The 57,671-nt window shown below is 74.4% G+C and carries 50 protein-coding genes (2 of these 50 running past the window's edge); 15 read left to right on the plus strand and 35 right to left on the minus strand.

Annotated elements, in window-relative coordinates; translation table 11 throughout:
• The 4 genes from ACN9MS_RS12910 to ACN9MS_RS12925 form a co-directional block, all read right to left on the minus strand.
• On the minus strand, window positions 1-430 hold the 5' end (the start) of the coding sequence (locus tag ACN9MS_RS12910; RefSeq protein ID WP_426308950.1) for a glycoside hydrolase family 13 protein. Its footprint begins 1,412 nt before the window's first position; 430 of the gene's 1,842 nt are visible here — the first part of the coding sequence; the start codon lies at window positions 428-430; its stop codon lies off the left edge, out of view.
• Between the two features lie 4 nt (window positions 431-434).
• Window positions 435-1,352, minus strand: a complete 918-nt coding sequence (locus ACN9MS_RS12915; RefSeq protein ID WP_426308951.1) for a sugar ABC transporter permease — start codon at window positions 1,350-1,352, stop codon at window positions 435-437.
• 1 nt (window position 1,353) lies between these two features.
• A complete protein-coding gene (locus ACN9MS_RS12920; protein WP_426308952.1) occupies window positions 1,354-2,997 on the minus strand; it encodes an ABC transporter permease subunit in 1,644 nt (547 codons plus the stop codon).
• Window positions 2,998-3,146: 149 nt separating this feature from the next.
• Window positions 3,147-4,379, minus strand: a complete 1,233-nt coding sequence (locus ACN9MS_RS12925; protein ID WP_426308953.1) for a sugar ABC transporter substrate-binding protein — start codon at window positions 4,377-4,379, stop codon at window positions 3,147-3,149.
• Between the two features lie 265 nt (window positions 4,380-4,644).
• Here ACN9MS_RS12925 and ACN9MS_RS12930 point away from each other — a divergent pair, with 265 nt between their 5' ends.
• The gene (locus ACN9MS_RS12930) at window positions 4,645-5,682 is read left to right on the plus strand and encodes a LacI family DNA-binding transcriptional regulator (protein ID WP_231581808.1); all 1,038 of its coding nucleotides are present in this window, start codon (window positions 4,645-4,647) and stop codon (window positions 5,680-5,682) included.
• 202 nt (window positions 5,683-5,884) lie between these two features.
• Window positions 5,885-7,732 (plus strand): glycoside hydrolase family 13 protein, encoded by a 1,848-nt coding sequence (locus ACN9MS_RS12935; RefSeq protein ID WP_426308954.1) that lies wholly within the window; start codon window positions 5,885-5,887, stop codon window positions 7,730-7,732.
• An 80-nt stretch (window positions 7,733-7,812) separates the two neighbouring features.
• On the opposite strand, the gene ACN9MS_RS12940 is transcribed toward ACN9MS_RS12935, so the two are convergent.
• Together ACN9MS_RS12940 and dusB are read right to left on the minus strand one after the other, a co-directional pair.
• Window positions 7,813-8,319 (minus strand): hypothetical protein, encoded by a 507-nt coding sequence (locus ACN9MS_RS12940; RefSeq protein ID WP_426308955.1) that lies wholly within the window; start codon window positions 8,317-8,319, stop codon window positions 7,813-7,815.
• 206 nt (window positions 8,320-8,525) lie between these two features.
• Window positions 8,526-9,770: a tRNA dihydrouridine synthase DusB gene (gene dusB, locus ACN9MS_RS12945; protein WP_426308956.1), complete on the minus strand. Its 1,245-nt coding sequence runs from the start codon at window positions 9,768-9,770 to the stop codon at window positions 8,526-8,528.
• Window positions 9,771-9,886: 116 nt separating this feature from the next.
• Between dusB and ACN9MS_RS12950 the strand changes: the two genes are divergently transcribed.
• Complete coding sequence (locus ACN9MS_RS12950) at window positions 9,887-10,045, plus strand: hypothetical protein (RefSeq protein ID WP_144425673.1); 159 nt, start codon at window positions 9,887-9,889, stop codon at window positions 10,043-10,045.
• Between the two features lie 119 nt (window positions 10,046-10,164).
• Here ACN9MS_RS12950 and ACN9MS_RS12955 read toward each other — a convergent pair whose 3' ends face one another.
• Window positions 10,165-11,562, minus strand: coding sequence for a glycine--tRNA ligase (locus ACN9MS_RS12955; protein ID WP_264030566.1), 1,398 nt, complete (start codon window positions 11,560-11,562; stop codon window positions 10,165-10,167).
• Window positions 11,563-11,722: 160 nt separating this feature from the next.
• Here ACN9MS_RS12955 and ACN9MS_RS12960 point away from each other — a divergent pair, with 160 nt between their 5' ends.
• The 6 genes from ACN9MS_RS12960 to ACN9MS_RS12985 are packed head-to-tail and all read left to right on the plus strand — an operon-like array spanning window position 11,723 to window position 16,213.
• The gene (locus ACN9MS_RS12960; RefSeq protein WP_426308957.1) at window positions 11,723-12,712 is read left to right on the plus strand and encodes a metal ABC transporter substrate-binding protein; all 990 of its coding nucleotides are present in this window, start codon (window positions 11,723-11,725) and stop codon (window positions 12,710-12,712) included.
• Window positions 12,709-13,539, plus strand: a complete 831-nt coding sequence (locus ACN9MS_RS12965) for a metal ABC transporter ATP-binding protein (RefSeq protein WP_426308958.1) — start codon at window positions 12,709-12,711, stop codon at window positions 13,537-13,539. Before ACN9MS_RS12960 ends, ACN9MS_RS12965 begins: the two co-directional genes overlap by 4 nt.
• Complete coding sequence (locus ACN9MS_RS12970) at window positions 13,536-14,504, plus strand: metal ABC transporter permease (protein WP_426308959.1); 969 nt, start codon at window positions 13,536-13,538, stop codon at window positions 14,502-14,504. Before ACN9MS_RS12965 ends, ACN9MS_RS12970 begins: the two co-directional genes overlap by 4 nt.
• Entirely contained in the window at window positions 14,501-14,890 is a 390-nt protein-coding gene (locus ACN9MS_RS12975) for a Fur family transcriptional regulator (RefSeq protein WP_426311895.1), read from the plus strand. The genes ACN9MS_RS12970 and ACN9MS_RS12975 overlap by 4 nt, the downstream gene beginning before the upstream one ends.
• Before the next feature lie 3 nt (window positions 14,891-14,893).
• Complete coding sequence (locus ACN9MS_RS12980; RefSeq protein WP_426308960.1) at window positions 14,894-15,493, plus strand: DedA family protein; 600 nt, start codon at window positions 14,894-14,896, stop codon at window positions 15,491-15,493.
• A gap of 30 nt (window positions 15,494-15,523) precedes the next feature.
• Window positions 15,524-16,213, plus strand: a complete 690-nt coding sequence (locus tag ACN9MS_RS12985; RefSeq protein ID WP_426308961.1) for an alpha/beta fold hydrolase — start codon at window positions 15,524-15,526, stop codon at window positions 16,211-16,213.
• A gap of 51 nt (window positions 16,214-16,264) precedes the next feature.
• Here ACN9MS_RS12985 and ACN9MS_RS12990 read toward each other — a convergent pair whose 3' ends face one another.
• From ACN9MS_RS12990 to ACN9MS_RS13080, 19 genes are all read right to left on the minus strand, one after another.
• A complete protein-coding gene (locus tag ACN9MS_RS12990; RefSeq protein ID WP_426308962.1) occupies window positions 16,265-16,642 on the minus strand; it encodes a VOC family protein in 378 nt (125 codons plus the stop codon).
• A 57-nt stretch (window positions 16,643-16,699) separates the two neighbouring features.
• The gene (locus ACN9MS_RS12995; protein WP_426308963.1) at window positions 16,700-17,491 is read right to left on the minus strand and encodes an isoprenyl transferase; all 792 of its coding nucleotides are present in this window, start codon (window positions 17,489-17,491) and stop codon (window positions 16,700-16,702) included.
• Window positions 17,491-18,303, minus strand: coding sequence for a DNA repair protein RecO (gene recO / locus ACN9MS_RS13000; RefSeq protein ID WP_426308964.1), 813 nt, complete (start codon window positions 18,301-18,303; stop codon window positions 17,491-17,493). The genes ACN9MS_RS12995 and recO overlap by 1 nt, the downstream gene beginning before the upstream one ends.
• A gap of 54 nt (window positions 18,304-18,357) precedes the next feature.
• Window positions 18,358-18,930 carry a TetR/AcrR family transcriptional regulator gene (locus tag ACN9MS_RS13005; RefSeq protein WP_426308965.1) on the minus strand — a complete coding sequence of 191 codons (573 nt, stop codon included), beginning with the start codon at window positions 18,928-18,930 and terminating at the stop codon, window positions 18,358-18,360.
• A 112-nt stretch (window positions 18,931-19,042) separates the two neighbouring features.
• A complete protein-coding gene (locus ACN9MS_RS13010) occupies window positions 19,043-19,753 on the minus strand; it encodes an ABC transporter ATP-binding protein (RefSeq protein WP_426308966.1) in 711 nt (236 codons plus the stop codon).
• On the minus strand, window positions 19,750-20,871 hold the full coding sequence (locus ACN9MS_RS13015; RefSeq protein ID WP_426308967.1) for an ABC transporter permease: 1,122 nt from the start codon (window positions 20,869-20,871) through the stop codon (window positions 19,750-19,752). The genes ACN9MS_RS13010 and ACN9MS_RS13015 overlap by 4 nt, the downstream gene beginning before the upstream one ends.
• Window positions 20,872-20,990: 119 nt before the next feature.
• A complete protein-coding gene (gene leuA, locus ACN9MS_RS13020) occupies window positions 20,991-22,772 on the minus strand; it encodes a 2-isopropylmalate synthase (RefSeq protein ID WP_426308968.1) in 1,782 nt (593 codons plus the stop codon).
• A gap of 275 nt (window positions 22,773-23,047) precedes the next feature.
• Window positions 23,048-25,192 (minus strand): hypothetical protein, encoded by a 2,145-nt coding sequence (locus ACN9MS_RS13025; protein WP_426308969.1) that lies wholly within the window; start codon window positions 25,190-25,192, stop codon window positions 23,048-23,050.
• Window positions 25,193-25,325: 133 nt separating this feature from the next.
• Window positions 25,326-26,918, minus strand: coding sequence for a PQQ-binding-like beta-propeller repeat protein (locus tag ACN9MS_RS13030; protein WP_426308970.1), 1,593 nt, complete (start codon window positions 26,916-26,918; stop codon window positions 25,326-25,328).
• A 45-nt stretch (window positions 26,919-26,963) separates the two neighbouring features.
• A complete protein-coding gene (locus ACN9MS_RS13035) occupies window positions 26,964-28,562 on the minus strand; it encodes an alpha/beta hydrolase family protein (protein ID WP_426308971.1) in 1,599 nt (532 codons plus the stop codon).
• Between the two features lie 91 nt (window positions 28,563-28,653).
• The gene (gene era, locus ACN9MS_RS13040; RefSeq protein WP_426308972.1) at window positions 28,654-29,604 is read right to left on the minus strand and encodes a GTPase Era; all 951 of its coding nucleotides are present in this window, start codon (window positions 29,602-29,604) and stop codon (window positions 28,654-28,656) included.
• Entirely contained in the window at window positions 29,601-30,938 is a 1,338-nt protein-coding gene (locus tag ACN9MS_RS13045) for a hemolysin family protein (RefSeq protein ID WP_426308973.1), read from the minus strand. The genes era and ACN9MS_RS13045 overlap by 4 nt, the downstream gene beginning before the upstream one ends.
• Window positions 30,935-31,387 carry an rRNA maturation RNase YbeY gene (gene ybeY / locus ACN9MS_RS13050; protein WP_426308974.1) on the minus strand — a complete coding sequence of 151 codons (453 nt, stop codon included), beginning with the start codon at window positions 31,385-31,387 and terminating at the stop codon, window positions 30,935-30,937. The genes ACN9MS_RS13045 and ybeY overlap by 4 nt, the downstream gene beginning before the upstream one ends.
• Window positions 31,384-32,487, minus strand: a complete 1,104-nt coding sequence (locus tag ACN9MS_RS13055) for a PhoH family protein (RefSeq protein WP_426308975.1) — start codon at window positions 32,485-32,487, stop codon at window positions 31,384-31,386. Before ACN9MS_RS13055 ends, ybeY begins: the two co-directional genes overlap by 4 nt.
• 121 nt (window positions 32,488-32,608) lie before the next feature.
• On the minus strand, window positions 32,609-32,971 hold the full coding sequence (locus ACN9MS_RS13060) for a histidine triad nucleotide-binding protein (protein WP_426308976.1): 363 nt from the start codon (window positions 32,969-32,971) through the stop codon (window positions 32,609-32,611).
• Window positions 32,968-33,780 (minus strand): 16S rRNA (uracil(1498)-N(3))-methyltransferase, encoded by an 813-nt coding sequence (locus tag ACN9MS_RS13065; RefSeq protein ID WP_426308977.1) that lies wholly within the window; start codon window positions 33,778-33,780, stop codon window positions 32,968-32,970. Before ACN9MS_RS13065 ends, ACN9MS_RS13060 begins: the two co-directional genes overlap by 4 nt.
• A gap of 13 nt (window positions 33,781-33,793) precedes the next feature.
• Window positions 33,794-34,915, minus strand: coding sequence for a molecular chaperone DnaJ (dnaJ, locus tag ACN9MS_RS13070; RefSeq protein WP_426308978.1), 1,122 nt, complete (start codon window positions 34,913-34,915; stop codon window positions 33,794-33,796).
• Between the two features lie 130 nt (window positions 34,916-35,045).
• Entirely contained in the window at window positions 35,046-36,062 is a 1,017-nt protein-coding gene (gene hrcA / locus ACN9MS_RS13075) for a heat-inducible transcriptional repressor HrcA (protein WP_426308979.1), read from the minus strand.
• Between the two features lie 79 nt (window positions 36,063-36,141).
• Window positions 36,142-37,605 carry an MFS transporter gene (locus tag ACN9MS_RS13080; RefSeq protein WP_426308980.1) on the minus strand — a complete coding sequence of 488 codons (1,464 nt, stop codon included), beginning with the start codon at window positions 37,603-37,605 and terminating at the stop codon, window positions 36,142-36,144.
• Between the two features lie 166 nt (window positions 37,606-37,771).
• Between ACN9MS_RS13080 and ACN9MS_RS13085 the strand changes: the two genes are divergently transcribed.
• Window positions 37,772-38,635, plus strand: a complete 864-nt coding sequence (locus ACN9MS_RS13085) for a DUF3097 domain-containing protein (RefSeq protein ID WP_426308981.1) — start codon at window positions 37,772-37,774, stop codon at window positions 38,633-38,635.
• A gap of 86 nt (window positions 38,636-38,721) precedes the next feature.
• On the opposite strand, the gene ACN9MS_RS13090 is transcribed toward ACN9MS_RS13085, so the two are convergent.
• The 5 genes from ACN9MS_RS13090 to lepA form a co-directional block, all read right to left on the minus strand.
• Window positions 38,722-39,846 carry a hypothetical protein gene (locus ACN9MS_RS13090; RefSeq protein WP_426308982.1) on the minus strand — a complete coding sequence of 375 codons (1,125 nt, stop codon included), beginning with the start codon at window positions 39,844-39,846 and terminating at the stop codon, window positions 38,722-38,724.
• A gap of 119 nt (window positions 39,847-39,965) precedes the next feature.
• On the minus strand, window positions 39,966-41,075 hold the full coding sequence (locus tag ACN9MS_RS13095) for a hypothetical protein (protein ID WP_426308983.1): 1,110 nt from the start codon (window positions 41,073-41,075) through the stop codon (window positions 39,966-39,968).
• 206 nt (window positions 41,076-41,281) lie between these two features.
• On the minus strand, window positions 41,282-43,363 hold the full coding sequence (locus ACN9MS_RS13100) for an acyltransferase family protein (RefSeq protein ID WP_426308984.1): 2,082 nt from the start codon (window positions 43,361-43,363) through the stop codon (window positions 41,282-41,284).
• A gap of 41 nt (window positions 43,364-43,404) precedes the next feature.
• Window positions 43,405-44,769 carry a radical SAM family heme chaperone HemW gene (hemW, locus tag ACN9MS_RS13105; RefSeq protein ID WP_426308985.1) on the minus strand — a complete coding sequence of 455 codons (1,365 nt, stop codon included), beginning with the start codon at window positions 44,767-44,769 and terminating at the stop codon, window positions 43,405-43,407.
• Window positions 44,766-46,658: a translation elongation factor 4 gene (lepA, locus tag ACN9MS_RS13110; protein ID WP_426308986.1), complete on the minus strand. Its 1,893-nt coding sequence runs from the start codon at window positions 46,656-46,658 to the stop codon at window positions 44,766-44,768. Before lepA ends, hemW begins: the two co-directional genes overlap by 4 nt.
• Before the next feature lie 200 nt (window positions 46,659-46,858).
• Between lepA and ACN9MS_RS13115 the strand changes: the two genes are divergently transcribed.
• From ACN9MS_RS13115 to rpsT, 4 genes are all read left to right on the plus strand, one after another.
• The gene (locus tag ACN9MS_RS13115; protein ID WP_426308987.1) at window positions 46,859-47,437 is read left to right on the plus strand and encodes a type 1 glutamine amidotransferase domain-containing protein; all 579 of its coding nucleotides are present in this window, start codon (window positions 46,859-46,861) and stop codon (window positions 47,435-47,437) included.
• Window positions 47,438-47,516: 79 nt separating this feature from the next.
• Entirely contained in the window at window positions 47,517-48,221 is a 705-nt protein-coding gene (locus ACN9MS_RS13120) for a maleylpyruvate isomerase family mycothiol-dependent enzyme (protein ID WP_426308988.1), read from the plus strand.
• Between the two features lie 77 nt (window positions 48,222-48,298).
• On the plus strand, window positions 48,299-48,937 hold the full coding sequence (locus ACN9MS_RS13125) for a type II toxin-antitoxin system PemK/MazF family toxin (RefSeq protein ID WP_426308989.1): 639 nt from the start codon (window positions 48,299-48,301) through the stop codon (window positions 48,935-48,937).
• A 244-nt stretch (window positions 48,938-49,181) separates the two neighbouring features.
• A complete protein-coding gene (rpsT, locus tag ACN9MS_RS13130) occupies window positions 49,182-49,442 on the plus strand; it encodes a 30S ribosomal protein S20 (RefSeq protein WP_047232984.1) in 261 nt (86 codons plus the stop codon).
• 231 nt (window positions 49,443-49,673) lie between these two features.
• On the opposite strand, the gene holA is transcribed toward rpsT, so the two are convergent.
• The 4 genes from holA to ACN9MS_RS13150 form a co-directional block, all read right to left on the minus strand.
• Window positions 49,674-50,684, minus strand: a complete 1,011-nt coding sequence (gene holA / locus ACN9MS_RS13135; RefSeq protein WP_426308990.1) for a DNA polymerase III subunit delta — start codon at window positions 50,682-50,684, stop codon at window positions 49,674-49,676.
• Window positions 50,685-50,846: 162 nt separating this feature from the next.
• Entirely contained in the window at window positions 50,847-53,546 is a 2,700-nt protein-coding gene (locus ACN9MS_RS13140) for a ComEC/Rec2 family competence protein (protein ID WP_426308991.1), read from the minus strand.
• Window positions 53,543-54,445 (minus strand): ComEA family DNA-binding protein, encoded by a 903-nt coding sequence (locus ACN9MS_RS13145; protein ID WP_426308992.1) that lies wholly within the window; start codon window positions 54,443-54,445, stop codon window positions 53,543-53,545. The genes ACN9MS_RS13140 and ACN9MS_RS13145 overlap by 4 nt, the downstream gene beginning before the upstream one ends.
• A 522-nt stretch (window positions 54,446-54,967) precedes the next feature.
• Window positions 54,968-55,849, minus strand: a complete 882-nt coding sequence (locus ACN9MS_RS13150; RefSeq protein ID WP_426308993.1) for a DegV family protein — start codon at window positions 55,847-55,849, stop codon at window positions 54,968-54,970.
• An 84-nt stretch (window positions 55,850-55,933) separates the two neighbouring features.
• Between ACN9MS_RS13150 and ACN9MS_RS13155 the strand changes: the two genes are divergently transcribed.
• Window positions 55,934-57,671, plus strand: partial view of a helicase HerA-like domain-containing protein gene (locus tag ACN9MS_RS13155; protein WP_426308994.1) — the 5' portion only. It continues 194 nt past the right edge of the window; only the first 1,738 of its 1,932 coding nucleotides appear in the window; its start codon is at window positions 55,934-55,936; the stop codon falls past the right edge of the window.

The following is a 57,671-nucleotide window of genomic DNA, read 5'->3' on the forward strand; positions in this document are numbered from 1 at the left end:
CAGCGGAGCGCGCGAACCGGTCGGGAAAGACCTGGTAGACGACGCCGTCGCGCATCCACGCCGGCGCGCCGTCGTGGACCGTGAGGCGGAAGTCCGCGGCGTCGGGCACGTCGCGGTCCCACGTCCCGCGGCCGTTGAGCCAGCGGTACCCGGAGGCGCCCTCGTCGAGGAAGAACCGGTACCCCGTCTCGGGGTTGTGCACGAGCACCTCGGCGACGTACCAGTCCTCGTGCTCGTCCGAGCGGTCGAGCCGCGCGGGCGCGAGCCGCGGCTCGCCGTCGCGCACGGTGCGCAGCCAGACGTCGCGTACCCCCGCCGACCGGGGGACGCGCACGCGGACGGGGACCGTGTCCCCGAGGGCGGGGACGCCCTCGGGGACGTACAGCGCCGAGCCGTCGTGGTGCGGGACGGGCGTCACGACGTCGCGCACGCGGTCAGCCCTTCACGGACCCGGCGGTGAGCCCGCCGACGATGTACTTCTGGAGGTAGAGGAACAGCGCGAGCACGGGCAGCGCGGAGATCACGGCGCCGGCCGTGAACAGCCCCCAGTTCGCCTCCTTGAGCGACGACACCCAGCCGTAGAGGCCGACGGCGAGCGTCCAGTTGCGCTCCGACGTGAGGACGATGCGCGCGATGATGAACTCGCCGAACGTGCTGATGAACGACAGCAGCGCGACGACCGCGAGGATCGGCGCCACCAGGCGCAGGATGATCGTCCAGTAGATCTGCGAGTGCGTGGCCCCGTCGATCTTGGCGGCCTCGTCGAGCTCGCGCGGGACCGTGTTGAAGAACCCGTACATGAGGAACGTGTTCACGCCGAGCGCGCCGCCCAGGTACACGGCGATGAGGGCGATCTTGCTGTTCAGGCCGAGGATCGGGACGACGTTCCCGAGCCCGATGAGCAGCAGGAAGATCGCCACGAACGCGAGCATCTGCGGGAACATCTGGACGATGAGCAGCGACGTGAGGCCCATGCGGCGCCCGGCGAACCGGAAGCGCGAGAACGCGTACGCGGCGGCCGCGCCCATGAGGACCGTGCCGACGGACGTTGCGACCGCGATGACGAGCGTGTTGCCCATCCACGTCCAGAACATCGTCGTGCCGAGCTCGGCGTAGTTCGCCCCGCTCACGTCGGAGAACAACGTGTTGGAGCCGGTGAGCGTCCCGTTCTCCGACAGCGAGGCCGAGAGGACGTAGACGAGCGGGAAGGCCGCGTAGACGACGGCGATCACGCCGACGACGTGCCGCCAGCCGAGCTCGGAGAACCAGCGCCCCGGCTTCATCCGGTTCCGCGAGGTCACGGACGGGGCGGGACGACCGCCGACGACGGGGGGTGCCTGGGTGGTCGCCATGTCAGCTGATCTCCTCGAACTTGCGCGTGCTGCGGAAGGCGATGGCCGAGATCGTCCCCACGATGACGAAGATGACGATCGACAGGGCGCTCGCCAGACCGAAGTCCTTCTGCGCGGACCCGTCGACACCCGAGATCGAGTAGACCATCGAGATGAGGATGTCGGTGTGACCGAGCGGGACGGACGCGTCGGCGAACCGTGGACCGCCGCCGGTCAGCATGTAGATGAGCGTGAAGTTGTTGAAGTTGAAGGCGAACGACGAGATGAGCAGCGGCGCGGTCGCGATGAGCAGGAGCGGCAGCGTGATCGCCCGCCACGTCCGCCAGCGCCCGGCGCCGTCGATCTTGGCCGCCTCCATGACGTCCCCGGGCAGCGACTGCAGCGCGCCCGTGCAGATGAGGAACATGTAGGGGAAGCCGAGCCACAGGTTCACGCCGAGGACCGAGAGCTTCGCGAGCCACGGGTCGGTGAGCCACGGGATGTGCGCGCCCCCGAGGATCACCTCGTTGACGAACCCGAACCGCGTGTTGAGCAGGCCGGACCACAGCAGCGCGGCGAGGAACCCCGGGATCGCGTACGGCAGGATCATGAGCGTGCGGTACACCTTGCGCCCGCGCATCCGCGTGTCGTTGAAGACGATCGCGAGGAAGAGGCCGAGCAGGAACGTCGTGACGACCGAGCCGATCGCGAAGACGAACGTCCACACGAGGATCTTGACGAACGGCTCCGCGTAGCGGGCGTCGGAGAACGCGGTGACGAAGTTGTCGAAGCCGACGGGCACGCGCCACCCGACCGCGAGGGTCGATCCGTCGGGGGCCTCGAACTGGCCCTCGTCGTTCGGCGTGTACACGGTGCCGGTCGTGGTGTCGGTCATGGTGTCCGCCGCGGCGTCCCACTCGAGCGCCGAGGTGTAGACGTAGCCGGTCCGCGCGTCCGTGGTGCGGATCGACCCGTCCTCGGGGTCGTCCGAGACCGGCACGCGGAGCTCGGTCACCTCGGCCTGGCGCTGGAGCACCTGGTCGCGGGGCAGCACGGTGAAGCCGGGGACGTCGGTCGCGCGCCCGTCCTCGACCGTCGCGCCGTCCACGACGGCGAGCGGTCGGTCGACCGTGCCGGCCTCGACGTCGCCGTCCTCGGTGACGACCGCGAAGCCGAGCGCGTCGCCGTCCTCGACCACGGTCAGGGCCGACGAGGGGGAGCCCTCGACGCGGCGCTCGTTCTGGATCAGCAGCGCGGAGACCGCCTGCTCCTTGGTCGCGTTGTGCCCGGTGCCGTAGTTGGTGAAGGCGACGTACCCGGTGTAGCCGACCACGAAGATCTGGTAGACGAGGAGGAAGAGCAGCCCGGGAAGGATGTACTTGAGCGGCAGCGCGCGCTTCGAGAAGTACACCCAGTTCGCGACGACGAGCATCGCCAGGGACGCCGCGAGGATCCCGTACGAGCCCGCGGTCCAGGCGGACCAGACCACGTACACGCCGAGCGCGTCGACGACGGCCATGAGCGCGAGCTTGACGAAGAACCCGGGGCTGTAGTCGCGCGCGTGCGAGGCGTCCGCCGCGCGCAGCCCACGGGTGCGCCGCGGCGGCGGCCCGTCGGTTCCGAGAGGGCCGACTTCCGCGTCGGTCGTGGTCTGTGGGGCGGACATCCTGGTGCCTCCGAGGTCGTGACGCGGTTCGTCCCGCGTCGTCCCGAGTGTCGTCGTGCCGCGTCGCGGCCGGTGCCGGACCCGCGGTGACGCCGTCGCGGCGCGCAGGTGACCCTGCGCACCGCGACGGCGGCCCGGTCCGAGCCGGGTCAGGAGTCCATCGCGCCCTGGATGTCGGCGATCATCTTGTCCCAGGTCGGGACGGGGTCGGCACCGCTGACGATCGCGGCCTCCGTGACGCCCCAGAAGCTCCAGACGGACGCCATCTCGGGGATCGAGGGCATCGGCACGGCCTCGGCACCGACGGCCCGGAAGCCCGCGACGATCGGGTCGCCCGCCGAGGCGGAGTCGGCCGCGACCGTCAGCGCCGGCGGGCGGTTGCCGGCCTGGTAGAGGGCGAGCTGCGCCTCCTCCGTGGACAGGAAGTTCACGAGGAAGTCGTTCGCGACGATCGCGTTCTTGCTCTCGGCGCTGAGGTAGAAGCCCTGGACGCCGACGAACGGCTGGGCGGGCTGGTCGCCGGCGGTCGGGATCGGGTCGATCGACAGGTCCATGCCCTCGAACGAGTCGATCATCCACGGGCCGCCGACGATGAACGGCGACTGGCCGTTCTTGAACGCCTCGACGGCGATGTCGTACGTGGTGTCCTGGCTGAGCACACCGGCCGCGCCCTGCGCGCCGAGCCACTGCGCGAACGCCTGGCCCTCGGGGCCGCCCATCGCGAGCTCGGACGAGTAGCTGCCGTCCTCGTTCTGCGTGAACACCGGGGCGCCGAACGACGTCTGGAACGGGTAGTGGGTGTACGGGTCACCCTTGTCACCGTCCGACTGGACCAGGATCGGGAACTGCGTCCCCGCGGCCTGGCCGGCGGCGACGGCCTCGTCCCACGTGGCGGGCGCCTCCGGCGCGAGAGCGGTGTTGCGGATCAGGGCGATGTTCTCGATCGCGTAGGGCAGGCCGTAGACCTGGCCGTCCTGCGTGAACGCCTCGATGGAGACGTCCTCGAACTCGGCCGCCTTGTCGCCGAGCTCGAGCGGGGCCACGACGCCGTTCGTCGTGAGCTCGCCCAGCCAGTCGTGCGCGCCGACCGTGATGTCGGGGCCCTCGCCCGTCGGGACCTGCGCGAGGAAGTCCGCGCGGATGTCCTCGAAGTTCTTGAGGACGACCTCGACGGTCGTGCCCGTCTCGGTCTCGAAGGACTGCGCTGCCGCGGTCACGGCGTCCTGGCGGGTCTCGTCGACCCAGACGGTGAGCGAGCCGCCGGCGGAGGTGTCCTCGGCGCTCGGCTCGTCGGTGCTCTCGTCTCCCGAGCCGCCGGACGAGCAGGCGGCCAGCGCCAACGTCGTGGTCAGCGCGGCGGCAAGAAGGATGCTCCGTCGCATCAGTGGTCACTCCCAGCATGTTGCAGTGCGGTGGCGGCCGACGTCGGTTCGCACCGACCGTGGGCCCTGATGCGACGACGGTAGAGCGCGAGGTGGCACGGATGCAAGTCGTTGCGGTAACTTTCATGCAACGCTTTGCAGGGCGCCGTCCGGCGCCCGCCCGCCTCCCCCGGCCGACGGGTCCGCGCGCCTCCGTACGGAGATTCGCGGCTCGCCGGTCGGACGACCAGGACGAGGAGGTCCGGTGTCCCCTACGCTTCCCCATGTGCGCACCCGTCTCAGCGATCTCGCCGCCCAGGCCGGCGTCTCCACCGCGACGGTCTCGCGCGTCCTCAACGGGAAGCCCGGCGTCGCGAGCGAGACCCGCCAGGCGGTCCTCGCCGCGCTCGACGTGCTGGGCTACGAACGCCCCTCGACGCTGCGCACCCGATCGGCCGGCCTCGTCGGCCTCGTCGTCCCCGAGCTGACGAACCCCGTCTTCCCCGCGTTCGCCCAGACGATCGAGTCGCTCCTGTCGGAGCACGGGTACACACCGCTGCTGTGCACGCAGTCGCCCGGCGGCACGACCGAGGACGACTACGTCGACATGCTCATGGACCACGCGGTCGACGGCATCGTCTTCGTCTCCGGACTGCACGCCGACACCCAGGCGAGCCACGAGCGCTACGAACGACTGCGCAGCCGCGGCATCCCGATCGTGCTGGTGAACGGCTTCGCCGAGGGCATCGACGCGCCGTTCGTCTCGCCCGACGACGTCGCGAGCGTCGAGCTGTCGGTGCGCCACCTCGTCTCGCTCGGCCACCGCAGCATCGGGCTCGCGATCGGGCCCGACCGGTTCGTCCCCGCCCAGCGCAAGCTCGCGAGCTTCGCCGAGTCGCTCGTGCGGCACGGGCTCGTGGCCGACGAGTCCGAGGCGGCGCAGCACGTCGTCGTCACCCTGTACACCGTCGAGGGCGGCCAGGCGGCGGGCGGCGAGCTCATCGACGCAGGCCACACCGCGATCGTCTGCGGCTCCGACCTCATGGCGCTCGGCGCGATCCGCGCCGCGCGCTCGCGAGGGCTGCGCGTGCCGCAAGACGTGTCGGTGCTCGGCTACGACGACTCACCTCTCATCGCGTTCACCGACCCGCCCCTGACCACGGTGCGCCAGCCCGTGAACGCGATGGCCCACGCCGCGGTGAGCGCGCTGCTCACCGAGATCGCGGGCGAGCGCGCTCCGCGCTCCGAGCTGCTGTTCCAGCCGGAGCTCATCGTCCGCGACTCCACGGGCGCCGCCCCGGCGACGGGCGCGCCCACCGCCTGACGGCAGCACGCCGCGGCTGCACGAACGCAGCACGACGCACGCCGCGACATCGGCGACCACCCTCCGGACCCCGGAACGGGACCCGTCGCCCCGCCACCGCAAGCGCTTACACTCGACGGAGGGTCGGCGTCACCCCCGCTCCGCCTGCCGAGTGATCCCCCCGAAGAACCCCGACACCACGCACGTGAGGACCGACAGCTCGATGACTCGTATCGATTCGACGCCGACCACCAGCAGCACCGCGACGGCCACCGCGCCCGCGCCCTTCAGCACCGGGGCGCTCGTGCACACCGGCCCGGGCGAGGCGCCCGAGTGGTGGCGCGACGCCGTGATCTACCAGGTCTACCCGCGCTCGTTCGCGGACGGCGACGGCGACGGCGTCGGCGACCTGCCCGGCATCACGTCCAAGCTCGACCACCTGGCCGAGCTCGGGGTCGACGCCGTGTGGCTGAGCCCGTTCTACCGCTCGCCCCAGAAGGACGCCGGCTACGACGTCGCCGACTACCGCGACGTCGACCCGCTGTTCGGCACGCTCGCCGACTTCGACGAGCTGCTCGCCCAGGCGCACGCGCGCGGCATCCGCATCGTCGTGGACCTCGTACCGAACCACACCTCGGACCAGCACGCGTGGTTCCAGGCGGCGCTGGCCGCCCCCGAGGGCTCGGTCGAGCGCGCCCGCTACGTCTTCCGCGAGGGCGAGGGCGAGCACGGCGAGCTGCCCCCGAACAACTGGCAGTCGATCTTCGGTGGCCCCGCGTGGACCCGCGTGACGGCCGGCGCGGACGCCCGCCCCGTCACCGGGGCCGAGGGCGAGACGCCCGGCCAGTGGTACCTGCACCTGTTCGACTCCACGCAGCCCGACCTCGCGTGGGAGAACCCCGAGGTCCGCGAGGAGTTCGAGCAGGTCCTGCGCTTCTGGCTCGACAAGGGCGTGGACGGGTTCCGCGTCGACGTGGCGCACGGCATGATCAAGGCCGACGGCCTGCCCGACTGGGACGGCACGGTGTCCATGGTGGAGGGCACCGAGGCCGCCGACGGCGACGAGGAGACCGACCCGGGCGCGCCCGAGGACGGCTCGACGGGCGCCGGCAACTCGGGCCCGATGTTCGACCAGGACGGCGTGCACGAGATCTACCGCGCGTGGCACCGCGTCCTCGCCGAGTACGACGGCGACCGCGCGCTCGTCGCCGAGGCCTGGGTCGAGCCGCTCTCGCGGCTCGCACGCTACGTGCGCCCGGACGAGATGCACCAGGCGTTCAACTTCTCCTTCCTCACGACCGCGTGGTCCGCGGCGCCGCTGCGTACCGTGATCGCGGCGTCGCTGCGCGCGAACGACGAGGTCGGCGCGCCCACGACGTGGGTCCTGTCGAACCACGACGTCGTGCGCCACGCCTCGCGCCTCGGCCTCGCCGACCCCGGTCTGCGCCCCAACGGGATCTTCGCGCACGACCCGCAGCCCGACGAGGAGCTCGGCCTGCGCCGCGCACGCGCCGCGTCGCTGCTCATGCTCGGACTGCCCGGGTCGTCGTACCTCTACCAGGGCGAGGAGCTGGGCCTGCCCGAGCACACCGCTCTGCCCGACGACGTGCGCGAGGACCCCGCGTTCTTCCGCACCCAGGGCGCCGAGGCCGGCCGCGACGGGTGCCGCATCCCGCTCCCGTGGCACGCGGACGCCGACGGCTTCGGCTTCGGACCGTCCGGGAAGACGTGGCTCCCCCAGCCCGCGTCCTACGCGCGGTACGCCGCCGACGTGCAGCGCGGCGTCGAGGGCTCGACGTACGAGACCTACCGCACCGCGCTCGCGACGCGCCGCGCGGAGCGCCTCGGGTCGGGCACGCTCGCGTGGGTCGAGGACTACGCCGGCTCGGAGGACGTCGTCGCGCTGCGCAACCGCGACGTCGTGGTGCTGGCCAACCTCGGCACGGAGCCCGTCGTGCTGCCGCGCGGCACCGAGGTCCTCGTGGCGTCGGGGCCCGTGCTCACGGACCGGTCGGCCGACCCGCAGGTCCGCGTCCCCTCCGACACGACGGTCTGGCTGCGCGCGCGCTGACCTGCGCGTTCGGCGGAAGCGACACAGGGCGGCGACTCCCGCGCGGGCACGGCCGGGGTCCGCCGGGGCCCCGGCCGTCCTCATGCCCGCAGCGCGGACTCGAACGCGGCCCTCACGACCTCCCCTGTGAACGCCGCGTCGTCGCCGTAGGCGGACGAGGAGCACACCACGACGCCCGGGCCCACGAGCCGCCACCAGGGTCCCTCTACGGCGACGACGAGCACGGCGCCCCGCACCGCCCCGATCCCGACGTCGTGCGCGCGGGCCACGTCCTCCGCGAGCGCGGCCAGCCCGCGGTGGCCCTCAGCCGTCGCACGTCGGGGCAGCGCCCCCGCGCACGCCGCCTCGCGCCCCGAGAGGTCGCGGCGCGCGTCAGCGAAGAGGCGCACGACGGCGTCGCGCAGGGAGGGCACGTCGCCCAGCGCGGCGAAGCCGGGTGGCACCCCGATCGCCTCGTGCACGACGGCGCGCTCGCGCACCCACGCGAGGAGCTGGCCCTCTCCCGCGGGCGCCTCCTCCCGCTGGCTCTCGCCCGCGAACGCAAGGGCGGCACGCCACCACGCCGCCCACCGGCCGGCGGCCGCCACGCGCTCGTCGTCCGCCAGCAGACCCGACCGGTCCGGCGACCGCGGGACCGCGCGGGGAGGCACGTCGTCGCCGGGACGACGAGCCCGAGAGCGTCGCGGAACCAGAGCAGGAGGTCGAGGTCGTGACCGTCCGACACGGACAGACGCCACGACCTCTCGCCCGCCCGCCGCATCGCGGCGTCACCCGCTCGCCCGCCGGACCGCCGTCAGCCGCCGGAGACGCTCAGCTCGGCCTCGCGCAGGCGCTCCTCGTGCTCGGCGTCGAGCTCGCGCGAGTCGAGCCACCCGTACGGCAGGTGCGGCGTCTTGGGCGACCCGGCACGACCGCGCTGCCCCTCGGCGGCCTCGCCGGGGTACGGGGCGTCCTGGTCGAGCGCGTCGAGGTGCCCGCGCAGCTCGTCGAGCGTCGAGACCATCGCGAGCGCGCGGCGCGCGTCGCCGCCCACCGCGAAGCCCTTGAGGTACCAGGCCATGTGCTTGCGCAGGTCGCGCATGCCCTTGCCCTCGTCGCCGTCGAAGTACTCGATCATGAGCTCGCCGTGGCGGTAGATCGTGTCGGCCACCTCGCGCAGCCCGGGGCGCACGCGCTCGGACCGGCCCGCGAACGCGGCGGCGAGGTCGGCGAACAGCCACGGCCGCCCCTGGCAGCCCCGGCCGACGACGACGCCGTCGCAGCCCGTCTCCTGCACCATGCGGACGGCGTCCTCGGCGGACCAGATGTCGCCGTTGCCGAGCACCGGGACGCTCGTCACGGCCTCCTTGAGGCGGGCGATCGCGGTCCAGTCCGCGGTGCCGGAGTAGTGCTCGGCGGCCGTGCGCGCGTGCAGCGCGACCGCGGCGACGCCCAGGCCCTCGGCGATCCGGCCCGCCTCGAGGTAGGTGAGGTGGTCGTCGTCGATGCCCTTGCGCATCTTCACGGTGACCGGCACCCCGTACGGGCGCGCCGCCTCGACGGCGCCGCGCACGATCGCGGTGAAGAGGTCCCGCTTCCAGGGCAGCGCCGCTCCCCCGCCCTTGCGCGTCACCTTGGGCACGGGGCAGCCGAAGTTGAGGTCGACGTGGTCGGCGCGGTCCTCGGCCACGATGATCCGCACGGCCTCGCGGACGGTGGCCGGGTCGACGCCGTACACCTGCGCGGACCGCGGCGTCTCCTCCGCGCCGAACGTCACGATGCGCAACGCCTCGGTGTTGCGCTCGACGAGAGCGCGGCTCGTCACCATCTCGGCCACGTAGAGCCCGGGGTCGTCGCCGCCGCTCGCGCCGGCCTCTCGGCACAGCGTGCGGAAGGCACGGTTCGTGACGCCTGCCATCGGGGCGAGGACGACCGGTGTCTCGACGACGATCGGGCCGATCCGCAACGGCGCGAGCAGCGGACCCGTGCCGGCGGAGGCCGTGCCGGGGCCGGCGGTCGTCGTGCTGAGGAGGGAGGCTGGAGCAGTCACGCGCTCCATTGTCCCATCCGGCGCAGGATCACCCGCGAGCGGCGTTCGACGAGCGAGCGGCGGCCGGTCGTGGCAGTGTTGAGGAGGTCCGGCAATACAGGCCGGACATGGACGAAAGGGACGACATGCCTCTCTGGCTCATCCTGGTCATCGTCGGCGCCGTGCTGCTCATCCTCGGCGTCGCCATCGAGGCCGCGAAGGTCCTCATCTGGATCGGCATCATCGTGCTGGTCGTGAGCCTCGTGATCGGCCTGCTCAACCGGGCGAAGGGGGCGGCCCGCTAGCGCGAGGCCGCAGGGGGCGACGCGTCCCGAACGACGCGACGGAGGGGCGGGACCGCAACGGTCCCGCCCCTCCTGCGTGCCCGGTGCGCAGACCCTCGGGCGCGCGCTCGGGCGGACGGTCAGGCGCCCAGCAGGTGCCCGGCGAGGTACTCGGTGACCTTGTCGAGCGCGACGCGCTCCTGAGCCATCGAGTCGCGGTGCCGGATCGTCACGGCCTGGTCGTCGAGCGTGTCGAAGTCGACCGTGATGCAGAACGGCGTGCCGATCTCGTCCTGGCGGCGGTACCGGCGACCGATGGCCCCGGCGTCGTCGAAGTCGACGTTCCAGTACTTGCGCAGCTCCGTCGCGAGGTCCTTCGCCTTGGGCGAGAGCTGCTCGTTGCGGCTCAGCGGCAGCACGGCGGCCTTGACGGGCGCGAGGCGGTGGTCGAGGCGCAGGACCGTGCGCGTGTCCACGCCGCCCTTCGCGTTGGGGGCCTCGTCCTCGGTGTACGCCTCGACGAGGAACGCCATGAGCGAGCGGGTGAGGCCCGCGGCCGGCTCGATGACGTACGGCACCCAGCGCTCGTTCTTGGTCTGGTCGAAGTACGACAGGTCCTTGCCCGAGTGCTCGGCGTGCGTCTTGAGGTCGAAGTCGGTGCGGTTCGCGATGCCCTCGAGCTCGCCCCACTCCGAGCCGGAGAAGCCGAAGCGGTACTCGATGTCGACCGTGCGGGTCGAGTAGTGCGACAGCTTCTCCTGCGGGTGCTCGTACAGGCGCAGGTTGTCGCGCGCGATGCCCAGGTCGACGTACCAGTCGGTGCGCGTGTCGATCCAGTACTGGTGCCACTCGGCGTCCGTGCCCGGCTCGACGAAGAACTCCATCTCCATCTGCTCGAACTCGCGCGTGCGGAAGATGAAGTTGCCGGGCGTGATCTCGTTGCGGAACGACTTGCCGATCTGGCCGATGCCGAACGGGGGCTTCTTGCGGCTCGCGCCCATGACGTTGGCGAAGTTCACGAAGATGCCCTGCGCGGTCTCGGGCCGGAGGTAGTGCAGACCGGACTCGTCCTCGACGGGGCCGAGGTGCGTCTTGAGCATCATGTTGAAGTCGCGCGGCTCGGTCCACTGCCCGCGCGTGCCGCAGTTGGGGCACACGATCTCGGCGAGGCCGCCCTCGGGCGCGCGGCCCTTCTTCTCCTCGAACTCCTCGATCATCTGGTCCTCGCGGAACCGCTTGTGGCAGTGCAGGCACTCCGTGAGCGGGTCGGTGAAGACGCCGACGTGGCCCGAGGCGACCCAGACCTGGCGCGGGAGGATGACGGAGGAGTCGAGGCCCACGACGTCGTCGCGGCTGGTGACCATCGCGCGCCACCACTGCTTCTTGATGTTCTCCTTGAGCTCGGTGCCGAGCGGCCCGTAGTCCCAGGCGGAGCGGGTACCGCCGTAGATCTCGCCCGAGGGGAAGACGAACCCGCGCCGCTTGGCGAGGGAGACGACGGCGTCGAGACGGGCGGTGGGTGAGGGCGCTGCGGCCACGGACATCACTCCTGGTGCTCACGGCCCCGCACGTGGCTCGTGGGGGCTGGACGGGTGGGCGACGCCCGCACGGGCGCCGACCGACCAGCGTACCCGGCCGTGACCCGCCTCACCGGGAACGGTTTTGACATTCATTCTCAAGAAGGCGGAGACTGGAGCCATGCACCGCTCCCCCGTCCGGCGCCGTCGCGCACTCATCACCACCGCCGCCCTCGCCACGGCCGCGCTCGTCGCGGCGTGCTCCCCCGGGGACGGCGGCTCCGGAGGCAGCAGCGACGACGGGCGGCTCCAGGTGCTCGCGTCGTTCTACCCGCTCCAGTACGTCGTCGAGCAGGTCGGCGGCGAGCACGTCGACGTCTCGAACCTCACCCCGCCGGCGGCCGAGCCGCACGACCTCGAGCTCGCGCCCGCCCAGGTGCGCGCGATCGGCGACGCCGACCTCGTCGTCTACCTCTCGGGCTTCCAGCCCGCGGTCGACGAGGGCATCGAGCAGCGGGCCCCGGAGCACGTCGTCGACGCCGCCGAGTCCGCCGGCCTCGAGGAGCACCCCGGCGGCGAGGGCGAGCACGCGGACGAGAGCGCGGAGGAGCACGCCGAGCACGCGGACGAGTCCGGGGACGGCCACGACCACGGCGCGACCGACCCGCACTTCTGGCTCGACCCGACACGCCTCGCCGCCGTCGGCGACGCCGTCGCGGACGAGCTCTCCGCGATCGACCCCGACCACGCGGACGACTACGCCGCCGGAGCCGCCGCCCTCACCGCGGACCTCGACGACCTCGACACCGAGTTCGCCGAGGCGCTCGCGCCCTGCGCGGGCGCGACGCTGGTCACGTCGCACGAGGCGTTCGGGTACCTGGCGGAGCGCTACGACCTCCACCAGGTGGGCATCTCGGGCATCGACCCCGAGGCCGAGCCGTCACCCGCGCGCCTGCGCGAGGTGGGCGAGGTCGTCCGCAAGAACGGCGTGACCACGCTCTTCTTCGAGACGCTCGTCAGCCCCAAGGTGACCCAGACGCTCGCCGACGACCTCGGCGTGCAGACCGCGCTCCTCGACCCGATCGAGAGCCTCGCGGAGGGTGCGACGGACTACCGTGAGGTCATGGAGTCCAACCTCGAGGCGCTCACCTCCGGTCTCGCCTGCTCATGACGGACGCAGCGGAGCTCGTCGCCGCCCGCGACGTCCACGTGACCCTCGGCGGGAGCGAGATCCTGCGCGGGATCGACCTGACCGTCGGCACCGGTGAGGTCGTCGCGGTCCTCGGCGCCAACGGGTCGGGCAAGTCGACGCTCGTGCGGGCTCTCGTCGGGATCGTCCCGCTGTCCCGCGGCTCCGTCGACCTGTTCGGCGCACCGCTCGGTCCCCGCCTGCCCTGGCAGCGGCTCGGGTACGTGCCGCAGCGCGTCGCCGCGCCGTCGGGCATGCCCTCCACGGCGTCCGAGGTCGTCGCCTCCGGCCTCCTCGGTGGCGGCCGCCTCCGGCTCCCCCGCGGCTGGCGGGCGCGCACGGTCGAGGCGCTCGACCTCGTAGGGCTCGCCGACCGCGCGGACGACTCCACCGCCGAGCTGTCGGGCGGCCAGCAGCAGCGCGTGCTCATCGCACGCGCCCTGGTCCGCCGGCCCGACCTCCTCGTCCTCGACGAGCCGGTCGCCGGTGTGGACAAGCCCAGCCAGGAGGCGTTCGCCGCGACCATGACGCGGCTCGTGGGCGACGGGCTCACCGTGCTCGTCGTCCTCCACGAGCTCGGCGCGCTCGCCCCGCTCATCGAACGCGCGGTCGTGCTGCGCCACGGCCGCGTCGTGCACGACGGCGCCCCGCCCCGCGCGTCGTCGACCCACGCGGGCGCCGCGCACCAGCACCTGCACCCGCACGAGCCCGCGGACACCGACAACCGCTCCGGCGGCCCGGAGACCGGGCTCACCGACACGCTGAACCCCGACCTCGCCGCGGGCCACGCACCCAGGACGGCCTCATGACCACGTTGTTCTCCGAGATCTCGCTGATGCTCACCGACCCCCTCATGCAGCGCGCGCTGCTCGCCGCCCTGCTGGTCGGCGTCAGCGCGCCCGTCGTGGGTACCTACCTCGTGCAGCGCAAGCTGTCGCTCCTCGGCGACGGCATCGGGCACGTCGCGCTCACCGGCGTCGCGCTCGGGTGGCTCGTCGGCGCCGCGATGGGCGTCGTCCCGAACGACGCGCTCGCGATCCCCGGAGCCGTCGTCGCCGCCGTGCTCGGCGCGGTGGCGATCGAGGTCGTGCGCGAGCGCGGCCGGACGAGCGGCGACCTCGCGCTCGCGCTCCTGTTCTACGGCGGCATCGCGGGCGGCGTCCTGCTCATCGGGCTGGCCGGGGGCTCCTCGGGGAGCCTCATGCAGTACCTCTTCGGCTCCATCTCGACCGTCACGTCGTCGGACCTCGTCCTCACCGTCGTTCTCAGCGCCGTGATCCTGCTCGTGGGCGTCGGGCTGCGCGCGGCCCTGTTCTCCGTGAGCCACGACGAGGAGTTCGCGCGCGCGTCGGGCCTGCCCGTGCGGACGCTCAACATCGCGGTCGCCGTCGTCGCCGCGCTCACCGTGACGGTGTCGATGCGGGTCGTCGGGCTGCTGCTCGTGAGCGCGCTCATGATCGTGCCCGTCGCGGTCGCGCAGCTCGTCACGCGCTCGTTCCGCCGGACGATGCTCGTCGCGTCCGTCGTGGGCGTGGTCGTGTGCGTCGTGGGGCTGTCCTTCACGTACTGGAACAACGTCTCGCCGGGTGCCACCATCGTGGTCCTCGCGATCGCCACCTACCTCGTCGTCGCCGTCCTGCGGCCGCTGTGGGTCCGCCGACGCCCGCGCGTGGCGCGTGACCCGCACCCGGACATCCCCGACGACGTCGAGCTCGACCTCGTACCCTCGGGGGCGTCGGACCGCACACCCGGAGGTGACTCGTGCAGCGCATGACCCGCCAGCGCGCAGCCGTCTCGGACGCCCTGGAGAACCTCGACGACTTCCGCAGCGCCCAGCAGCTCCACGAGATCCTGCGCACGCGCGGGGACAACGTGGGGCTCGCCACGGTCTACCGCACGCTCCAGAGCCTCGCGGACGGCGGCGACGTCGACGTGCTGCGCACCGAGGAGGGCGAGAACCTCTACCGCCGGTGCGAGCGCCGCGAGCACCACCACCACCTCGTGTGCCGCACGTGCGGCCGCACGGTCGAGATCGACGGCCCGACCGTCGAGGCGTGGGCCAACCAGGTGGGCACGTCGCACGGGTTCGTCGACATCCAGCACACGATCGAGCTGTTCGGCACGTGCGCCGGGTGCGCCCGCGTCTCCGCGCGGGACTGAGCCGTGCCCGACGCGCTGGACGGCGCCCCGTTCGCCGCGCTGTTCGCGTTCTTCTTCGCGGTCGCGTTCGTCCGGACGCAGGCGACGTACTGGATCGCGCGGCTCGTCACGACGTGGACGCTCGACCGCACGCGACCCGTGAAGCCGTGGGTCGCGCGCGTCCACGCCTGGCTGTCCGGGCGCTCGGCGGCGCGCGGGATCGAGACCGTCCGCCGCTGGGGCGTCCTCGCCGTCCCCGTGTCCTTCCTCGCGACCGGGACCAAGACGGTCGTCAACGCCGCCGCGGGCGTCGTCCGGATGCCGTTCGGCCGCTACCTCGCCGCGATGACGCTCGGGTGCGCGATCCACGCGACCATCTACGCGACCGTCGGCTGGGCCGTGTGGACCGCCGCCTTCGCCGCGGCGACCGGGTCGCCGTGGGGCGTCGCGGCGCTGGTCCTGCTGGTCGGCGCCGTGGCCGTCGGGGCGGTCGTCATGGTTCGACGCCGCTCCGCCCGGGGGCCCGCCGCCGCGGTGGGCCCGGCGGTCGCCCTCGACGGGAAGGGCCCCGTCCTCGACGCCCGCGTCCAGGACGCGCGGGACGCACCGCGCCTCGACCGATGAGATGACGCGCGCCCGACCGTCCGAACGTGCATGACCACGTTCCTCCTGCTGCCCGGTGCCGGCGGCGACCCCGCGTACTGGGACCTGCTCGCGCCGGAGCTCGTCCGGCTCGGCCACCTGCCGGTGCCCGTCGACCTGCCCCAGCACGACGAGGCCTACGGCTGGGCGGACCTCACCGACGTCGCCGTCGCGACCCTGCACCGCTCCCTGCACCGCGCGTCCGGTCCCGCCGAGCGGGACGGCGTGGTCGTCGTCGCCCAGTCCATGGGCGCGTACGTCGGCCCGCTCGTGTGCGAGCGCGAGGGGGTGAGCCTGCTCGTCCTCCTCAACCCCATGATCCCGCTGCCGGGCGAGACGGGTGCCGACTGGTGGCGCGCCACCGACCACGCCGCGCGGCGTGCGAAGACCGGGCTCGGGCCGTTCGACCCCGTGGACGACTTCTTCCACGACGTGCCCGACGACGTCGCCGCCGTCGTGCAGCAGAGCGACCGGCAACCGTCCGAGCGTTCCTTCGCCGAGCCGTGGCCGGCGCGCGCCTGGCCGGCCGTGCCGACGGTCGTGCTCCAGGGCGACGACGACCGGCTCTTCCCGGTGCCCTTCCAGCGCGCCGTCGCCCGTGAACGGCTCGGCACCGAGGTCGAGACGCTGCCCGGCGGCCACCTCGTGGCGCTCAGCCGGCCGGTCGAGCTCGCCTCGCGGCTCGACGCGCTCGTCCGCTGACGGCCCGTCCCAGGCGGGGGTGGATCGAGGGTGCCTGCGCCGGACCGCGGCTCAGCCGGGCGTCGTCGCGGAACCGTCGGCCGCGCCGACGCAGAACTGGTTGCCCTGCGGGTCGGCGAGCACGGCCCAGCGGTACCCGGGGATGGTGTGCTCCGCGACGAACGTCGCGCCGTCCGCCACGAGCGCGGCGACGTCGGCCTCGCGGTCGGACGTCCCGAGGTCCAGGTGCAGCCGGTTCTTGCCGGGGGTCGGGTCCTCGACGCGCTGGAAGCCGAGGACCGGGGCGGTCACGCCCTCCGCGGGCACGACCTCGAGGAACCACCCGTCCGACTCGTCGACCACCCGTCCGCCGAGCTGACGCGCCCACCACTGCGCGAGCGGACGAGGGTCGGTGGAGTCCACGGTCACCATGCCGATGCTCAGAGCCATGGCGCGCACGCTACCGGCCGCCACCCACGCCGTCCCTCGCACGGCGGGCCCACGACCTCAGGCTGTGCCGCCCACCGCGTCGACCGCGCCACCGTAGCGACGGTCGCGGCGCGCGTACTCCTCGACCGCGCGCCACAGCGACCGTCGGTCGACGTCCGGCCACGGCTCCGGGAGGAACACGAGCTCCGCGTACGCCGCCTGCCAGATCATGAAGTTGGACGTGCGCTGCTCGCCCGAGCTGCGCAGGAACAGGTCGACGTCCGGGAGGTCGGGCTCGTCGAGGTGCTGCTGGACGGTGCGCTCGGTGACCTTGCGCGGGTCGAGCCGCCCGGTGGCGACCTCGCGCGCGATGGCGGCCGCGGCGTCGGCGATCTCCGCGCGTCCCCCGTAGTTGACGCACATCGTCAGGGTGCACACGTCGTTGTGCTTCGTCTTCTCCTCCGCGATCTCGAGCTCCTTGATCACGGACGTCCACAGCCGCGGCCGGCGCCCCGCCCACCGCACGCGCACGCCCCACGAGTCCATCTCGTCGCGGCGCCGCCGGATGACGTCGCGGTTGAAGCCCATGAGGAACCGCACCTCGTCGGGTGAGCGCTTCCAGTTCTCGGTCGAGAACGCGTACGCCGACACGTGCTTGACGCCGATCTCGATCGCCCCCGCGACGACGTCGAGCAGCGCGGCCTCGCCCGCCTCGTGGCCCGCGGTGCGCGGCAGCCCGCGCGCGTTGGCCCAGCGACCGTTGCCGTCCATGACGACGGCGACGTGGTTCGGCACGAACTGCGCCGGGATCGCCGGCGCCTGCTCGCCGCTCGGGTGCGGGAACGGTCGCGCGTACGTCCGCTTCGCCATCAGGCGTCGGCCCCGCGGCCCTGACGGTCCGCGGCGACGCCGACCGGTCCGGCGGGCGAGGCGGCAGGCGGGACGACGGGCGCGTCCCGCTCGACCATGCGCAGTGATCGCAACGTTCTCTCCAGGTGGTATTGGCTGTACGCGGCCACGAGGCCGCTCGCTTCCTTGCGGTGCCGGGCGTCCGACGCGTCGGCGGTCTCCCAGTCTCCCGCGAGCAGCGCGGCGAGGAGGGCGAAGGTCTGGGGGGCCGGCGCCGTCGAACCGGGCGGGCGGCAGCGCGAGCACACCGCGCCTCCCTGCGCGACGGCGAACGCGTGGTGCGGACCCGGCTCGCCGCAGCGTGCGCAGTCGACGAACGACGGCGCCCAGCCCGCGACGGCGAGCGCCCGCAGGAGGTAGGAGTCCAGGACGAGGCCCGGCGCGTGCGCCTGCTCGGACAGCGCCCGCAGCGCCCCCGCGAGCAGCCAGTACTGCTGCACCGCTGGCTCGCGCTCGTCCGCGACGAGCCGCTCCGCCGTCTCCAGCATCGCCGCGCCCGCCGTGTACAGGCCGTAGTCCTCGCAGATCCGCCGGGCGTACGGGCCGATCGTCTCCGCCTGCGTCACCGTGTCCAGCGACCGGCCCGCGTAGAGCTGGACGTCGACGACCATGAACGGCTCCAGCCGCGCCCCGAACCGGGACGACGTGCGCCGCACGCCCTTGCCCACCGCGCGCACCTTGCCGTGCTCGCGCGTCAGGAGGGTGACGATACGGTCCGCCTCGCCCAGCTTCTGGGCGCGCAGCACGATCGCGTCGTCTCGGTACAGCACCACGCCCCTATTGTCCGTCACACCGCCGACACGGTGCGCACCACCCGCCGACGACGCTCAGGCGGGCGCGAGGCACCCGAGCACGGCGCGCACCCGGGCCAGCGTCGTCTCCGCGTCCTCGCCGGCCTCCACCTGGCGGGCCGCGGCGAGGACCACGGCGTTGACGAGCTCCGCGGAGCGTGCGGCGTCCGGGACGTCGAGCTGCTCCAGGGCCTCCACGAGCGGCACGAGGATCGTCGCGTGCATCGCCGCGCTCTGCTGGGCGAGCGTCTCGCGGCCCGCCTCGGCGCGCAGCGCGGCGACGACCGCGTGCTCGCCCTCGGCGACGAGGAGCAAGTTCTCGCGCGCGTAGGCGACGATCGCGTCCTCCGGGGACGCCGCCGTCGCTACCGCGGCCGTGATGCGCGCCGACCACCGCGGCACCACGTCGGCGACGACGGCGTCCAGGAGCTCCTCCCGCGACCGGAAGTACTGGTAGACGCTCGACCGGGCGAGCCCGGCGCGCGCCGCGACCGCCGCGAGCGTGAGCCCGCTCCCGTCCTCGCGGATGAGCTCGCGCGCGGCGTCGAGCAGCGCACGCAGCTGCGCGGCGCGGTGCTCCGCGACCGTCGGCGCGGCGATCTTCGGCACGGTGCCTCCTCCTCTCCGGGCACGACGGCCCGGCCGGACCATCATGCCCGAGGACCGGGCGCGGGGGCGGCGCCGTCCTTGCGGGCGCCGCACCCCTTGAGCACCCGGCAGGTCACCCGGCGGCGGTGGGGACCCCGAGGCGCCCGTCGACCATCTCGACCACGCGGTGGCAGTGCTCGAGCACGTCGTGGTCGTGCGTCACCATGAGCGCGGCGGCGCCGAACGCCTCGGCCTCGCGGGCCAAGAGGCTCACGACCTCGTGGCTGCGCGCCCGGTCGAGCGCCGCCGTCGGCTCGTCGACGAGGAGCAGCGCGGGGCTCGCGACCAGTGCGCGGGCGATGCCTACGCGCTGCCGCTCGCCGCCGGAGAGCTGGTCCGGGCGACGGTCCGCACGGTGGCTCATGGACACGGACTCCAGGAGGTCGCGGGGGTCGCGGGCGCGGGGGTCTCGCTCGTCGATCCGGGCGACCCGCAGCGCGAGCCGGAGCTGGTCGACGCTCGTGAGCGCGGGGAGGAGGTTGCCGGACTGGAAGACGAAGCCGATGCGCTCGCGCCGCAGCCGGGCGCGCTCGCGCTCGCCTGCCGCGCCGAGGTCGACACCTTCGAGGCGGACGGTCCCAGACTCCGGGGCCGTGAGCGCGCCGGCGACCGCGAGCAGGCTCGACTTGCCGGAGCCGGAGGGCCCGACGACACCGACGAGCTCGCCCGCGGCGACGCTCAGGCTCACCTCGTCGAGCGCGACGACGGTGGTGTCGCCGTCGCCGTGGCGCACGGTGACCCGGTCGATCTCGAGCACGGGCGTGGCGGGGGTGGTGGTGCTCATCGCTGCCCTCCCAGGGCGGTCAGGGGGTCGACGGAGGTGATGCGCGCGACGGCGACGGCTGCTCCGGCCATGCCGAGGACGAAGAGCAGGACGCCGGCCAGCACGAGGTCGGGCGCCTGGAGCGCGAAAGGCATCGGGGACGCGCCGAGGCCTGCACCCGCCGCGATGCCGAGGGCGAAGCCCACGCCGATCGAGGCGAGCAGGAGCACGGCGGCCTGGCCGAGAGAGTCGGCGAGCAGGAACCGGCGCCGCGCCCCCATGGCCCGCATGACGGCGATCTCGTGCCGGCGCTGGATGACCCACACGGTGAAGAACGCCCCGACGACGAGCGCCGAGATGGCGTAGAGGAACACCTGGATGAGGAGGAGGGTCGCGGTCTCGGCCGCGTACCCGGGCGAGGCGTCGAAGGACTCGGTGAGCGTGCGCGTCACCGTGCCCGACGCCGCGTCGGCGGCCTCGCGGTCGAACGACCCGGGGTCGGTGCGCAGCGCGACCGCGGTCGCGACGTCCGGGACATCGGCGCCCGGCTCCTCGGCACCGGCGAGCAGCTCCTGCCACGTGTCGAGCGGGAGGTACGCGATGTCGACGTGGCCGAACGTGTGCTGGTCCTCGAGGACGCCCACGACGGTCAGCGTGCGCTCCGGGCGTGCGAGGGCCACGGTGTCCCCGACGGCGAGGCCGTCCTCGGCGGCGGTCGCCGAGACGACGATGCCGTCCGACGCCCCGACGGAGTCGCCCTCCGCGATCACGACCGGGGCCACGAACGAGCCGGGTTCGACGCCCACGAGGGTGAGGTCGACGGGCGAGCCGTCCTCCTGGTGCGCGTTCGCCAGGAGCAGGCCGTACGGGGCGGCCTCGAGCACGCCCGGCTGCTCGGCCATGGTGCCGACCTGGTCCGTCTCGATGACGGAGCGCGTGAACGCGGCGTCCGTCCCGGTGCCCTCGGCGAAGGCGAAGTCGGTGACGGGCGTGCGCTTGAGGCCGGAGACGCCGTCGTTGACGAGGCCGGCGGACAGCCCGGAGAGGAGGACGACGAGGACCGCGACCAGCGCGACCACACCACCCATGAGCAGGAAGCGGGTGCGCGCGAAGACGAGCTCGCGCAACGCGAGGAACATGAGGGACCTTCCGATGTTTGTCGACAGTGCGTCGGCATCTTACCAACGCTGTGTCGACAAAAACCGACGGCCCGGACGACGAGGTCGTCCGGGCCGTCGGAAGATCGGCGAGGCGGTGGTCAGCCCTCCGCGCGCTCCGCGCGGTTCACGGCGGACACGATCGCCTTGAGCGACGCCGTGGTGATGGACGGGTCGATGCCGACGCCCCACAGGACGTCGTCGCCCACCTGGCACTCGACGTAGGCGGCGGCGAGCGCGTCGCCGCCCTCGGACAGGGCGTGCTCGGCGTAGTCGAGCACGCGGACGTCGACGCCCACCTGGGCGACCGCGTCCACGAAGGCGGCGACAGGACCGTTTCCGGTGCCCTCGAGCGTGAGCTGCTCGCCGCGGTCGACGACGTCGACGCTCAGCGTGTCCGGCCCGTCCTCGCTCGACGACGCGCGCGTCGAGCGCAGCTTGAGCCGACCCCACGGCTCCAGGCCGGAGTCGGCCTCGACGGGCAGGTACTCGTCGGAGAAGATCCGCCAGATGTCGTCGCCAGTGACCTCGGTGCCCTGCTGGTCGGTGTGGTGCTGCACCGCCTGGCTGAACTCGATCTGGAGCCGCCGCGGCAGGTCGAGGTGGCGCTCCGACTTCAGCAGGTAGGAGATGCCGCCCTTGCCGGACTGCGAGTTGACCCGGATGACGGCCTCGTAGGAGCGACCGACGTCCTTGGGGTCGATCGGCAGGTACGGGACGGCCCACACGAGGTCGTCGACCGTCTTGCCCTCGGCCTCCGCGTGGACGGCCATCGCGTCGAAGCCCTTCTTGATGGCGTCCTGGTGCGAGCCGGAGAACGCCGTGAAGACGAGGTCGCCGGCGTAGGGGTGTCGCTCGGGCACGCCGAGCTGGTTGCAGTACTCGACGGTGCGGCGCACGTGGTCGATGTCGGAGAAGTCGATCTGCGGGTCGACGCCCTGGCTGAACAGGTTCATGCCCAGCGTCACGAGGCACACGTTGCCGGTGCGCTCGCCGTTGCCGAACAGGCAGCCCTCGATGCGGTCGGCGCCGGCCTGGTACCCCAGCTCGGCGGCGGCGACCGCGGTGCCGCGGTCGTTGTGCGGGTGCAGCGACAGGACGACGTTCTCGCGGTGGTTCAGGTGCCGGTTCATCCACTCGATCGAGTCGGCGTAGACGTTCGGCGTCGCCATCTCGACCGTGGCGGGCAGGTTGATGATGACCTTGCGGTCCGGGCGGGGCTCGAAGACCTCGAGCACCTCGTTGCAGATGCGCGCGGCGAACTCGAGCTCGGTCCCGGTGTACGACTCGGGCGAGTACTCGTAGTAGACCGTCGTCCCCGGGACGGTCTCCTCGAACTTCTTGCACAGCCGCGCGCCGTCGACGGCGATCGCGATGATGCCCTCGGGGTCGGAGCGGAACACGACCTCGCGCTGGAGCACCGACGTCGAGTTGTACAGGTGGACGATCGCCTGCTTGGCGCCCTTGATCGCCTCGTAGGTGCGCGCGATGAGGTGCTCGCGGGACTGCGTCAGGACCTGGATGACGACGTCGTCGGGGATGCGGTCCTCCTCGATGAGCATCCGGACGAAGTCGAAGTCGGTCTGCGAGGCCGACGGGAAGCCGACCTCGATCTCCTTGTAGCCCATCTCGACGAGCAGCTCGAACATGCGCAGCTTGCGCTCCGCGTTCATGGGCTCGATGAGGGCCTGGTTGCCGTCGCGCAGGTCGACCGCGCACCAGCGGGGGGCGGTCTCGATGCGCTTGTCGGGCCACGTGCGGTCGGGCACCGACACGTCGATCTGCCGGTGGAACGGCAGGTACTTGTGGATCGGCATGCCCGACGGCTGCTGCGGGTTCGCGTCCGTGGCGGTCGCCGTCGAGGAGGGGGCTGAGGCGTTCATCGTGGGTCCTTCGGGTCGTCTGATGGGTGTCAGCCGGCACACCGACCACCGCGACGAGGGACCGGCTAGAGAGCCTCGCCGCGGCAACGAAGGAGGAGCTGCCGCATCAGGTGCACGACGCCACTGTACTCCTCCACGGTCGGTGGCCCGAGGACGTCCGCTCCTCGGGCACGTCGTCGGTGGGAACGCCGTGGCAGGGCTGTCCGTCCCCCGCACAGCGGCACGACGACGCCCGGCCGCCTCCGCAGGGAGGTCGGCCGGGCGTCGTCGGTCGGTCAGCGGCGCGAGCGCAGCGCGGCGTCGACGGCGGGGTCGCCGAGGTTGCCGAGCCACTCCAGCAGCGCCGGGTAGGTGGACGGGTTCGCCGCCACCTGGGGCCGCAGGTGCGGCGCGTCCTGGACGATCTGCGCGAGGACCTCGAGCGGCGTGCTCGGGTCGAGCGCCTGGGCGGCCGTGAAGCCCGGAGCCTGGGCGGGCGGCGAGTACGCCTGCTGCGGCTGCGCCGCGGGCTGCTGCCCGTAGCCGCCGCCGTAGCCCTGCTGCGGCTGCTGCTGGTAGCCCTGCTGGGGGTAGCCCTGCTGGCCGTAGCCCTGGTAGCCCTGCGCGGGCGACGCCGCGCCGGGCTGAGCGGTCGGCTGCGGGCCCGTGCCCGGCTGCCCCTCCTGGTACGCCGGCATGACGGCGGTCGAGGGGCCCTGGTCGGGGTCCAGCCCCGGGCGCGCCGCGTACCCGCTGCGCTCGGGCTCGACCTGCTGGACCGGGAGGACCTCGGTCGCGTCGCCGCCCGCGGGCGCCCAACGGCCCTGGTCCGGCTGCTGCGCGGCGGCCGGACCGGTCTGCGCGGCGCCCGGGTACGCCGCACCACCGTGCGGCGTCGCCGGGTAGGGGCCGGCCGGCGGCTGCGCCGCCACGGGTCCGGACGGCGTGGCGGGCGCCGGGCGGACAGGCTTGGGCGCGGGCGGCTGCCAGACGTACGCCTGCGCCGCCTCCCCGGCGGCAGCGGCGGGCACCGGGCGGTGCTCGGCGAAGTACGCGCGCACCTCGCGCGGGACGGTCAGGGCGCCGACGACGAGCAGCGGGAGCCCGAACGCGAGGAGCACGTGCTCGACGCCGCCGCCGAACACGACCCGGTTGGACGTCACGACGAGCAGGACGATGCCCAGCAGGGCGACGACCCCGGCACCGCCGAGGGCGAGCGGGCGACCCGACGTCGCGTCACGGGCGAGCGAGCGGCGCGCGACGAACGCGACGGCCGCCGCGAGCACCCCCACCACGACGGCGAGCACGACCGGCACCCCGCGAGCGCCGTCGGCCAGCGTGAGCACGGCGCTCACGGCGACGTACCCGGCGACGACGAGCGCGAGGTCGAGGGCGTTCACGGCGACGCGCACCCAGGTCTTCACGGGGTCGGCCGCGGTCATCGCCCGGTGCACGGCGGGCGCCGCGGCGATCGCGGCGAGCGCCGGGACGAGCACGAGCCCGAACCGGCCGCGGTGCGTGCTCTCGATCGTGAGGAGCCCGTTGTTGCCCGAGCCGAGCACGAACGCCACCGCGAGGATGACGCCCAGCCCGACGAGCGTGAGGCGCGCCGCCTCGGAACGGCGCCACGTGCCGTACGTCGGCAGCCCGACGAGCGCGAGGACGAACAGCGCCGAGACGAGCACGAGCAGGACGAAGAGGGCGCCGCCGAGGCGGGTCCCCGTGACGGTGAGGATGACCGTGAGCAGGACGGTCACCGCCAGGACGGCGGCCCCGACGAGGAGCGCCTGGAGCCACCGGTTCGTGACGGCGCGGTCCTGGTCCTGCGGACCGAGCTCGCTCTCGCGCGGCTGCGCCGCGAGGAGCGCGCCCGCGAGCCCGAGCGCGGCCGCGGAGCCGACGCCGCCCCAGCCGTCGCCGAAGTCCCCGCCCCCGACGACGTCGACGACGAGGTACACGCCCACGAGCAGGACGTACGGGGCGTTGGCGAGCAGGCGGACCTTCCGCGTGGTGTGCACGGTCCAGGACGCGGGGAGCACCCCGGTGCGTGCCAGGTACGGCAGCGCGAGGGTGAGCAGGGAGAGGATCGTCAGCAGGACGACCTCGATCTTGTCCGACGCACGGCTCGCGGCGTCCCACGGCAGCGCGAGGGACACGAGGAGCAGGAGCGCGGCGACGCCGTCGCGCACGTAGTCGCTCACGGGGATCCCGGCGAAGGGCGAGGCGGCTCCCGACGGGGCGACCGGCTCGGCGGGCGTCTCGACCCTCTCCTCGCCGCCAGGTCCGCCGTCTCCGACGCCCGGCTCCGCGGGTGTCCCGACCGGCGCGCGCTCGGCCGAGGAGTCCCCGTCACCCACCGCGACGCCGTCGGGCGCCGTGGTCGGCCCGGTGCCCGCAGCACGGGGCTGCGGGTCCTCGGCCGGCTCTGTCTGGTTGGTCATCGTGCACTCCCTACGCTGTCGCGCCGTGCCGTACGCACGCACGCCGGCCCGACGGGCCCCGACCGTTTCTACCGGTTCATCACGTGCGTCTTCAAGCGCCCACGCGGCGCGGGCCCCGATCCGGGGACGCGGCTCAGGACACGGCCGTCAGCCGGTCGACGCCGAGCAGGAAGAGCCGACCCTCGACCGCGACCACGTGGTACGTGTCCTCGGGCAGCGTCCAGCGCCACTCGACGGCCCCGTCGTCGAGCGCGAGCGACACGAGCCCCTGCCCTTCGCGACCGCGCTCGGTCACGAAGAGAGATCGTCCGTCCGTGAGCACCGGCCAGGGCCCGCTCTCGTCGAGGTTCACGGCCCAGGCCTCCTCGCCGGTGCGCGCGTCGACGCTGCGGTACGACGAGTCCGTCTGCACGACGACGCGCCCGTCGACGCGCGCCACCGCCCGCAGGCCGGTCCCCGGGAGGGACCAGAGCTCCGAGCCGGTCGCCGCGTCGACCCCCACGATGCTCCCGAACGTGTTCGTGACGATCACCCCGGGAGCGGAGCCGTCGGACAGCGGCGACTCCAGGACGCGACCCTTGATCCGGAAGGTCGGCTCGCCCGCGGCCGTGAACACGGTCGCCGTGCCGCGCCCGTACTCGTTCCCCACGTAGCGCCCGTCCTGGAGCCGCACGATGGTCCACACGTCGTCCTCGACGAGCGAGCGGCCGTCCTCGGTGAGCGCCGCGGCGACGCCCGGCGCCAGGACGTCGACCACCCCGCGGCGGACGTCGAGCACGACGTCACCCCCACGCCCGAGCCCGTCGTGCTGGAGCGACCGGTCCCAGCGGACCTCTCCGGTCGCCGCGTCCTCGCGCACGACGGCGACCTCGCCACCCCGCCACCAGGCGCGCACGACGTCGGTGGCACCGATCGGCACGACGGACAGGCGACCCGCTGTCTCGACCGTCCGGTCCCCGACGACCTCGCCCGTCGCGGACCGGACGGTGACCAGCCGGGCGACCTGCTCGCGCCACCCCGACGGCACGGCGCACACGACCACCTCGCGGGCGGGCTCGCCCTGGGCCGGCAGGCACGTGGCCCGGTCGCCCAGGCGTTCGGACCGCCAGAGCACCGACCCGTCCTCGACCGAGTACGCCGTGAGCCCGCCGTCGACCGTGACGACGGCTCCCGCCGCCGGGACGATCTCGGAGCCCGGCGCGACCGGGACGGTCCAGCGCGGCGCGGGCGGCTCCTCGAGCGGGCGCAGCCCGCCCGCGAGCGCGGTGACGTCGACGGGCCGCGCGTCCTCCATCGAGGCGGTGAAGGCGACCGAGCCCGCGAACGCGGCGGCGACCGCCACCGCGACCCACGGCACGGGGTGCGCGTACCAGGCACGCCTCGGCGCGTCCGTGTCACCGCTCCCCTGCCCGTGCTCGCGGCCGGTCGCGGCGGGCCGTGCCGCGGGGGCCGTGGGTCGCGGCGTGCTCCCGTGGCCCTGAGGGTGCGGGGTGCGGCGTCGGTCCCTCCGGGCGGCCGGGGTGGCCGGCACGGCCGCGTCGTGGTCGCGCACGGCCTCCGGCTCGCCGTCGAACACGGCGTCGAAGCGGTCGTCCGTGCGCAGCTCGGGCGGGAGGAGCTCGAAGCTGACGAAGCTCGCCGGTGCGCTGGCACCGTCCGTCGTCGGCTCGTGGGTGACGTGCCCGGCACGAGCCGCCCGGTCCTGCGCGAGCCGACGGCGCCTCACCTGTCCACGATACGCACGCGGCGTCGCCCGCGCCCGGGCGAGCGGTCAGATGCCGAGCTGGTACACGCCCCAGTACGCGAGGATGACGAGGAGGATCGCCGCGCCCGCGACGACGCACCACAGCATGACGCGCGTCGTCACGCCTCGCGCGACGCGCAGCACTCCGGTCCGCCCCTCCTCGAGCACGTCCGTGCCGCCCGCGTCGGAGAGCTCCGCCGCTGCTCGTCGCGCCGCCCGGACCTCCGCGGAGCGGTTGATCAGGAGGGCTGCGGCGACGAGCGTCGCGAGCCCGACGAGCCGCACCCCGACCCAGCCGCCCTGCACGACCCACGCGTCCTTCTCGTAGTCGAGCGCGAGCCGGGCGACGGCGACGAGGTAGACCACGAGGGCCACCGTCGTCCCGACGGCCCCCGCCCCGAGCCCGGCGAGCGGCAGCCGGAAGCCGGGCGCGAGCCCGGCTGGCGCGCTCGGGCGCCCGGCGACGCGACGCAGGCGTCGCACGAGCCCGCCCAGGAGCCCGACGACCGGCCCCAGCACGAGCAGGCCCACGGCGCCGAGCACGAGCCCGACGAGGAGGTCGCCGTTGCCGAGCCAGCGCGGGGTCGGGACGGGCCCCGCGAGGTACTGCTGGTTCGGCTCCGCGCCGGCGACCTGCGGCTGCGCGGTCGCGCTGTCCGGCAGGGACGTGATCCACGCGCCGAGGTCGCGCGGGAAGTCGGGGACGAGCACGTCGTCGATCTTGATCCCGTGGTTCGCGTCCTCGTAGAACCGGACGGTGACGTCGGCGCCGCCGGACACCGACGACGGTCCGGTCGCGTCGAGGATCTGCTGCGCGCCCTGCTCGACCGGCATCGACGGGTCCGCGGTGCCGTAGACGACGAGGACCGGCTGGGTGAGCCGCTCGAGGAACGGCTCGACGTCGAAGTCGGCGTACTCGAACCCACCTCCCGGGATCGCCATGCCGACCGCGCGCGGGATCGCGCGGAACACCCCGTGCGGGACGTCCGTGTTGCGCAGGTAGCTGTCGACCGCGAACGCGGCCTGCTGGCGCGGCGGCACGACCGGGGCGGACACGAGCACGGAGAACGCGATCGTCGGGTCCTCGACCGCCATCACGGGCACGATCCACGTGCCCTCCGACTCCCCGTACAGGCCGACCTGGTCCGGGTCGACCCCCGGTCGCGCCCGGAGCAGGTCCACGGAGTGCTCGTAGTCGCGCGCCATGGCCTCGTAGTCGCGGTGGCGCGTCGTGTACGTGTCGAGGCGCTTGTCGGGCACGAGCGTCACGACACCGGCGCTCGCGAGGTCGGTCGCGACGTCGACGAACGCCTCCGTCGCGAGGCCCGTGCCCGCGCCGTGCACGAACACCACGCCCGGGAGGTCGCCCCCCGCGTCGACGGGCTCGCGCAAGATGCCGCCGACCGTCGCGCCGTCGAGCCGGATCGTCACCTCCGTCTCGCGCACGTCGAACGTGCCGACCGGAGCGGCGCCCCCGGGGGGCTGGCCGCCGATCGTGGTGTCGGGCGTCGCGGGCCGCCGGTGCTCGGTCACGGGCACCGGGTCCCACTGCGGTCCCGTGACCGCACCGACGATCGCGAGGACGATCGCGAGGGCGGCGGTGGTCGCGGCGGTCCGGAAGATCACCGGGGAATCGTACGTCGCGCCCCGGACGCGGGTCCCTGGTGACGCCCCGACGACCGGACGGGGGCTCTCCCCCGCCCGTTCGCCAGACGCGTCAGAAGCCGAGACGGTGGAGCTGCTTGGGGTCGCGCTGCCAGTCCTTGGCGACCTTGACGTGCAGGTCGAGGTAGACGCGGGTCCCGAGGAGCGCCTCGATGCCGTGCCGGGCGCGCGTGCCGACCTCGCGCAGCCGCGAGCCGCCTCGGCCGATGACGATCGCCTTCTGCGAGTCGCGCTCGACGAAGAGGTTGACCCGCACGTCGAGCAGCGGCGGGCGCCCGCTGGCCTCGTCGCCACTGCCCTCGCGGGGCACGATCTCCTCGACCTGGACGGCGAGCGAGTGCGGCAGCTCGTCGCGCACGCCCTCGAGCGCGGCCTCGCGCACGAGCTCCGCGACCATGACGGCCTCGGGCTCGTCGGTGAGCTCCCCGCCCGGGTAGAGCTCCGGCCCCTCGGGGAGGTGCGAGACCAGGACGCCGGTGAGGACGTCCACCTGGTAGCCGTCCTGCGCCGAGACCGGCACGATGTCCGCCCAGCCGCCCGCGATCTCCCCCAGCCGGTCCACGGCGAGCAGGTGCGCGGCGAGCGTGCCGCGGTCGACGAGGTCCGCCTTCGTCACGACGGCGACCACGGGCGTGCCGCGGCGCCCGCGCATGAGCGCGGCGAGCTCGTTCGCGATGAACCGGTCGCCCGGCCCGATCTTCTGGTCCGCCGGCAGGCAGAAGGCGATGACGTCGACCTCGGTCAGCGTCTCCCGCACGAGGTCGTTGAGGCGTTCGCCGAGCAGCGTGCGGGGCCGGTGCAGGCCCGGGGTGTCGACGAGCACGAGCTGCGCGTCGGGGCGGTGCACGATCCCGCGGATCGTGTGCCGGGTCGTCTGCGGGCGCCCCGACGTGATGGCGACCTTCTGGCCGACGAGGGCGTTGGTCAGGGTCGACTTGCCGGCGTTGGGCCGCCCGACCAGGCAGGCGAATCCGGAGCGGTGCTCGGGGGTGGTCGTGCTCACGGGGTGTCCTTCACGGTCGGGAGGGAGGGTCGGTGGTCGGCCGGGGTCTCCGGCTCGAGGGGCGCCGCGGGCGGTACGACGGACGGTGGGGCAGCGTGGGAGACGAGGACGGTCGCGAGCTGCTTGCGCCGGCCCTCGACCCGGTCGGCCTCGATCCGCAGGCCGTGGACGTCGGCCACGGAACCGGGCAGCGGGACCTTGCCGAGGGTCTTGGCGAGCAGACCGCCGACGGTGTCCACGTCGTCGTCGTCCAGGTCGAGGCCGAAGAGCTCGCCGAGCTCGTCCACGCCGAGCCGCGCGGGGACGCGCAGCACGCCCTCGCCGAGGTCCTCGACCTCGGGCTCGGGCCGGTCGTGCTCGTCGGTCAGCTCGCCGACGATCTCCTCGAGCGCGTCCTCGATGGTCACGAGCCCGGCGATGCCGCCGTACTCGTCGACGACCATCGCGATGTGCGAGGACGACGCCTGCATCTCGCGCAGGAGGTCGTCCACGGGCTTGGACTCGGGCACGAAGATCGCGGCGCGCGCGACGTCGCCGACCGGCCGGGCGTCCGTCTCCGGGCCGCCCTGGAGGACGCGCACGACGTCCTTGAAGTAGGCGACGCCGACGAGGTCGTCCGCGGACGTCCCCGTCACGGGGATGCGGGAGAAACCCGAGCGCAGGAACAGCGACAGCGTCTTGCGCAGCGGCGTGTCCCGCGAGGTCGTGACCATGTCCGTGCGCGGGACCATGACCTCGCGCGTCAGCGTGCTCCCGAGCTCGAACACCGAGCGGATGAGCTCGCGCTCCTCGTCCTCGATGACCTCGGACTCGTTCACGCGGTCCACCATGTCCTGCAGCTCGCGCTCGTGCGCTCCGGAGTCGGGTGCGGGCGCGAGGCGCGTGAGCCAGCGGGTCGCGGCGACGATACCCGTGAGGAGGCCCGAGAGAGCGAGCAGGACGCGCACGGCGTGCCTCCGGCCCAGAGACCGCGGGCTGACCCGCACGACGAGGAGCCCGACCACGACGCTCACCGCGAGCGCGACGAGCAGGACCTGCCACCACGGCTCGAGCCACGCGGCGACGAGCAGCGTGAGGCACGTGATCGCGGCGACCTCGGCGACGACGCGCACGAAGCCGACGGAGCGGGCGGTCGCGGCCGGGTCCGCGAGCAGGGCAAGGGCGCGACGCCTCGAGGGTCGCGGCGGCGTCGTCAGGTCCTCGCCGAGCGCGGCCTCGCTGACCGCCGCGCGCGTCACGCGCAGCACCGCCGCCTCGCCGGCGCTCAGCGCCGCGGCGAGCACGACCGTGAGGACGGTCAGGACCGCCAGGAGCGCGACGGGCTCGCCGCTCACCGGCCGGCGAGGAAGGTCAGGAGCAGCTTGCGCTGGAGCGCGAACATCTCCTTCTCCTCCTCCGGCTCGGCGTGGTCGTAGCCGAGCAGGTGCAGGATGCCGTGCGTCGTGAGCAGCAGCATCTCCTCCGCGGCCGAGTGACCCGCGGTCACCGCCTGCTGCGCGGCGACCTCCGGGCACAGCACGACGTCGCCGAGCTGGCCGGGGCCGGACACCTCGCCGTCGCGGCCGGGCCGCAGCTCGTCCATGGGGAACGAGAGCACGTCCGTCGGGCCCGGCTCGTCCATCCAGCGCACGTGCAGCTCGGTCATGACGTCGGTGTCGACGAAGAGGATCGACAGCTCGCTCTGCGGGTGCACGCGCATCGCGTCGAGCACGTAGCGCGCGAGCGCCGCGAACTCGGCCTCGTCGACCTCGGCCTCGGTCTCGTTGTTGACCTCGATGCTCACGCGTCGTCCCTCGTCCGTCGGTCCCTGCCCGCGGGGCGTCCGCGGCGCTCGTCGTCGCGGCGGCGCGGCCCGCCGCCCGTCCCCTGTCGCACCCCGGCGCCGGTCCCGGACGCGAGGTCCCACCGCGCGTACGCGTCGATGATCTCGCTCACCAGCCGGTGGCGCACGACGTCGGACGACGTGAGCCGGCAGAACTCGACGTCGTCCACGCCCGTGAGGACGTCCTCGATCACGCGCAGCCCGGACTGGGTGCCGCCGGGCAGGTCCACCTGCGTCGCGTCGCCCGTGATGACCATGCGCGACCCGAACCCGAGGCGCGTGAGGAACATCTTCATCTGCTCGGTCGTCGTGTTCTGCGCCTCGTCGAGGATGATGAACGAGTCGTTGAGGCTCCGGCCGCGCATGAAGGCCAGCGGCGCGACCTCGATCGTGCCTGCCTCGATGAGCTTGGGGATCGAGTCGGGGTCGATCATGTCGTGCAGCGCGTCGTACAGCGGGCGCAGGTACGGGTCGATCTTCTCCGTGAGCGAGCCGGGCAGGAACCCGAGCCGCTCCCCCGCCTCGACGGCCGGGCGCGTGAGGATGATCCGGTTGACCTGCTTGGACTGCAGCGCCTGGACGGCCTTGGCCATCGCGAGGTACGTCTTGCCCGTGCCCGCGGGCCCGATGCCGAACGTGATCGTGCTGGCGTCGATCGCCTCGACGTAGCGCTTCTGCCCGACGGTCTTGGGCCGGATCGTGCGCCCGCGGCTCGACAGGATGTTGAGCGTCAGCACCTCGGCCGGGCGCGACGCCGTCGCGGCCGTGAGCATCGCGATGGAGCGCGACACGACGTCCGCCGTGAGCTGCGTGCCGGCCTCGACGACCTCGACGAGCTCGTCGAGCAGCCGCGAGGCGAGCGCGACATCCCCCGGAGGGCCGGAGACCGCGATCTCGTTGCCGCGCACGTGCACGTCGACCGAGCCGAACCCCTCCTCGACGGCCCGGAGCACGGAGTCGCGGCTGCCGAGGAGCGCCACCATCGGCACGTGGTTCGGGATGACGATGCGGTGCTCGACCCGGTGCGGCTGGGGGTCGGGTTCTCGGGACGGAGAGGTCATGAGCCGGCTTGCGCCGCTGCGCTCCTTCGGTCGGACGGTAGGGCCGGGGCCGCCAGGGCCCCGCAGATCGCCTCTATCGTACCGAGCGTGCTCGGGCCCCACACGTCCTTTCGCGCAGGGCTCAGGCGGGCGTCCACCCGAGCTCGGCGCCCGCGATGACGTGCCCGTGCACGTGGAACACGCTCTGCCCGGCGCGCGGGCCGGAGTTGAAGATCAGGCGGAACTGGCCGTCGGCCTGGTCGCCCGCGACCTCGTCGGCGAGCGCGACGACGTCGCTCAGCAGCTCCGGGTCGGCGGCCGCGAGCTGGGCGATGTCGCCGTGGTGGTCGCGCGGCACGACGAGCACGTGCACCGGAGCCTGCGGGTTGATGTCGCGGAAGGCGATCGCACGGTCGCTCGTCGCCACGACGTCCGCGGGCAGCTCGCCCGCGACGATGCGGCAGAAGAGGCAGTCCGGGTCCGTGCGTGCGTCGGTGCTCGTCATGACCCCGAGGCTAGTCCAGGCCCGGCCGCCACGCCCCAGCGGCCGAGGCGCTCGGCGAGCAGCGCGACGGCGACGGGTCCGGCGGTCGACGTGCGCAGGACGTGCGGGCCCAGCCGGGCCGCGACCGCGCCGGCCGCCGTGAGGTCGGCGACCTCACGGTCGGAGATCCCGCCCTCCGGGCCGACGACGACCAGCACCTCGGGCGCCGGCCCGCCGTCCGCGGTCGCGCCGTCGGGCAGCGCGACGTCGGCGAGCGGCGTCGCCGCCTCCTCGTGCAGCACGATCGCGCACCCGCCCCGCGCGACGACGTCGGCCGCCCGGGCGGCGAGGCCACGCGAGTCGAGAGCCACCTCCACGTGCGGCAGGCGCGCGCGACGCGCCTGCTTCGTCGCGGTGCGGACGGTCGCGAGCCAGCGCGCGCGGGACTTCGCGGCGCGCTCGCCCCGCCACACGACGACGGAGCGCTCCGCCTGCCACGGGACCACGACGTCGACCCCGATCTCGGTGGCCGCCTCGATCGCCATCTCGTCGCGGTCGCCCTTGGCCAGGGCCTGGACGAGCGTCACGACGACGGCGGGCGCGGGCTCGCGGTCGACCTCCTGCACGAGCAGGGTCACGCGGCCCGCGTCGGCGTGCTCGACGACGCACCGCAGGCGCAGCCCGTCCCCGTCCACGACGTCGACCCGCTCACCCGTCCCGCGGCGCTGGACGACGCCCGCGTGGCGCCCCTCCGCCCCGTCGAGGACGTAGCGGTCGCCGGGCGCGACGGCGTCGAGCCCGGTCTCGGCGAGGAACACCGGAGCACTCACGCGCCCGCCCCTCTCAGCGCCCGGAGAGCTTGTCGCGCAGGCGCGAGAACACGCCCGGGTGCGCGGCGGACAGGCGCGGCTCGGGCCGCTCCTCGCCGCGCAGCGTCGCGAGCGTGCGCAGGAGCTGCTCCTGCTCCTCGTCGAGCTCGCGCGGCACCTGGACCTCGATGTGCACGTTGAGGTCGCCACGGCCGCTGCCGTGCAGGTGCCCGACCCCCAGGTTCTTGAGCGTGACGATCTGGCCCGGCTGCGTGCCCGGGCGCAGGTCGATCTCCTGGGCTCCGTCGAGCGTCTCGAGCTCGAGGACCGTGCCGAGCGCGGCCGCGGTCATGGGCACCTGGAGCGTGCAGTGCAGGTCGTCGCCGCGGCGCACGAACGTGTCGTGGTTGCGCTCGCGGATCTCCACGTAGAGGTCGCCCGCGGGGCCGCCGGCCGGCCCGACCTCGCCCTGCGCGGTGAGCTTGATGCGCGTGCCGGTGTCGACGCCCGCGGGGACGTTGACGGTGAGGCTGCGGCGGCTGCGCACGCGACCCTCGCCGGAGCACTCGGCGCACGGCTCGGGGATGACGGTGCCGAAGCCCTGGCACGCGGCGCACGGGGCGCTCGTCATGACCTGGCCGAGGAACGAGCGCGCGACGCGCTGGACCGTGCCGCGCCCGTGGCAGACGTCGCACGTGCGCGGCGAGGTGCCCGGACGACAGCACGTGCCGCCGCACGTCCCGCACACGACCGCGGTGTCCACCTGGAGCTCGCGCTGCGCGCCGAACGTCGCCTCGGACAGGTCGATGTCGAGCCGCACGAGCGCGTCCTGGCCGCGCCGGGCGCGCGGGATGGGGCCCTGCTGCGCCTGCCCGCCGCCGAAGAACGTCTCGAAGATGTCCTGGAAGCCGAAGCCGCCGCCCATGGGGCCGGCGCCCCCGCCGGGGGCGCTCGGGTCGACGCCGAGGTCGTACTGCTGGCGCTTCTCGGGGTTGGAGAGCACCTCGTACGCGCGCGCGACGTCCTTGAAGCGGTCCCCCGCCTCCTCGCCCGCGACGTCCGGGTGCAGCTCGCGCGCGAGCTTGCGGTACGCCTTCTTGATCTGGTCCTGGCTGGCGTCGCGCGCCACGCCCAGGATCTCGTAGTAGTCGCTCACACGTCACTCTCTGCTGGTGCGGGTCGTGAGGCCGGCACGGGGCCGGTCGTGAAGGGTCTGGGGGTCGTGAGACCGGCACGGGGCCGGTCGTCGAGGGTGCCCGCCGCGCGCGGGGAGGCCGCGGCGGGGCTCACGTGCCGAGCACCCGTGACAGGTAGCGCGCGACGGCGCGCACCGCCGCGATGGTCCCGGGATAGTCCATGCGGGTCGGCCCGATCGAGCCGACGAGGGCGACCGTGTCACCGTCGTTACCGTAACCGGTCGTCACGACGGAGGTCTCGACGAGGCCCTCGAGCTGGGTCTCGTGCCCGATCCGCACGCTCACGCCAGAGTCGGCCGCCATCTCGGTGAGGAGACCGAGAAGGACGACCTGCTCCTCGAGCGCCTCGAGGACCGGGCGCAGCGCGTGCTCGAACCGCATGCCCGCACGGGCGAGGTTCGCCGTGCCGGCGAGCACGAGGCGCTCCTCGCTCTCCTCAGCGAGCGTCTGCGCGACGAGGTCGCCCACCGCGCGCACGAGCGGGGCGTCGTCGGGGTGGAAGCTCTCCGTCACCGCGGCGAGCCCCGTGGCGAGGTCGGTGAGGCGCTTGCCCGCGGCCGCCGCGTTGAGCCGCGCCCGGACCTCGACGAGGGTGCCCTCGCCGGGCACGCTCGCGACCTCGAGCGTGCGCTGCTCGACGCGCCCGGTGTCGGTGATGATGACGACGAGCAGGCGCGACTCCCCGACCGGCACGAGCTCGAGGTGACGCAGCCCGGACCGGCTCAGGGACGGGTACTGCACGACCGCGACCTGGCCCGTGAGCTGCGCGAGCAGACGCCCGGCGCGCGCGATGACGTCGTCGAGGTCGACCCCCTCGGAGAGGAAGGTCTCGATCGCGCGCTTCTCCGGCGCCGACAGCGGCTTCACGCCCGAGAGGCGGTCGACGAAGAGGCGGTAGCCCTTGTCCGTCGGGATGCGCCCCGCAGAGGTGTGCGGCTGCGCGATGAACCCGGCGTCCTCGAGGGCCGCCATGTCGTTGCGGATCGTCGCGGGCGAGACGCCGAGGCTGTGCCGCTCGGTGAGCACGCGCGACCCCACGGGCTCGCGCGTGAGGACGTAGTCCTCGACGATCGCCCGCAGCACCTCGAGCCGGCGCTCCTCGCTCACGTCCACCTCCGTGTGCCGCACCGTCGCCGCCCCGGGCGGGCGCGCGGGCGTCGGCACTCTCGACCTCCGAGTGCCAATCCTACGCGTCCGCGCGGCCCGTCCCGCGGTCCTCCGCTCGTCGCGAACGCAGGTCCACGAGCCCGACGACGAGCGCGAGCGCGACGAGCACGATCGTCACGAGCAGCGCGCGCCCCGTCGCGTGCGCCGCCGTGTCGCCGCTCGCCAGTCCGCCGTAGTACACGGACAGCACGACCGAGATCCCGACCGCCGACCCGATGCGCTGGCCGAGCTGGAGCATGCTCCCCGCGACGCCCGCGCGGCTCACGGGGACCTCGGACAGCGTGAGGGTCTGGTTCGGCGCGATGACCGTGCCGCTGCCCGCCCCGGCGACCAGCAGCGCGCCCGCGAGCGCCGGTCCGACCGCGCCGGGGTCGTCCCCGAGCAGCCGCACCACGGCGTCCGCCGCGACCACCCCGACGAGGACGAGCAGCACGCCACCCACGACGAGCTGGCGGCCCCACCGCGCGACCCACCGGCCCGAGAACCACGCGGAGACTCCCGACGCGACCGCGAACGGCGTCCCGACGAGCCCTGCCTGGAGCGGCGTGTACCCGAGCTCGTCCTGGAGGTAGAGGGTGACGACGAGGAAGATGCCCGTGAAGCCCGCGAAGTAGGCGAGCCCGAGCAGCGCCCCGTTGCGGAAGGACCCCAGCCCCACGACCTGCGGGTCGAGCACCGCCTCCCCCGTACGCCGCTGGTAGCGCCGCTCCCAGGCCACGGCCGCCAGCCCCGCCGCCGCCGCGGCGGCGAGCCACCACCAGCGCGACGCGTCGTCGCCCTGCCCCGTGGTCGTGACGAACGGCATCATGACGCCGAGCGTCGCGGCGCCCAGGAGCGTCAGCCCGACGAGGTCGAGGCGACGCGGGCCCCGTCTGGTCCGCGCGTCGGAGGGCGGTGGTCCGGGCACGAGCCGCCACGCGAACGGCAGCAGGACGGCGACGACCGGGAGGTTCACGAGGAACACCCAGCGCCACCCGTCCGCGGAGCCGGCCGCCGCGATGATGAGGCCGCCGAGCAGCGGGCCGAGCGCCGTCGAGACGCCGATCGTCGCGCCGAACATGCCGAACGCCCGGCCGCGCTCGAACCCCGAGAACAGCTGCTGGATGAGCCCGACGACCTGCGGGTTGAGGATGCCCGCGCTCACCCCCTGGAGCAGGCGCGCGACGCCCAGCCACGTGTCGGTGGGCGCGAGCCCGCACGCGAGGCTCATGAGCGCGAAGCCCACCAGGCCGGCGATGAACAGCGAGCGCCGGGCGCCCGCGTCCCCGAGTCGGCCGGCGGGCACCAGGGCGAGCCCGAACGCGAGCGTGTAGCCCGCGACGACGAGCTGGAGCTCCGTGGGGCCCGCCTCGAGCGACGACTCGATCGACGGCAGGGCGACGTTGACGATCGAGACGTCGAGCGTCGTGACGAAGCCCACCGCGAGGCAGACGGGCAGCACACGCCAGCGGTTCGGGTCCGGTTCGGCGCGCTGCGGGCTCACCGCTCCGTGGTACCACCCCGGCCCGGCACCGCGCGCGCCGGAGACGCATCCGGAGCAGAGCGCCGAGATCGGCCCGAGCGTCCGAGATCGACCCTCCGGAGGCCGATGTCGCGACGCACGGGCCGATCTCGCCGGGGGGCGTCCGGCGCTGACCTAGGGTGACGGCGTGTCCTTCGACCGGTATGGCTCCGACGTCCTCGGCGGCACGCCCGCCCCCGCCCACCACCGCGCGCGACCGGTCTCCCGACCGCAGCCCGCCGAGCGCGGGCTCGTGGTCGAGGAGGTGCAGACGGGGTGGGTCGGCGCCGTCGTGCGGGTCGAGAAGTCGGGCGGCATGCACGTGGTCGTGCTCGAGGACCGTGCGCGCCGCACGCGGACGTTCCCGCTCGGGCCCGGGTTCTGGGTCGACGGCGAACCGGTCGAGCTCACCGCGCCCGTCACGTCCCGCGCCCCCGCCGCCCCCGCACGCACCGCGTCCGGCTCGCGGGCCGTCGTCGGGCAGCGGGCGCGGGTGGCCCGCGGCAGCCGCATCTGGGTCGAGGGCAAGCACGACGCCGAGCTCGTCGAGAAGGTGTGGGGCGACGACCTGCGCGTCGAGGGCGTCGTCGTCGAGCCGCTCCACGGCGTGGACGACCTCGCGGCGGCGCTCGCGGACTTCGGCCCGACGCCGCAGCGCCGGGTGGGCGTGCTCGTGGACCACCTCGTCCCCGGGAGCAAGGAGCGGCGGATCGCCGACGAGGCGCTGCGCCGCTCCCCCGCAGGCACCGTGCTCGTGCTCGGGCACCCGTACGTCGACGTGTGGCAGGCCGTGAAGCCGGCGCGCGTCGGCCTGGACCGCTGGCCCGTGATCGAGCGGGGCACGGAGTGGAAGCGTGGCATCCTGCGCGAGCTGGGCTGGCCCGCGGAGTCCGCGGAGGACGTCGGCCGCGCGTGGCAGCGCATCCTCGGCACCGTACGCACGTACGCGGATCTCGAGCCGTCCCTGCTCGGTCGCGTCGAGGAGCTCATCGACTTCGTCACGGCGTCCTGACCACCTCGCCCGGGGCCCGGACGCACCGCGCCCCGGCACCGACGGGCGGCACCGGGGCGCGGTGGACGGGCGACGACGACCGGCCGTCAGGCGGCGGGCACGCCCCCGGTGAGGCGGCGGTAGGCGAAACCGACGGCCACGTAGCTCAGCGGGATCGTGACGAACAGGCCGAGGCCGCACGGGATCGCGCCGAGGATGTTGATGCCGAAGAGCGCGAGCAGCAGCAGGAACACCTGGCCGAAGTTCTTGGCCACGAGCGAGAAGCTCGTCCGGACCGCCGTGATCGCGTCGACGCCCTGGTCGAGCGCGACGTAGTAGACGAACGCGGAGAAGAGCAGCACCGCAAGCCCGGGCAGGACGCACAGGATGAGCCCGACGCCTGTGAGGATGCCGACGATCAGCGCCGCGAGCAGCACGTTGACGACGTTGCCGATCCGGAAGAACGCCGCGACGTCCGGGCGGCGACCGTCCACCTCGTCGAGCGCGCCGCGCGTGAAGATCGCCGTGACGAGGTAGCTGATGACGGTGCCGACGATCCCGAGCAGGACGCTCGCGAACGTGACGCCCGTGACCGCGGCGAAGCTGGTGTCCGTGTAGTCGAACTGGTCCTGGAACCGGTCGAACCCGCCCGTGATGAGGTTCCACGCCACGTTGACCGCGATGAAGATGAGCGCGACGAGGATCCACGGACCGAGGTTCGAGGTGACCTTGCGCCAGCCGTAGGAGATCGCCTCACCCACCGCGAACGCCGGCCCGGTGTACCCGGGCTGGGCGCCGTAGCCGCCCGCCGCCTGCGGGTACGTACCCGGCGGCGGAGGATAGGCGCCGGACGGGGGCGGGTAGGCGCCCGGCGGCGGGGTGGTCGGGCCCGGGGCCGTGGGGTCGCCCGGCGCGCCCGCAGGTGCGCCGTAGGCGCCGGGCGCACCGTACGCGGGCGGGCCCGACGGCGGGGCGGCCGGGTCCTGCGGTGCACCCCAGGCCGGCGGACCCGACGGCGGCGCGGCCGGGTCCTGCGGCGTCGTCCCGCCCGGACCGTACGGCGAGGCCGGCGGAGCGTCGGCGTCGGGGGTCGTGGGTGGTGGGCCTGCGGGCTGGTCCGGGGTCGGACCGGCGGGCGGTTCTGCGGGCTGCTGCGGGGTGCCGGAACCGTCCGTCGGCGTCGGCTCGTCGTCGCGGGGCGGCTGGCCGCCCGGGTTCGTGGGGTCCGTCATCATGCACCTCGTTCCTCGTCGTCACGTGCTGCGGGCAGCACGCGTCCTCGACGTGCTCGGTCCTATCCTGGCTGCTCAGAGGCCTGGGCGCGCGGCGAGCACCGCGGCGCCCACCCTCGTCAGACGGGCTGCTCGGCGTTCAGGCGTCGGTACACGTACGCCGTCGCGATCTGGGCGACCGGCAGCGCGACGAGGAGGCCGACGTAGCACAGGAGCGTCCCGACGAGCTGCGCGAGGTACACGCCGAGGAACAGCAGCACGACCGTGCCGAGGTTCCTGCTCACGACCGTGAAGCTCGCCTTGAACGCGTCGAAGACGCCGAGCTTCTTGTCGATGACGTAGAACAGCGTGAACTGGGCGAAGAACACGAACACGATCGGTCCCACGATCGTGATGGCCAGCACGCCCGTCGCGAGCCCGATGAGGAGGGCGGCGAGGATCACGGTGCCGAGGTTCGGGTACCGGAAGAAGTCCGCGTACTCGAGCTTCTTGCCCCGGGTGACCAGGAGCGACACGTTGACCACCGCGGCCTGCACGAGGAAGCCGAGCACGACGAAGACCGCGACGAACAGGAACGTGCCGAACCCGAACGCGAACCCGCCCGCCGTGCTGACCTCGCCGGTGACCGGGTCGACGGTCGTCTGCGCCGTCCCGACGAGGATCGCCCAGAACGCGACCGACAGGCCGGCGAGCACGGCGACGTACGTGAGGACGCCGCCGAGGATGACCCCGACGTTCTGCGTGAACCTGTTCCAGCCGTAGGAGAACGCGTCCTGCACCTGGACCGTCTGCCCCGGGTACCCCGGCTGCCCGTACGGCGCGGCCGGCGGCGGGTAGCCGGGCTGCCCGCCGTACGGCGGCTGCCCCGGCGGCTGCTGGCCGTACTGCTGCGCGGGCGGCGGCCCCGCAGGCGGCGGGTACGCACCGGCCGGCGCAGCGCCGTACGGCTGACCGGGAGGCGGCCCGGCCGGGGGCGGGTACGCACCCGCGGGGGGAGCGCCGTAGGGCGGGGCCGCGGGCTGCGCGGGGCCGGGCGGCATCTGCGGGGCGGGCGGGCTCTGGGGTGCGGGAGGTTCTTGCGGCGCCGGCGGCTCCTGGGCGGTGGGCTCCTGGGGCGGGACCGACGGCTCGGCCGCCGCGTACGGGTTCTCGGACGCCGGGGCGTCGTCGGACGGGAGCTGCGGCTCGTTCTCGTCGCGCGGCGGGCCGCCGGCGGTGCTCTCGCTCATGGGTCTCCTCGGACGGTCGACGGGGCCGCGGTGAACCGCCGCCACGCACCGGATGTGGACGTCGTGTGTCGGTCGCACATTTCGCTGTCGCCGTACAGCCTCTCGGGATTCCGCCGACGACGCTAGGGGAAACGCCGGGCGGAACGGCCGGGGGGCAGAAGTCACCCGGCGCCCCCCACGGGCGAGACCGCACGACGTGCGCAGGGTCAGCTCGTCGCGGAGCCCAGCGCCGCCGCGCGGGTCAGGCCGTCGACGACGACCGCCGTGTACGTCGTCCCGCCGGCGTCCGTGGGGTGCACGCCGTCCGGGCCGAGCACGGACGGGTCCGCGGCCACCGCGGCCGCCCAGTCCGCGACGACCACGCCGGGGTGCCGGCCCGCGGCGGCGACGATCTCGGCGTTGGTTCCCGGGACCCATGGCCGGTCGGCGTACCCGGTGACGAGCACGACGCGGTGGTCGGGTCCGATCGCCGCGAGCAGCTCGTCCATCGCCGCGGCGCTCGCGGTGCTGTTCGTCCCGAGGGAGACGACGACGTAGGGCCGCAGCGCGCCCGCGTCGCGCGCGGCGGCGAGCGCGGCCGGTCCGTCCTTGACCTGGCGCGAGACCGCGCCGTCGACGTAGGCGCCCGGGAGCGCGGACATGAGCGCGGGCGCGCTCGCGAGCGTCACCGAGTCGCCGACGACGGTGACCCGGTCCCCCGTCGGTGCGGCGACCGGCGCTCCCGGTGCCTCGTCGGCCCCGGGCCCAGGGTCCGGTGCGGGCGAGGCGGCGGGTTCCGGCCCGGCTCCGTCAGCCGGTGCCGCCCCCTCCGGGGCGTCCGCCTCCGGAGCGGCCTCCGCCGGGGCGTCCGACGCGGGCTGCGTCGCCCGCGCGGCCTGCTCCCCCGCCGCGATCTGCTGCTCGACGCTCGTCGTGGCGGGTGCCGTGACGACCCCGGCGGCGGAGAGGCCGACGACGAGCGCGGACGACGCCGCGAGCGCCCAGCCCCGGCGGGTGAGGACCCGCGGCCCGGCCTCGTCGGACGTCGGCTGGAGCCGGTGCGCGAGGTCGCGGGCCGCGCCGCGCAGCCCGCGCCGCAGGACGGGCCGCTCGACGTACCGGAAGGAGAGCGCCGCCGCGACGACCGTCACGGCGAGCGTCACGACCACGACCACCGGGTGCACCGTTCCCGGCGGCACGGGACCGACCACGGTCCCGAGCGAGGCCGCAGCGAGCACGAGCACCGGCCAGTGCCACAGGTAGAGCCCGTAGGAACGCCGTCCGACCCAGCCGAGCGGGCCGCGGTCGAGCTGCGTGCCGACACCCGGCAGGCACACGACGGCGTTGAGCACCGCGGTCGCGGCGACGGCGCACACGAGCAGCCCGCCGCGGTAGGCGAGGGCGTCGTCCCAGCGCATCGTCGCGACCGCGACCCCGAGCACGACCGCGCCCGCCACCCCGGCGGCGAGGACGGCGAGCCGGCCGCGCGGCGTGCGCACGCGCGGCCCGCCCGGCAGGAGGACGTGCGCGTCGGCGCTCGACCGGGCGTCGCCGTCGGGCCGCTGGACGGGGCGCACGTGCCAGAACGCGAGCGCCGCCCCGGCCATGAGCGCGAAGAGGTGGGTGTCGGTACCGACGTAGACGCGCGTCGGGTCGGTGCCGGGCGCGTAGAGCAGCGCCATGAGGGCCGCGGACGCCAGCCCCAGACCGGCGACGATCCACGGCGCCCGGCGGCGCAGGGGCCGCACGACGCACAGGAGCACGACGGCGAGCGGCCACAGGAGGTAGAACTGCTCCTCGACCGCGAGCGACCAGAGGTTGCCGAAGAGGTGCGGGAGCAGGGCTCCCGAGTAGGTGGCGCCGCTCGCGACGTCGACCCAGTTGCTCGTGAACGTCGCGGCGCCGAGCAGCTGGGGGCCGATCCCGACGAGGACGTCGCCGCCGACGACCGCCGCGACCGCCGTGCACACCGCCACGACCAGCCCGAGCGCGGGCAGCAGGCGACGCGCCCGGCGCGCCCAGAAGGACCGCAGCCCCACGTGCTGCCGGTCGCGGTGCTCGCGCACGAGCAGCGTCGTGATGAGGAAGCCGGAGAGCACGAAGAAGACGTCGACCCCGACGTACCCGCCCGGGAAGGTGGCGGGGGCGAGGTGGAACGCCACCACGACCCCCACGGCGAGCGCCCGCAGGCCGTCCAGCCCCGGCATGCGCCGGTACCGCACGGTCGGGCGGCCCGGCCGGCGGCCCGACGACGGGGCGCGCACGTGCCCGACGACACGAGGCGTCTCGAGCGTCGGGCGGCCGACCACCGCAGGGGTCGTCCCGGGTCGAGATGCCTCGTGGGTCGTCGTCACTCGTCCGTGATCTCCCGTACCACCGTGTCTGCCAGCAACCGTCCTCGCAGGGTGAGCACCGCACGTCCCGCGATCGCCGCGCGGCCGTCGAGGAGCCCGTTCGCGACGAGCCCGGCGACGGCGCGCCGTCCGGCCGGGGACAGGACCGCGAGGTCGAGACCCCCGTGCAGCCGCACGCCGAGCATGGCCTGCTCGAGCCGGCCCTCGTCCCGCGTGAGGAGCTCACGCCCTGCGGCGGGGCTCGTGCCCGCCTCGAGCAGCGCCGCGTAGCGGCGCGGGTGCTTCACGTTCCACCATCGCACGCCGACCCGCGGGTCCTGGACCGACGCGCCCGTGTCGTCGGTCACGGTCGTCGGGTCCGTCGCCGGACCGGTCGTCGCGTGCGCGAGGCCGGCCGACGGCGCCGCGACGTACGAGTGCGCACCGGGCCCGATCCCCCACCAGTCGTCGCCCCGCCAGTACGCGAGGTTGTGGCGGCAGCGGTCGTCGTCCGTGCGTGCCCAGTTGCTCACCTCGTACCAGGTCAGCCCGGCCTCGGTGAGGAGCTCGTCGGCGAGCTCGTACTTCGTGGCCTGGTCGTCCTCGCTCGGCAGCGCCACCTCGCCGCGGCGCACCTGGGCGGCCATCTTGGTGCCCGCCTCGACGACGAGGGCGTAGGCCGACACGTGGTCGACACCCGTCGCGAGGGCGGCGCCCAGGCTCGCCCGCCAGTCGTCCAGGCTCTCGCCCGGCGTGCCGTAGATGAGGTCGAGCGAGACCTGGAGGCCCGCGTCGCGCGCCCAGCGCACGACGTCGGGGATGCGTCGCGGGTCGTGCGTGCGCTCGAGGGTCGCGAGCACGTGCGGGACGGCGGACTGCATGCCGAACGAGACGCGCGTGAACCCGGCCTCCGCGAGCTCCGCGAGGGACTCCGGCGTCACCGAGTCGGGGTTGGCCTCGGTCGTCACCTCGGCGTCGGGCGCGAGGCCCCACGCGTCGCGCACGCCGTGGAGCAGGCGGGCGAGGTCGCCGGCGGGCAGCAGCGTGGGCGTCCCGCCGCCGACGAACACGGTCGACACCGGCCGCTCGGGCAGGCCGGCGTCGCGCAGGACGCGGGCCGCGAGGTCGATCTCGCGCAGCGCCGTGCTCGCGTACGACGCCTGGCTCGCGCCCCCGCCGAGCTCGGAGGCCGTGTAGGTGTTGAAGTCGCAGTACCCGCACCGGACCGAGCAGAACGGGACGTGCAGGTAGACGCCGAACCCGCGCGGCGCCGTCGGGCCCGCCGCACCCCCGCCGTCCACGCCCGCCCCGCCCGACGCGACCCACGCGGGGAGCGAGCCGTCGGGCGGGACCGGCTCGCCGTCAGGCAGGGCCGGGCTCACTTCTTCGACTTGTCCTTGGTGTCCTTGCCGCCCGCGGCGTCAGAGGAGAGCGCGGCGATGAAGGCGTCCTTCGGGACCTCGACGGACCCGATGTTCTTCATGCGCTTCTTGCCCTCCTTCTGCTTCTCGAGCAGCTTGCGCTTGCGGCTGATGTCGCCGCCGTAGCACTTGGCGAGGACGTCCTTGCGCATCGCGCGCACGGTCTCGCGCGCGATGACGCGCGCACCCACGGCCGCCTGGATCGGCACCTCGAACTGCTGGCGCGGGATGATCTCCTTGAGCTTGGCGGTCATCATCACGCCGTAGTCGTACGCCTTGTCCTTGTGCACGATCGCGCTGAACGCGTCGACCTGCTCGCCCTGGAGCAGGATGTCGACCTTGACGAGGTCCGCGACCTGGTCGCCCGAGGGCTCGTAGTCGAGCGACGCGTACCCGCGCGTGCGGGACTTGAGCTGGTCGAAGAAGTCGAACACGATCTCGGCGAGCGGCAGCGTGAAGCGCAGCTCGACGCGGTCCTCGGACAGGTAGTCCATGCCGAGCATCTGGCCGCGGCGGTCGTTGCACAGACCCATGACGGTGCCGACGAACTCGCTCGGCGCGAGGATCGTGGCGCGCACGACGGGCTCGCTGACCTGCTTGATCTTGCCGCCCGGGAACTCCGACGGATTCGTCACCTTGACGAGCGTGCCGTCCTCGAGCGTCACGTCGTAGACGACGTTCGGCGCGGTCGAGATGAGGTCGAGGTCGAACTCGCGCTCGAGCCGCTCGCGCACGATCTCCAGGTGCAGCAGGCCGAGGAACCCGACGCGGAAGCCGAAGCCGAGCGCGACCGAGGTCTCCGGCTCGTAGTTGAGCGCGGCGTCGTTGAGCTTGAGCTTGTCGAGCGCGTCGCGCAGCACCGGGTAGTCGGTGCCGTCGATCGGGTACAGGCCCGAGAAGACCATCGGCTTGGGGTCGGAGTAGCCGCCGAGCGCCTCCGCCGCGGGCTTCGCGGAGTTCGTCACCGTGTCGCCGACCTTGGACTGGCGCACGTCCTTCACGCCCGTGATGAGGTAGCCGACCTCGCCGACGCCCAGTCCCCTCGTGACGATCGGCTCGGGCGAGATGACGCCGATCTCGAGCAGCTCATGGGTCGCGCGCGTCGACATCATGAGGATGCGCTCGCGCGGGTTGAGGTTCCCGTCGATGACGCGCACGTAGGTCACGACGCCGCGGTAGGTGTCGTAGACGGAGTCGAAGATCATCGCGCGCGCCGGGGCGTCGGCGTCGCCCACGGGGGCGGGGACGCGCTCGACGATGCGGTCGAGGAGCGCCTCGACGCCCGCGCCCGTCTTGCCCGAGACCTTGAGCACGTCGTCCGGGTCGCCGCCCACGAGGTTCGCGAGCTCCTCCGCGTACTTCTCGGGCTGCGCCGCCGGGAGGTCGATCTTGTTGAGCACGGGGATGATCTCGAGCTCGTTCTCCATCGCGAGGTACAGGTTCGCGAGGGTCTGCGCCTCGATGCCCTGCGCCGCGTCGACGAGCAGCACGGCGCCCTCGCACGCGGCGAGCGAGCGGGAGACCTCGTACGTGAAGTCGACGTGGCCCGGGGTGTCGATCATGTTCAGCGCGTGCGGGGTCTCGACCCCGTCCTCGACGACCGCCCACGGCATGCGGACGGCCTGCGACTTGATCGTGATGCCGCGCTCGCGCTCGATGTCCATGCGGTCGAGGTACTGGGCGCGCATGGCGCGCGGCTCGACGACACCGGTGAGCTGCAGCATGCGGTCGGCCAGGGTCGACTTGCCGTGGTCGATGTGCGCGATGATGCAGAAGTTCCGGATCAGCTCGGGCGGCGTGGCCGCGGGCTGGATGCGGGTGCTCAGCTGGGCGCTGGGGATCGGGGACAACGCGGGTGCGCTCCTGGGAGTGGCGTGCGGGTCGGGCCGCGCGCTCGGGGGCGGCGCGCCGACGGTCGCTCTCGGGCGGGCGGGAACGTCCATTGTCCCACGTCCGGCGTCGCGCACCCGCCCGCCCTGCGGGGCGCCGCGCACCGACCTAGCGTGGAGGTCCCGGCGGCACCGGCCGCCCGGTGACGAGAGGAGCGCTCATGGCCCAGGACACCGCGCACCGGACCTCCGGCCGCCCCGGCGGCCGTCGCGTGCTGGCGATCGTGACGAACTACGGCGTCGAGCAGGACGAGCTCGTGGTCCCGCTCGAGCACCTGCGCGGCGAAGGGGTGGAGGTCGACGTCGCGGCCGTGTCGGCCGACGACGTGCAGACCCTCGTGGACGACAAGGACACCGGCCGCACCGTCACCCCGACGCTCACGCACGCCGACGCCGACCCCGCCGAGTACGACCTGCTGCTCGTGCCCGGCGGCACGATCAACGCCGACGCGCTGCGCCTCCAGGACGCCGCCGTGAGCCTCGTGCGCGCGTTCACGACCGCGGGCAAGCCCGTCGCGGCGATCTGCCACGGCCCCTGGGCGCTCGTCGAGGCGGCGGCCGTCGAGGGCAAGACCCTCACGAGCTACCCGTCGCTCGAGACCGACGTGCTCAACGCGGGCGGCGCCTGGGTCGACCGTCCCGTCGTGCGGGACGACGACGGCTACACGCTCGTCACGTCGCGCAACCCCGGCGACCTCGACGACTTCCTGCGCGAGGTGGACGCCGTCCTCGCCGGCTGAGCGGTCCGACGGAGGGTTCGTACGGCCGAGACCCGCGTCGGCACTGACGCCGCCCGTCCGCCGCGGGCATACTCCCGCCATGGACGACGCCCTCGACCACCTCGCGCTGCTGTCCCGCCTCCAGGACGCGTTCCTCGCCGGGATCCGCGACGCCGACCCGGGCACGCCGGTCCCGGCGTGCGCCGGGTGGCGGGTCCGCGACCTGGTCGAGCACGTCGGGAGCGTCCACCACTGGGCGGCCGCGCAGGCTCGGCGCCAGCAGGAGACGCCGCTCGGGCCCGGCCCGTTCGACCTCGCTCCGTTCTACGCCGAGCACGCGGCGGAGCTGCGCGCGACGCTCGCCGCGCTCGACCCGGACGCCGCGGCATGGACGCTCCTCGCACCGGACGACCCGGCCTCGACGGTGCGCTTCTGGCACCGCCGGCAGACGCACGAGGCGCTCGTGCACCTGCACGACCTGCGCGCCGCCGGCGGCTCCGCGGTGGACGACGTCGAGCCCGTGGTCTGGGCGGACACCGTGGACGAGGTCGTCACGGTCATGGCGCCTCGCCAGGTCCGCCTCGGCCGAGCGGGGCCGCTCGCCGTGCCCGTCGCGCTGCGAGCCACCGACGCCGGACGGTCGTGGGTGCTCGGCGACGGTGCGCCGGCAGCGACGGCGTCAGCACCCGCGCGCGAGCTCGCGCTCCTGCTGTGGGGACGGCTCGCACCTGCCGCGGCCGGCGTGGTCGTGGACGGCGACGCCGACGCGCTGGCCGCCGCGCTCGCCGCGCACCTCACGCCCTGACCGCCCTGACCGCCCTGACCGCCCTGACCGCCCTGACCGCCCTGACCACGGTGAGGCACGCCCGGTAGGGTGCGCGCGTGGCACGCAACCGATGGCTGGGACTACTCACCGACGCGGCTCGCGCCGTCGTCTCCGGGCTCACGCGCTCGTCGCAGGGCTCGCAGGGCGGCACGGGCACCGCGGCGACGCGCGCGCCAGGGAGGGAGCGGAAGCCGTCGGGCCGGACGCCGTCCCCGCGCCCGGGTCCACGCCCGACGGCCCCTGCCCGGCCCGGTGCACCGGCGCGGTCGGGAGCGGGCGGCGGGCGGCCCGGCGCGTACCCCGGCGACTACGAGGGTCGCGTGCGCGCGCAGTACGCGCCGCGGCTCGACGGCGACCCGGACCCCGGGGAGATCGTCTGGACCTGGGTGCCCTTCGAGGAGAACTTCTCGCAGGGCAAGGACCGGCCCGTCCTGCTCGTCGGGTCCGACGGCGACTGGCTGCTGGGCGTCATGCTCACGAGCAAGGACCACTCGCGCGACGCGCGCGACGAGGCCCGGTGGGGTCGCTACTGGCTCGACATCGGGTCGGGCCCGTGGGACGCCCAGGGCCGCGACAGCGAGGTCCGGCTGGACCGTGTGCTCCGCGTCGACCCCGGCGCGGTGCGGCGCGAGGGCGCCGTGGTGCGGCGCGACGTCTTCGACCGCGTGGTGGCGGGCATCTCGCAGCACCGCTGACCCCGCGGACCGGGAGCCCGACAGGGGAGGCGACGCGGCGACCTCGTGGCGTCGTCCGGCGGGAACACCTGCGGATTGGAGTTCGGGGCACGACCGCTGGTAGTCTTGGTGGTCGCGTGTCCGCCCAGGTCGGCGGGCACAGCCCCAGCACCTCTCCACGGGTTCCCCACCCCAGTCCCGGAGCTGGAGCCGCCCTCTACGACCTATCCGCTCGCTCCGGCGAACAGAACCAGAGAGTCCACACGTGGCAAACATCAAGTCCCAGATCAAGCGCATCCGTACGAACGAGAAGGCTCGCCTGCGCAACAAGGCGGTCAAGTCCGAGCTCAAGACGTACGTGCGCCGCGTGCGCGAGGCCGTCGCCGCGGGCGACAAGGACGCGGCGAGCACCGCGCTCCAGGCTGCGTCGCGCAAGCTCGACAAGGCCGTCTCGAAGGGCGTCATCCACGCGAACCAGGCCGCGAACCGCAAGTCGGCCATCGCGAAGGCCGTCAACGCTCTCTGAGCGCACGGTTCGCCCGCGCTGACGTGACACGCTGAACGTCACGACGGCCGCACAGGCTTCCCACGGAGGGGCGCCGACCCGCACGGGTCGGCGCCCCTCCGTGCGTGCGCGTGCGAGAGCCCGGCTCGTGCGAGGGAGAGCTCCAGGCTGTCGAGAGCCGTGCCGAGGAAGTACGGGACGGTGGATGTCGCCCCGGGGCCGGCGCTGACGGAACTTCAGCCGCTCGGCCTCTCAGCGACCGTGGGCGCGGGCGATGGTGAGGACGGCCCGCTCGACGGCGAACACCGGGTCCCTCCCCGCGCCCTTGACCTCGGCGTCGGCCTGCGCGACGGCGCTGATCGCCGTCGCGAGCCCTTCCGGCGTCCACCCCGCGAGCTCGCGGCGTGCGCGGTCGACCTGCCAGGGGGCGAGTCCGAGGTCCTTGGCGGCGATGCCGCCGCGGCCGCGCATCGCGCCGACCTTCGCGAGCGCGCGCAGCTTCATCGCGAGCGCGGCGACGAGCGGCACCGGGTCGGCACCGGTCGCGAGCGCGTGGCGCAGGAGCGCGACGGCCTCCCCCGCGTTCCCGGCGACGGCCGCGTCCGCGACGCGGAAGCCGGTCGCCTCGACCCGGCCGCCGTAGTAGCGGTCCACGACGGCCTCGCTGACGGTGCCGTCCGTGTCGGTGACGAGCTGGCTGCACGCGGCGGCGAGCTCGCGGAGATCGTTGCCGACCGCCTCGACGAGCGCACGCACCCCCGACGCGTCGATGCGACGGCGAGCACGGCGGAACTCGGCGGTGACGAACGCGGTCTTGTCGGAGTCCTTCTTGATCGCCTCGACCGCGACGACCGGCGCGCCGCTCGCCTTGATCGCGTCGAGCATGCGCTTGCCGCGCACGCCGCCCCCGTGCACGACGACGACGGTCGTCTCCGGGTCGGCCGTCGGGACGTAGTCCACGACGTCGGCGACGAGCGCGTCGGTCGCCGCCTCCGTCCCCTCGATCACCACGACCTTGGCCTCACCGAACAGCGACGGGCTCGCAGCGACCGTGAGCATGCCCGCCTGGTAGGTCGCCCCCTCCATCGTGACCTTCTCGACCTCCGGGTCCCGCTCGCGCGCGAGCCCGACGATCGCGTCCACGGCGCGCTCGGCAAGGAGCGACTCGGGTCCCTGCACCAGCACGACCGGCGCGATCCGGACGTCGTCCCACGCGAGCGACGGGCCGGCGGACGGGCGGGCTGTACGGGTCGGCGCGGGCATGGCACCAGCCTCCCACGAGCCACCCACCGCGCGATAACGCCGGCACGTCCTGACGCACCTGGCTCGCCGGACCCCGGCTCCCACGGCCCCCCGGGATCCCCTGGCTCCGTCCGCCCCCGGTACGGGCGGCATGCTTCCCGTGGCCGGGACGCTCCGGCCGCGTCAGCCGCAGCCTGCGGCGGCAAGGACGTCGTCACGCACGACGAGCGCGAACGTCCCGCAGGTGTCCGTCCGCAGTACCGTCGCGCCGACGCCCCGGTAGAGGTCGAGGGCCCGGTCGGTCGGGTGCCCGTAGGTGTTCTCCCCCGAGCTGACGAGCGCGACCGTCGGGGAGAGCAGCTCGGCGAGGCGGTCGGACTGCGTCGCCGAGCCGTGGTGCGCGACCTTGACGACGTCGACCGGGCCGGAGCCGCGCCGCGCGAGGGTCCGGGCGAGCGCCGCCTGGCCGGCGTCCTCCAGGTCGCCGAGCGCGACGACGTCCATCCCCGCCACGTGCAGGAGGAGCGCCACGCTCGCGTCGTTCGCACCGCCGTCGGACTCCGCGCCGGCGGTAGGTGCCGTGCTCGGGCGCGCGGCGCTCGACGGCGCGCCGCCCACGCCGGCCTGGAGCACCTCCCACCGCACACCGCCGGCGCCGGGGTCTCCGGTCGCGCCGGCGTCGTGACGACCGTCCACGTCGTCGATGCCGCCCGAGCTGCCGGTGGCGCCCGGCTGTGCGACCTGGACCGGGACGCCCGCGTCCGTGAGTGCGGCGAGCGTGCGCTCGGCCTGCTCCGGAGGATCGGCCGTCTCGGTCACGAGGGCGCGCACGACCGTGCGGCCCCGCAGCACGGCGTCGAGACCGCCCACGTGGTCGGCGTGGAAGTGGCTGAGGACGAGGAGGTCGACCCGGTCGACGCCGAGCCGGGCGAGGCAGTCGCCCGCCGCGGCTCCCGGTGGCCCCACGTCCACGACCACCGCCGACCGGGGCCCGGAGCGCAGCACGAGGGCGTCGCCCTGCCCGACGTCGCACGCGACCACGGCCCAGTCCTGCGGCACCGGACCGGCCGTCACGACGAGCGGGCGCACGAGCACGACGACGAGCACCACCAGGCCCACGGCCGCGAACGCACCGGCCACGACCTGTCCCGGGGACCGGCGCGGCTTCCTCGGCGTGCCGGGCCAGCCGCCGTCTCGGCGACCGCGGGACCACCGGCGCCGGGTGTCCCGGACCGCCCGGGCGACTCGGTCGCGCAGGGGCGGCGACGACGCTCGCCGGACGGCGCGCCGCTCTCCGGCCTCGCGCAGCGCGCGCGAGCGGAGCACGACGGCGAGCAGCACGACGGTCCCGAGCGCGAGCAGGACCAGCCCACCGACGCCTCCCGGCCAGGGAAGCCGCGCGCCGGGGAGACCCGCGAACGCCTCCGCGACGCCGGCTATCCACCCGGTGAAGATCCCGGCGGCCCACCCGAGCGCCGTCGCCGCGCCGGGCCACCACGGCGCGACCAGGGTGGCGAGGACGCCCAGGACGGTCGCGGGACCGAGCGCCGGGGCGGCGAGCAGGTTGGCAGGGACGGACCAGGTGCTCACGCTCGGGTCGAGCAGGACGAGCACCGGGGCGCACGCGGCCTGGGCGGCGACGGGCACCGCGACCACGTGCGCGACGGTCCGCCCGCACCACGGCGCCATCCGGCGGGCGAGAGGCGTCGTGAGGAGCGCGAGCCCGGCCGTCGCCGCGACCGAGAGCACGAAGCCGTACGAGCGGGCGAGACCGGGGTCGAGGACGAGCAGCACGACCACCCCGGCCGCGAGGGCGGCCACCGCGCGCGACGGCCTGCCGAGCGCGATGCCGACCACCCCGACGGCGCCCATCGCGGCCGCCCGCAGCACGCTGGCCTCCGGGTGGACGAGCACGACGAAGCCCACCATGGCCGCACCCGTGACCACCACGCGCGCCCAGCGGGGCGCACGGGCGAGGACGCACAGCCCGGCCACGCAGGCCACGACGATCGCGAAGTGCCCGCCGGACACGGCGGTGACGTGCGTGAGCGACGTCGTCCGCATCGCCTCGTCGAGCAGGGGGTCGAGCCGTGAGGTGTCGCCGACCGCCACGCCCGGGACGAGCCCGCGCGCCTGCGGGCTCAGGCCCTCGGTCGCGTCGAGGAGCCCGCGGCGCATCGCGTGCACGCCGCGCAGGAACGCGCCCGGTGGCTCGACGACCCGCGGCGGGCCCTCCGTCCGGAGCATCGTCCGGTCGCCCTGGACGACGAGCCGGCCCGTCGCCACGACGGACGCCCCGTACGGGAGGTCCTCCCACCCGTCGCCGGTCCCGGTGACGACGACGGTGCCCGCCGACGCGGTCGTCACGCCACGCGCAGTGAGGTCGTGCAGGGAGACGCGTACCTCGTGGCGGTCGGTGGCGCCCGACCACGGGTTCGACCGCGGCACGACGGCGGAGCGCACGGTCGCGGTGACCGTCGCCGTCGCACCCTGGCCGGCCAGCTCGGCGAGCGACTGCCGGTCGACGAGCTGCGCGCCCGCGGACAGGAGCACCGCCGCCACGCACGCGACCACCAGGGCGACCTGTCCCAGCACACGTCCGGTCGGGCCCGTCCGGTCGGGCCAGCCCGGGCCCGACGGGCGTCGTCGGTCTCCCGGCCCCGACGGCACGCGCGCGGCGCCCGGAGACGTGGCGGTTCCCGGGCCTGCCGCCGTCCCGCGACGGGCTCGTCGCGCGCCGAGCAGCACCCCGCCGAGCACGACGCCCAGCAGCACGACCGTGAGCGACGCACCGCGCAGGACCGCCACCGGTTCCGCGCCCGCCGCGAGGAACGCCGTCCCCCAGGCCGCGAGCGCCGCCGGGACGAGCCGCAGGTCGGTCACACGCGGACGAGGTCGCGCACGTCCGCGAGGACGGCGGGCCCGATCCCGCTCACCTCGCCGAGCTCGTCGACCGTCGTGAACGGACCGTTCTCCTCCCGCCACGCGACGATGCGCTCGGCGAGCACGGGCCCGATCCCGGGCAGCGCGTCGAGCGCCGCGGCGTCGGCCGCGTTGAGGTCCACCGCTCCGCCCGCGGTGGACCCGGCCGCAGGGGGTGCCGACCCCGCGGCGGGCACCGCCTCGCCGGGTCGTGGGACGACGATCTGCTCGCCGTCCGTCACGGTCCGGGCGAGGTTCAGCGCGGCGAGGTCGGCCTCAGCGGTCGCCCCACCGGCCGCCTCGAGCGCGTCCGCGACCCGGGCGTCGGCGGGGACGGTCACGAGGCCCGGCGTGGCGACCTGACCCACGACGTGCACGACCACCCCGGCCGACGGCGCTCCCTCGGCCTCGGTGCCCGCTCCCCCGACGTCGGCTCCGGCCGGCTCCGCAGCCCCGCGGTCGGTCGTCGCGCCGGCGCCCGCCACGGTGACGGACTCCGCGTCCGGTCCCGTCGCCGGACCGCCGGCCGTCGTCGCGTCGAGCGGCGCGACCGGAGTGACCCCTCCGGCCGGGGACCGCAGCAGCACGACCCCGGCCGCGAGGAGGAGCACGACCACCAGGGCGGCCACCGCCGTCCGGGGCCGCAGAGCCCACCGACGGCGCCCCTCCTCGTCGAGCCCGGCGAACCCCGCGTGCGACGTGGGGTGCCCGTACGTCGCGGTGTACGCCGTCGTCGCGGTGCGGGCTGCGCGGGACCGCAGGTGGTCGACCGCCACGTCGCCCGGACTCGCGGGGCGGGCGAGCCCGGCGTCGTCCGTCCCGGCGTCCCCCGCGACGGCCGCGCGCCCGCTCTCGTCCACGTCGGGACGCGGCGGGAGCCAACCCGTGGCCGTGTCGGCCGACTCCCGCGCACGACCGCGTCCGCGGCGATCACCCCCCTCGGGCTCGGGCGGCGGCTCTCCCCGGACTCCGGTCGCCTCTCCGCCGGGTGCGGATGCCGCGCCGTCGTCCACGGGACCGAGCGCCGGCGTCCCCAGAACGCCCGGCCACGGACCGACGTCGGGCGCGGCGTCGGGGTCGGCCGGTGGTCCGACCAGCGGCAGGGTCGCGGTCGCCGGGTGCCAGGTGAGCGCTGGACGCCCCGTCCCGGTCACCGCGCGCAGACGCTGCCGGACGACCGCTCCCTCCCGGACGGGGTCACGGGCGGGACGGGCGTGCTGACGCGGCTCGGGTCGTGGGGTGCTCACGTCGCGCACCGTACGGAGGTCTGGCAGGGCGGGGCCTGGGCGCCGGGCGCACCTGTGGACGAGACCGTCCGCGAGCGGTGCTGTGCACGGCCAGGACCAGCGGGGCCCTCCCGTGGGTGGCCGGGGCGACGGGGCTCAGTGCGCGGTCGAGCGGCCCTCGACGCCTGAGCCGCGGTCCGCGAGCTCCGCGACGACGACCGCGAGCACACCCGGTCCGACGTGCGCCCCGAGCACCGCGCTCACCGGGGTCACCACGACGTCCAGACCCGTGCGAGCGGTCAGCTCGGACGCGAGCCGGTGCGCGCCGACATCGTCCCCCACGTGATGGACCGCGAGCGCCGGCCGCGTGCGACGCGCGGCGGACTCGACCGCGACCGTCGTCAGGCGCTCGACCGCCGCGGCCTTGGTCCGGACCTTCTGCACGACCTCGATCTTCCCGTCCCGGACCGCCAGCAGCGGCCGCACGCCGAGCACCGTCCCCAGTGCCGCCGACGCCGCGCTGAGTCGGCCGCCACGACGGAGATGGTCGAGAGAGTCGACGAGGAACACGGCGCGGCTCGCGTCGGCGACCTCGATCGCGCGCCGCGCGACGACGTCGGTGCCCTCCCCCGCCGCCGCGGCCCGGGCGGCGGCCTGTGCCGCGAAGCCCAGCCCCATCGCGACGGTCCGGGAGTCCACGACCCGCACCGGGACCGGTGCGTCCGCCGCGGCGAGCGCGGCCGCGTGCACCGTGCCCGACAGCTCGCCCGAGAGGTGGACGGAGACGATCTCCCGCGCCCCCGCGGCGGCGGCCGCGGCGTACGCCTCGGCAAAGGCACGCGGCGTCGGCTGCGAGGTCGTGACACGACGACCGGCCTGGAGGTGCGCCGCCACGTCCTCGGCGGTGAGTCCCACTCCTTCGAGCGAGGACACGTCGTCGACGATCACGTGCAGCGGGACGGAGCGGAGCCGCTCGTCGGGGACGAGCGGGAGGGACGCCGTCGAGTCGGTGACGACGTGCACGCGGTGGTCGGTCATGGCCGCGCCACCTTACGGCGCGCGCGGGCCGTCGCGCATCCCGGCCCGGCTGCGCCCGCGCGGTGCCGCCCCTACGATCCGAGCATGGCCGACGACGCCGCACAGTCCCCGACCGAGCTCGCCGCCCTGCGCGCGGCTGCCGCGCAGGCCGCCGCGGAGGCCGCCGAGGCCAAGGCCGTCGCCGCGCAGGCGGCCCTGGAGGCCGCGGAGGCGGCAGCACGGACGGACGCCGCTCCCGGGACCGCTGACTCTGCCGAGGCCGCTGACAGCACCGAGGCGAGCGGCTCGCGTGAGGAGGCGGCGCCGTCGGGCACCGAGCCGAGCGCGGAGGCGGGCGAGCCCGCGGAGGAGGCTGCGCCGTCGGGCGCCGGGCAGACCGAGGGCTACGCCGCCGAGGTCGCGGCCGGCTACGCGTACCGGGGCGCCACGCTCGCGCTCGGCGCGCTGCTCGAGGGCGAGGCGGGCTCCGACCCGACGCCGCGCGCCGACGTGCAGGTGGGGTTCGCCCTGAGCATGCTCAACCGGCACGGGCTCGTCGCAGGCGCGACCGGGACCGGCAAGACGAAGACGCTCCAGGGCATGGCGGAGGGACTGTCGACCGCGGGCGTGCCCGTGTTCCTCGCGGACGTCAAGGGCGACCTGTCCGGGCTCGCCGTACCCGGCGAGTCGAACGAGAAGATCGTGGAGCGCTCGGCGTCGATCGGGCAGACCTGGAGCCCGACGACCTTCCCCGTCGAGTTCTACTCGCTCGGCGGGCTCGGGGCCGGTGTGCCGATCCGCACGACCGTCACGGACTTCGGACCGCTCCTGCTCTCCAAGGTCCTCGGGCTCAACGAGACGCAGGAGTCGAGCCTCGGGCTGATCTTCCACTGGGCCGACTCCCAGGGGCTCGCGCTGCTCGACCTCAAGGACCTCCAGTCGACGATCGCCTACCTCACGTCGGACGAGGGCAAGGCGGAGCTCAAGGGCATCGGCGGGGTGTCCAGCGCGACGGCGGGCGTCATCCTGCGCGAGATCGTCGCTCTCCAGGCGCAGGGCGCGGACGTGTTCTTCGGCGAGCCGGCGTTCGCGACGTCGGAGCTGCTGCGGGTGGCACCCGACGGGCGGGGCGTGATCTCGGCGCTCGAGCTCCCCGCGGTGCAGGACCGGCCGGCGCTGTTCTCGACCTTTCTCATGTGGCTGCTCGCCGACCTGTTCCAGGAGCTGCCCGAGGTCGGGGACGCGGAGAAGCCGAAGCTCGTGTTCTTCTTCGACGAGGCGCACCTGCTGTTCACGGGCGCGTCGAAGGAGTTCCTCCAGCAGGTCGTGCAGACGGTGCGGCTCGTGCGGTCGAAGGGCGTCGGCGTGTTCTTCGTGACGCAGAGCCCCAAGGACGTCCCCGCGGACGTGCTCGCGCAGCTCGGCAACCGGGTCCAGCACGCGCTGCGCGCCTTCACGCCCGACGACGCCGCGGCCCTGCGAGCGGCCGTGCGCACCTATCCGACCTCGCCGTACGACCTCGAACGCCTGCTCCAGTCGCTCGGCACGGGTGAGGCCGTCGTCACGGTCCTCACGGAGAAGGGCGCGCCGACCCCGGTGGCCTGGACCCGCGTGCGGGCGCCGCAGTCGTCGATGGAGCCGGCGCCCGCGCCCGTGCTCGACGGGATCGTCGCGGCGTCGCCGGGGTTCGCGCGCTACGGGACGGCGGTCGACAACGAGTCCGCGTTCGAGCTGCTCCAGGTGCGCGTGCAGGAGCAGGCGGCCGCGCGGGCTGCGGCTGCGGCCGCCGAGGCCGAGGCGGTGGCCCAGGAGAAGGCGGCGAAGGAGGCCGCCAAGGAGGCCG

Source organism: Cellulosimicrobium sp. E-16 (genome assembly GCF_049913115.1).
Lineage (GTDB): Bacteria > Actinomycetota > Actinomycetes > Actinomycetales > Cellulomonadaceae > Cellulosimicrobium.

What these genes read in the sequence shown, in the direction of transcription:
- ACN9MS_RS12915 (WP_426308951.1), bottom strand. Translation starts at nt 1,352, where the DNA reads ATGGCGACCACCCAGGCACCCCCCGTCGTCGGCGGTCGTCCCGCCCCG.
- ACN9MS_RS12920 (WP_426308952.1), bottom strand. Translation starts at nt 2,997, where the DNA reads ATGTCCGCCCCACAGACCACGACCGACGCGGAAGTCGGCCCTCTCGGA.
- ACN9MS_RS12925 (WP_426308953.1), bottom strand. Translation starts at nt 4,379, where the DNA reads ATGCGACGGAGCATCCTTCTTGCCGCCGCGCTGACCACGACGTTGGCG.
- ACN9MS_RS12935 (WP_426308954.1), top strand. Translation starts at nt 5,885, where the DNA reads ATGACTCGTATCGATTCGACGCCGACCACCAGCAGCACCGCGACGGCC.
- dusB (WP_426308956.1), bottom strand. Translation starts at nt 9,770, where the DNA reads ATGGAGCGCGTGACTGCTCCAGCCTCCCTCCTCAGCACGACGACCGCC.
- ACN9MS_RS12950 (WP_144425673.1), top strand. Translation starts at nt 9,887, where the DNA reads ATGCCTCTCTGGCTCATCCTGGTCATCGTCGGCGCCGTGCTGCTCATC.
- ACN9MS_RS12960 (WP_426308957.1), top strand. Translation starts at nt 11,723, where the DNA reads ATGCACCGCTCCCCCGTCCGGCGCCGTCGCGCACTCATCACCACCGCC.
- ACN9MS_RS12965 (WP_426308958.1), top strand. Translation starts at nt 12,709, where the DNA reads ATGACGGACGCAGCGGAGCTCGTCGCCGCCCGCGACGTCCACGTGACC.
- ACN9MS_RS12970 (WP_426308959.1), top strand. Translation starts at nt 13,536, where the DNA reads ATGACCACGTTGTTCTCCGAGATCTCGCTGATGCTCACCGACCCCCTC.
- ACN9MS_RS12975 (WP_426311895.1), top strand. Translation starts at nt 14,501, where the DNA reads ATGACCCGCCAGCGCGCAGCCGTCTCGGACGCCCTGGAGAACCTCGAC.
- ACN9MS_RS12985 (WP_426308961.1), top strand. Translation starts at nt 15,524, where the DNA reads ATGACCACGTTCCTCCTGCTGCCCGGTGCCGGCGGCGACCCCGCGTAC.
- ACN9MS_RS12990 (WP_426308962.1), bottom strand. Translation starts at nt 16,642, where the DNA reads ATGGCTCTGAGCATCGGCATGGTGACCGTGGACTCCACCGACCCTCGT.
- ACN9MS_RS12995 (WP_426308963.1), bottom strand. Translation starts at nt 17,491, where the DNA reads ATGGCGAAGCGGACGTACGCGCGACCGTTCCCGCACCCGAGCGGCGAG.
- ACN9MS_RS13010 (WP_426308966.1), bottom strand. Translation starts at nt 19,753, where the DNA reads ATGAGCACCACCACCCCCGCCACGCCCGTGCTCGAGATCGACCGGGTC.
- ACN9MS_RS13015 (WP_426308967.1), bottom strand. Translation starts at nt 20,871, where the DNA reads ATGTTCCTCGCGTTGCGCGAGCTCGTCTTCGCGCGCACCCGCTTCCTG.
- leuA (WP_426308968.1), bottom strand. Translation starts at nt 22,772, where the DNA reads ATGAACGCCTCAGCCCCCTCCTCGACGGCGACCGCCACGGACGCGAAC.
- ACN9MS_RS13025 (WP_426308969.1), bottom strand. Translation starts at nt 25,192, where the DNA reads ATGACCAACCAGACAGAGCCGGCCGAGGACCCGCAGCCCCGTGCTGCG.
- ACN9MS_RS13055 (WP_426308975.1), bottom strand. Translation starts at nt 32,487, where the DNA reads ATGACCTCTCCGTCCCGAGAACCCGACCCCCAGCCGCACCGGGTCGAG.
- ACN9MS_RS13060 (WP_426308976.1), bottom strand. Translation starts at nt 32,971, where the DNA reads ATGACGAGCACCGACGCACGCACGGACCCGGACTGCCTCTTCTGCCGC.
- ACN9MS_RS13090 (WP_426308982.1), bottom strand. Translation starts at nt 39,846, where the DNA reads ATGACGGACCCCACGAACCCGGGCGGCCAGCCGCCCCGCGACGACGAG.
- ACN9MS_RS13095 (WP_426308983.1), bottom strand. Translation starts at nt 41,075, where the DNA reads ATGAGCGAGAGCACCGCCGGCGGCCCGCCGCGCGACGAGAACGAGCCG.
- ACN9MS_RS13115 (WP_426308987.1), top strand. Translation starts at nt 46,859, where the DNA reads ATGGCCCAGGACACCGCGCACCGGACCTCCGGCCGCCCCGGCGGCCGT.
- ACN9MS_RS13120 (WP_426308988.1), top strand. Translation starts at nt 47,517, where the DNA reads ATGGACGACGCCCTCGACCACCTCGCGCTGCTGTCCCGCCTCCAGGAC.
- holA (WP_426308990.1), bottom strand. Translation starts at nt 50,684, where the DNA reads ATGCCCGCGCCGACCCGTACAGCCCGCCCGTCCGCCGGCCCGTCGCTC.
- ACN9MS_RS13150 (WP_426308993.1), bottom strand. Translation starts at nt 55,849, where the DNA reads ATGACCGACCACCGCGTGCACGTCGTCACCGACTCGACGGCGTCCCTC.